The following is a 56,939-nucleotide window of genomic DNA, read 5'->3' as shown; positions in this document are numbered from 1 at the left end:
CGAGGCAAGATCGGGAAAGTCCTCCGGGCGCGCCGCATCCATGCCCGCCTCCAGAAGGATCACGCGGACGGCCGGATCCTCGGTCAGCCTGGCGGCAAGCACGCAACCCGCCGACCCGCCGCCGACAATGACATAGTCCACCCTGTCCGGCTCGGCGGCGGTCATGGCGATGCTCCTGTTGCAGATCCTGGCTGAGGTTCTATTGGGCGAGGTCGATCGTCATCGTCTTGAGGTCGCACATCTCCATGAGCGTGTGCCGCCCGCCGGTCCGGCCCAGGCCGCTTTGCGTTCCCGCCGCGCCGCCCGCCGGGATATGGGGTTCCCAGTAGCAGCTCTTCTCATTGACGTTGACGATGCCGGCCCTGAGGCTTTCGGTATAGAAGAACGCCTTGGCGATCGTGCTGGTGAAGACGGCGGCCGAGAGCCCGAACGGGCTGGAAGCAGCAAGCTCCAGCGCCTCCTCGTCGGTCTCGAAGGTCAGCACCGGCGCCACCGGGCCGAAGGATTCCTCGATATTGAGCAGGCTTTCGCGGCCCAGCCCGGTAACCACCGTCGGCTCGAAATAGAGATTTGTCGGCATGCCGGCAGCGATCCTGCCGCCGGTCACCACCTGGGCCTTGCGCGCCAGGGCATCGTCCATATGGCTCAGCATCTTGTCGAGGCCTGCGGCATTGTTCAGGGGCCCCATGGTTGTCGCGGGATCGAAGGGATCGCCCATGCGCACGGCAGCGGCCGCCTTGACCAGGCCGTCGACGAAGCGGTCATGCACGGATTGATGCACGAGGATCCGTTCGGTCGCGGTGCAGATCTGCCCGGCATTGGCAAAACAGCCGGCCCCGACCCTGGCAGCCGCCCTGTCGATATCTGCATCGGGCAAGACGATGGTGGGGCCATTGCCGCCCATTTCCAACAGCAGCGGCTTTCCCGCCCCGCGGCTTGCGATCCGCGCGCCCGTGGCCGAACTGCCGGTGAAGCCCACGGCGTGGGTACCGGGATGGATCACGGCCTCGTCGCCGACTTCGGCGCCATCGCCCAGCACCAGATTGACCACCCCATCCGGCAAGCCAGCCTCGACCAGGCACTCCATCAAGACCACGGCGATCAGCGAGGTGGTGGGAGCGGGCACCCAGACCACCGTGTTGCCGGTGGCGATCGCGGGACCGAGATAATAGAGGCAGGGCAGTGCGAGAGGAAAATTCCAGGGCGTTATGATGGCGAAGACACCCTTGGGCTGCAGGAAGCTGAAGGCGCGCTTATGAGGATCGGCGACGGGAAAGGCCGACGTCTCCAGCCATTTCATCTGCTCGGCGGCGTTGCGAAAGCCGAGGGCAGCACCCGCGACCTCCGCCTTGGCCTCGGTATGGTAGGGCTTGCCCTGTTCGAGGCAGAGCAGGCGCGCCAGTTCATCGCCCCGCCGCTCGATTTCCTCGGCAATCTTCAGGCAGAGAGCCGCCCGGGCGAAGACGCCCATCCGGCGCATGGCTTCGCGTGCGCCCTCCGCCGCCTGCACGGCCCGGGAGACATCCTGGCGGGTGGAGAGTGCCAGATAGCCCAGCGCTTCGCCGGTTGCCGGACTGTCGATCTTCAGGAACCGGCCGGAACTGCCGGCTGTCCAGGTCGATCCGATACGATTTGTACCCAGTCGTAGACCTTGTTCGGGTTCGCTCACGATGGCCATGCCGCGCAGATGAGGCCCCTCGAGGGAAGATCTGAACTGAACGGTCATCATGAACTCCTTTGACCATAGTTGGACTGGATGGCGAGAATGGCCTCGCGGCTGCGGCTGACGGCGGCCTCGAACAGACGCGCGCCGGCCGAGGGCGAGGCCTGCGACGGCGTGCCGATCACGCCATTGTCCCGGATGGCCTCGAAGGGGCGCCATACGGTGATGGCGGGGGCCGCGAAAAGATGCGGGTCGGGCCAGCTCGGCGGTGTCGTCCCGGCGGGGATAAGATCCTCGCGCACGGTTTGGGGCAGCACATGCATCATCAGCGAGGTTTCGAGTGCGCAGGCATGGCCCGTTCCGCCGGCGGCGTCTGGCAACACCTCCGTGGCAATGTCGGCAATCAGATCGAAATAGGAAAAGCCAGCGGACACCACGCCGTGCTGACCCAGCGTGGTCACCGCGACCTGGATGGCGGCCCTGTTGCCGCCATGCCCATTGAGGATGACGGGCAGGAAGCCATCGTTCCACAGGCATTCGCCGAGATCGGCCAGGACCGCGATGAAGGTCTGCGGACTGAGGCTCATCGTGCCGGGAAAGGCGCGGTGGTGCTGGGACGAGCCATAGGCGAAGGGCTCGCAAACCCGCATGCCCGCTTGCCCTTCGGCGACAGCCCGCGCCACCGCGCTCGCCAGCCAGATGTCGACGCCGAGCGGCAGATGCGGGCCGTGCTGTTCGACGGCGCCGGTCGGCAGCAGCGCGACGGGGCGCGAAGGCTGCGAGGCTGCCAGCGCCCGCACATCGGGGCTGGTCATGGCGGCAAAGGCGGATGACCCCGGGCCGTCCTGTCCGGGAAGAGGTATCGTCATCGGGCAATCTCCATGAGGCGGGCCTTGGCGTGGGTCATGGCCGCGTCGGCCAGCAGCGCCAGCATGATGATCGCGCCCTTGTAGAGCTCCAGGCTGGACGGGTCGGTCCCGAAAATACGCAAGGCGGTGGTGAGGAGGCTGACGATCAGCGCCCCGACGACCGCGCCCCAGACCGTGCCGCGGCCACCGAATATGCTTGTCCCGCCGAGCACAGCCGCTGCGATCGCATCCAGCAGCAGCGAGGTGCCGCCGATATTGGGCGTGACCACCGGCACGCGGCTGATCATGATGACGGCCGTGAGGAACGCGAACAGGCCAGAGGCGGCATAGACCAGGATGGTGTGCCGCGCGACCGGGATGCCTGCCAGTTCGGCCGCGGCCGGATCGGAACCGAGCGCATAGGTGCGCAGGCCGAAGCGGCTGCGGCGCATCAGCACCATGGCCAGAAGCACGATGATCACCGTGGCGAAGATGACGTGGGGCAGGCCGAAGGAGCGCTCGACGCCGACGAATTTGAGCACGGGCTCTCGAACCACCAGCACGCCCTTGGAGGCGACGGCCAGCGTGGCGCCCTGCAGGGCCACCATGGAGGCCAGCGTCGTCACGAAGGGCGGTATGCGCAAGAGCGCGATCACCAGGCCGTTCGCCAGCCCCACCAGGAGCATGGCGCACAGCCCGATCGCCAAGGCGCCCGCCAGCCCCGTTCCCATGTCGATGAGGCTCGCGACCAGCACGGCGCAAAAGGCGACGCCGATGCCGGCCGACAGATCGATGCCGCCCGTCAGCAGCACGATCATCGCGCCGAGTGCCAGCACCGCCACGGGCGTGGCTTGCGATACGATGTTGATCAGGCTCTGGCCGGACACCACCCTGGGATCCAGCGAGCCGAAGACGATGGTCAATCCCGCCAGCAGGATCAGCGGAGAAAGATCGAGAATGCGCGGCAACATGCCTTTCCTCATCGCGATCGTCATGTGCCGCTCCTATCGCTGCCGGATGTTTGCCAGGGGACCGGCCGGTTTGGCCGTCGCACGATCGCCGAATGCCAGCGCCATGACCTGTTCTTCGCTCGCCCCGCGCGCGAGTTCGCCGACCGAATGGCCTTGGCGCATGACCACGATGCGATCGGCGACGCCGAGCACCTCCGGCAGTTCGCTCGACACCATCAGGATGGCAGCGCCCTCTTGCTTGAGCCTGGCGATGAGGCGGTGCAGCTCGGATTTGGCACCGACGTCGACGCCGCGCGTCGGTTCGTCGAGCAGGATGATCCTGGGTTTGGTCGCCAGCCATTTGCCGATCACGACTTTCTGCTGGTTGCCGCCGGAAAGCTCGATCGTCGCCTTCCCAGGCTGTGCCGGGCGCACGCCCAGCGAGCCGATCAGCTCGCGCGCCAGCGCGGCGATCCGCGCCGGGGAGAGAATGCCGAGGCGGCTATGGCCCCGGATCCAGGCCAGCGAAAGGTTGTCGCTGACCGACATGGTGCCGACGAACCCTTCCAGATGGCGGTCCTCGGGAATGTAGACGATGCCCGCGCGATTGGCGGCCTTGAGGTCCCCTCCCCGCTGGGGCGTGCCGAAGATGGTGATCGCCCCGGTTTGCGGCGCGCCCATGCCCGCGATCAGGCGCAGCACTTCCGAGCGGCCGCTGCCCATCAGGCCGGCCAGTGCGACGATCTCGCCGCGATGCACGTTGAGTGAAGCGGATTTGAGCCGCTTGCCGTCGGATAGCGCCTCGACCTCGATGGCCCTTTCGCCGATATCGGCCTGGCGATGGGGGAAGACGTCGCCGACGTCGCGTCCCACCATCATCGCGACGATCTCGGCCTCGCTCGTTTCGGCGGCGCGGCGCTCGCCGATGAACTTGCCGTCGCGCAGCACCAGGACACGGCTGCACAGGTTGAAGATCTCCTCCATCTTGTGGGAGATGTAGAGGATGCCGGCGCCGCGGGCCTTGAGCCTGTCGATCAGCCCATAGAGCTGGTCGCGCTCGCGGTTGGAGAGCGCGCTGGTCGGCTCGTCCATCACCATGAACCAGGCATCGGACAGGACCGCGCGCGCGATCTCCACCATTTGCTGCCGACCCACGGACAACGTGCGAAGTTCGACGTCGACCGCAATGTCGAGCGAGAACTCGTCCATGACGGCCTGGGCTTCGCGGCGCATCCGTGCCCGGTCGAGCAGGCCCAGGCGCGTGCGCGGCTCGCGGCCGACGAACAGGTTCTCCTCCACCGTCAGGTCGGGCGACAGGCTGAAATGCTGATGGATGACACTGATGTCGCGCGCCTCGTTGGAGGAATGAAAGTCGACCGTCTTGCCGTCGATGACGATCTCGCCCTCGTCGGGGCGATAGATCCCGGAGATGCATCTCACCAGGGTCGACTTGCCGGCCCCGTTCTCGCCGGCGAGCGCGACCACCTCGCCGGACGAGACAGTAAAGGACACGCCGTCGAGCGCCTTGACGCCCGGAAACAGCTTGCCGATCCCGCGCAGGACAATGCTGTGGGCACCGCCCCCGCCGGCGGGCGACGTGGCGAGTGCGCCATCGGTCCTCTTCGGTGCCGTGCGCCGCAAGTTGGAAAACAGGGAGGTCACGCTCTCGGGCTGGCTGGCCAGCACAGCCGCCAGGATCAGCGCCGCGGTGATGTAGTAGATGACGATCTGCGGCACCTGCAGGAAGGACAGGCCGGTATTGATCACCCCGAGCAGCATGGCGCCGAGCGCCGTTCCCCAGATCGAGCCTTTGCCACCCGACAGTTTCGTGCCGCCGATGATGGCGGCGGTGATCGCGGTGAATTCCAGGCCCGTGCCCGCCAGAGGCTGGGCGGAGCCGAGGCGGCCAATGGTGAGGATGGCGCCGAGCCCCGCCGTCGCGCCGGCGATGAGATAGACGGAGATGCGGACCGGGCCGACCGGCACCATCGAGGCACGGGCGGCCTCGGCATTGCCGCCAACCGCATAGATCCAGCGCCCATAGACGGTGCGCTTGAGCACGAACCACCAGGCCAGCAGAACGACCAGGGCGATGACGACGGACACCGGCAGCAACCCGAACGTCTCCCGTCCGGCATAGAGCACGACAGGATCGGCGATGGTGATGCTCGATGCCCTGGACAGGCTGAGCGAAAGGCCACGGGCGAAAGCCATGGTGGCAAGCGTGGCCATGAACGGCGAAATACCGGCGAACCCGATCAGGATGCCGTTGAGGAGACCGATGAGCGCGCCGCTTGCGATCGCCGTCGCCAGCGTCAGCACGGCCGATCCGGAAGCGGCATGGACGAGGCCGGCGGCCACCCCGGCAAAAGCCAGCGTGCTGCCCACCGAAATATCGATGCCGCGTGCGATGATGACGGCGGTCATCGCGAAGGCGATCAGGGCAATCACCGAACTCTGCTGAGCGATGCTGACGAAATTGCCAGCCGTCAGGAAACGCGGATCGATCCAGCCGAACACGACGACCGCGAGCACGAAAACGAGGATCAATACCGGCTCGTTCCGCCTGAAAAGGCTCGATAATCTCAGCTGGGACATGATTTCCCCCAATAGGGACCGGGCCGGTCGTCATCTGCGGCGCGGCGAGGCGCGCTGCCGCACACAGGCAGGCGGCTGCCGGCACGGATCGGCCGCGCCGGCAGGTGGCGTTCGGCCTATTTTCCGACCGTCATGGCCGAGACCGGTACCTTGGGACCGAGCTGCTCGGTGTAGTTCTTGGCCTCGATGGCCTGCTTGTCGGTGTTGATATGCTCGAAGTTCAACCCGGCTGCCTTGAGCTTCTTCGCGGTTTCGTCGGAGGTGACGAAATAGGTCGGCATGTAGAGATCCTTCGGCAGCTTCTCGCCATTGGCCAGGCGGGTCGCGACCGCGATGTTCCAGTAGCCGACGCGATTGGCGCCGGTGAGGACATCGAGCACCATCTTGCCGCTGTCGATCAGTTCCTTCATCTCGGCATCGCCGTCATAGCCGCCATAGATCAGGTTCGAACCCATCGAACTGGCGACCGAATCCGCCGCCAGGCACAGGCTGTCGGAGATGCAGGCGATCGCCTTGAGGTCGGGATAGGTCGTCAGCCAGGTCTGCGCAGCGTTCGTCGCCTTGGCGGCATCCCAATTGGTCGGCTCGACGCCGACGATCTTGATCTTGGGATATTCCTTGGCCAGGGTTTCGACGAAGCCCTTTTCGCGGGTGTCGGACACGAAATTGCCGCGCGAGCCGACGAGCAGGGCGATCTCGCCCTCCCCGCCGAGCGAGGCACCGATGGCACGGGCCACCATCGCCATGTTCTCATAGTCGGGATAGAGAGTGGAATAGTTGCCGTCCGCCTCCACCTTGTTGCCCATGGTGACAACGGGGATACCGGCTGCGAGCGCCTTCTTGATCACCGGTACCAGGGCATTCTTGTCGAGCGGGTCGACCAGAATGGCGCTGACGCCCTGGTTGATGAAGTTCTCGATGATGGCGACTTCCTTCTCGAGGCTTCCTTCCGCGCTCTGCCAGGTGGAGCGCACGCCATAATCCTTGGCAGCGACGTCGCCCGCCTCCTTCATGCGCACATAGAAGGAGTTTTGCAGGTCGATGGCGGCGACGCCGAGGACCTTGTCCTTGGCCTGCGCCAAAGACGGCATGGCAAGCGCGAACGCGAGCAGCGCCACCGATGTCTTGAAGATGCTACGCATATGAACTCCTCCTTTGCCTGGATGGCCTTTGGTCTGGACTTTTACGTGCTTCTTGTTTGGACGTACTTCTTGTTTGTCTTGACCGTGCGCCGCCTTCCTGCGAGGCGTTTCTGGCGGCATGAGATGCGGCGCAGCATTGCGCCGGTCGTGCAAAATCCTGCCTCAGGCGGAAAGCCCGTCCACGCCCGCGCCGCAGACCAACCCGGCGACGCGCTCGCCGGGTTTGGGCCTGACAGCACCGGCCATCAGCGCCGCCAGCGAGGCCGCGCCGCTTAGATCCGCGGCGATGCCGAACTCGAACCAGAGAAGCTCGGCAGCGCGTTGCATCGCCTCGTCGCTGACCAGGACGATGTCATCGACATGGCGCCGTGCGATCTCGTAGATGCTCTCATCCGTGCGGCCGCAGGCCATGGTGGCGACGCGCGTGGTCACTTGCGGCAGACGCACGACATGGCCGGCAGCGAAACAGGCATGGAGGGTCGGCGAACCCACCGGCTCCACGCCGACGATGCGGGCCTTCGGCTTCATCGCCTTGACGACCTGCGACACCCCGGCGATGAGGCCGCCACCACCGACGGCGATGATGTAGAGATCGGCGTCCGGAATCTGCTCCAGCATTTCGACGCCGATGGTGCCCTGCCCCGAAACGATGGCATCGTCGGCGAAGGGGTGCATGTAGAAGGCGCCGCTCTCCCGGGCATGGGCCGTCGCGGCCTGGTGGGCCTCGTCCCATACGGCGCCGGCATAGCGCACCTCGGCGCCCAGTTTGCGCAGCTTCTGCTCCTTGAGCGGGCTGGCATTGGTTGGCAGGAAGATGGTGGCCGGCACGCCGCTCTGGCGGGCCATATAGGCGGTGGCTAGGCCATGATTGCCGCCGGAGGCCGCGACCAGACCCTTGGCGATCGCATGGGCGGACAGCGATTTGACCCGATTGACGGCGCCGCGGATCTTGAACGAGCCGCTGACTTGCAGGCATTCGAGCTTGAGATGGGTGCCGCTCGGAATGGTGGCGTCGGAGCAATGCTCGAGCCTGAGAACGGGCGTCCTGCGGATATGGGGCCTGACGCGCTCGACGGCGGCCTTGATCGCCTCAACGCTCATCGGCTCGCCCCTTCAGTGCAAGCGCCTCGGGATATTCGTCGGCGATGACGAAGCAGCAATTGCCCGGCCTGACCCGGCCCGGCTGGCGCTTGGCGAAGACAACGCCGTCAATGGCGTAGCGAAGCTCGACAGGCTCGCGGGCCGGCGAACGCGGGAAATGGATGCGGCCGGCAAGCTCGCCTTTCCTGGCAATCGTACCCAATTGGCCGATCGGCTCGAACACACCGTCATCGTCGGCCAGGATATAACCCCGGCTGCCGGGCACCTTGAGCACGCGCTTATTGGCCCCTTGGGGCAGTTCGGGCGGCCCCTTCAGGACGCCGGCATGTTTGAGGACATTGCGAATGCCGCGCCGGCAGATGGCAAGGGCGTCCTGGCTGACCAGGCCTCCGCCGGCCATTTCGGTGCCGATGACGACGAGGCCCTGCAGATTGGCGGCGGCGGTCGCCGTGCGCGTCTCGCCCAGATTGTCGACCATGACCACGGTGGGAGCGCCGAAGGCGAGCGTCGCCTCGATGTTGAGCCGGTGTCCCTCGGGCGTCGGCGACGGCTCGATGATGGCGCTCGGCAGGATCATCAGCGAGGACCCGCCCGAATGCAGGTCGAGGAAGTAGTCGGCGAGCGGCATCAGGCAATCATGGACATAGGCCGCGATCTGCCTGGTGAGCGTACCGTCGAAATCGCCGGGAAAGCAGCGATTGAAGTTCAGCCCGTCAACTGGCGAGGTGCGCGTTCCCGCTTCGACGGCGCGGATATTGATCGCGGGTATGGCGATGATGCGACCCGAGACTTCCGAGGGTTCGATGTCGCGCAGCAATTCGCCGAGCGCCAGGGGACCTTCATATTCGTCGCCGTGATTGCCCGCCTCGATGAGCACCGTCGGCCCGCTGCCACTCTTGATGACGGCCAGCGGCACCTGGACTGCGCCCCAGGCGTCGTCGTGGGGAGACTGGGGCACGCAGAAATAGCCGATCTGCTTGCCGGGCTGTTCCAGGTCGACGGTCGTGAACACACTGTTTCTGCGTGGGCTCACCGGCTTTCGGCGGGTCGGCTCCGAAGTCCCGGCCATCAAATCCGTCATGGGCTTCTCCCTTTCGCCCAGATGATGATGGTTTTATATATGATGTCAAGTTTGAATATAAAACCATAGGCACAAGCCGAGAGAATTCTCTATGGTCTGCGCCCATTGAGGGAATCGCGCATGAGCAGCATCGAAGACCGGGAAAAGCCCGCCTATTCCGCACCGGCACTGACCAAGGGACTCGAGGTTCTGGAACTTCTGGCAGAGGCTGGGGTGCCCTTGACGATGAAGGAGATCGCGGATGGGCTCGGCCGGTCGAAAAACGAGATCTTTCGCATGCTGGTGGCCCTCCAGGAGCGCGGCTATATCGAGCGCGATCCGGAAACCGATGCCTTCTACCTGACCGATCGTCTGTTTAAGCTGGGGCTGCATACGCCGCGCCAGCAGGACCTCTTGACGGCAGCCATGCCGGAACTGGCGGCCATTGCGCTGGAATGCCAGCAATCGCCTCATCTGGTGGTCGTCAATCACGGCCTGACCGTCGTCATCGCCGCGGTGCCCGGCGGCGACGACATGTCCTTCACGCTGCGCCTTGGTTATGGACGCCTTGCGACGGATTCGACCTCCGGCCAGGTCGTGCTCGCCTTTCAGCCACCTGCCGTCGCCAGGAAGGTCATCGAGGAAAGCCAGGGGCGCAGTGCCGTCCCGATCGATCGTGCCGCATTGGAAGCCAATCTTGCCGCCATTCGTGCCCGAGGGCACGAACTGCGCTCAAGCCGGGATTTCGTCGGCATCACGGATATATGCTGCCCAATTTTCGGTGCCGACGGCTTCGCCGCCGCGTCCATCATCATCGCCTATGTCAACCGGCACGCCCACGACAACCAGGCTCGGCACGAAACCACGCTTGGGGTATTGCAGGCCTCCTGCAGTCGCATCTCGGCAAAACTCTCGCCCCGGCTGCGTGTTCAGCATCCTGTCTGATGCCGTCCTCCTCGCTCGCCGGTTCTCGATTCGTCGCTTGCAGAAGCGCTTTTCGCTGGCTCGGCCCGCGCGTGAGCCCGTGGAACAAACGGAAGGGCATATTCCGCCCTCCGGGTCAACGAGAAGCCGCGCCATGATGGGGTCTTCCATCCAACTGGTTGCGAAAGCCCCGCCCTCATACCTTTCATCGTGATCCGGCCGAACGCGGCCAACCCGGTCGCATCGGGCCTCCCCGCCGGGAGCGACCAATCGCCCCCTCCCGGCGAGCGAGGTGGCTCACTTGGTCGCGGCGCTGATCCAGCGGTCGAACTCGCCCTGATTGGCAGCAATCCATTCGCCGGCGATCTTCTTCATGTCCGCATTTGTCTTGGCACCCTTGCCCAGGGCCCCCTCCCACTCGCTCCATGTATTCAGCGGCCACTTTGCCTGCGCAACGAACTTTCCGACTGCCGGATTGGCGGCCAGGAATTCCTTGTTGGCAAGGGTGCGCCAGTTCCATGGGCCGACAGCCATCCGGCACGGGTTTTGACCGCCGGCGCAGCCTGCGACATCCGGCACCTCATGCGTTTTCGGCTTGTTCACGCCCGGCGGCAGGGCGTCGTAGGGTATCGGCAGCCAGACCACGTCCTTGGCCGGCTTCAAGCGGTAGACGATCCAGGACGGGCTCCAGGTGTAGAGCAGGATCGGTTCGCCCCGGTCGGCTCTGGCGAATGCCTCGGCAATCAGCGGTTCATACTTTGCACGGATCGAGCGCACAGTGTCGCTCAGGCCGAATTCCTTGACCTGGAAATCGACGACATCGCCACATTTCCAGGCCGGGTCGCAATTGATCAGATTGGCCTTGCCATCGCCGTCGCTGTCGAACAGCGCCGCGATTTTCGGGTCCTTCAATTGGGAGACATTGGTGATGTTGTGGGCTTCAGCGGTCTTCTTGTCGATCATATAGCCATTGATGCCGCCCCCGATGATCGTGCCGTCACTGATCAGTTCGGCGGCGTCGGCGACCTTCTCGATGGCCGGCTGGGCCTGCGGCCAGTTGATGTCGCCGGTCATGTCGAGGTCGCCTTGCGAAATGGCCTGCAGGATCGCCGACATGTTCATCGTGGACAGTTTGACCTCATAGCCGAGCTTTTCGAGGCCGGCGATCAGGATCTGATCCTGAACATAGTTCGCGCCGAGGCTGTCGGAGGACACGAAGCGAATGGTCTTGCCTTCGCCGGGGCTGCCCTGAGCCAATGCCGGTCCGGCGATCAAGGCCGAGAACAATGCCGCAGCGCAGGCAACGCCTTTCCATGTGGTGCGCAACACGATCATACGGTTTCCTCTTCTGGAGATGCTGCCGGCCTTTTTTGAGACAGAACCGGTTTGTCTGGTCGATGAGCTGGATGCGGGCGGGCCCGCGACGGCGTGATGGGGCGCAACAGCCGCGACAGCGTCGCCCGCAGGCTTCCACCCTCAGTCGCCCTGTCTTGACGGGCGAGGCCCTGTGTCATGCGGTCGAGCACCATGGCAAGCAGCACGATGGCGATGCCGCCGACGGCCGCCATGCCGACATCGAGGCGGCCAAGCCCCTGCAGCACGACCAGTCCCAGCCCTTCGGCACCGATCATCGCCACGATCACCGACATCACCATCGCCGTCAGCACCGTCTGGTTCAGGCCCCCCAGGATCGTCGGCATCGCCAGGGGCAGTTGGACCTCCCACAGAAGTTGGCGATCGGTGGCGCCGAACGCCCGGCCGGCCTCGACCATCTCGGCATCGACCATGCGGATTCCCAGATTGGTGAAACGGATCAACGGTGGCACCGCTGCCACGATCACGGCGACACCGCCTGCAATTGTGCCGACACCGAACAGCATGACCACAGGCACGAGATAGACGAAGCTCGGAGTCGTCTGCATCACGTCCAGAATTGGACGAACCACCGCCCAGGTGCGATCGCTGCGCGCGCACAGAACCCCGAACGGAATGCCGATGATCACACAGATCACGATCGCGGTGGCGATCAGGGACAGCGTCGTCATGGCATCGGACCACAAACCGATGAAGGCGATGAACACGAACGAAACGAGCGTGAAGATACCGACGCCACGCGAAGCGACGCGCCACGCAACCAAAGCAAACAGTACGGACAGGATCGGAAACGGGATCAGATGCAGCAGTCCATTGATCGCGTTGAGCAGCGTCTCGACCGGCCATTTGATCGTCTGGAACAAGGGACGGAAGTGCAGTGCCAGCCAGCGGACGCCGTCCTGGATCCACTGATCGAGCGGGATGACGTAGAGGTTTTGGACATCGAACATGGGGTCAGCCTCCCGTCATCCGGGACTGCGCGGGCGCAGCGGCAGGCGTTGCGATGCGTCCGAGAATCCGCACCGGGTCGACCCGGCCGAGGAACTGGCCATCGTCATCCACGACGGCAATGGGCCGATCGGCCCGGTAGATGCCGGCAATGTCGGCCAGGCGGGCAGTATGGCGAACCGCTTCGTAATCCTGCGTCAGCAATTTCCTTACATCCATGCCACGACGCAAATCGCCGATACGGGTACCGTCGATCACGCCGGCGATGCGATGGCGCTCGTCGACAACGAATGTGGTGCCGCTCTGGCCAGCCATGTCCGCTGTTTCATGGCATCCGTTCAGGGCCAGGGGCTGGCAAGGCTCCATGACGGAGGCGGCGTCGAACAGCCGGGCCCGGTCGATATCGCGGGTGAAGGCCGCAACATAAGGATGTCTTGGATCGAGCACGATCTCCTGCGGCGTTCCTTCGCGCATCACCATGCCATCGGCCATGATCGCGACGCGGCTGCCCAATTTGAGAGCTTCCTGGAAATCATGGGTGATGAAGAGGATCGTTTTTTTGAGCGTGCGTTGCAGACGCAGCAATTCGTCCTGCATCTCGCTGCGGATGAGGGGATCAAGGGCGCTGAAGGCCTCGTCCATGATCAGCACGTCGGCCTCCGTGGCCAGCGCTCGCGCGAGACCGACGCGCTGGCGCATGCCGCCGCTGAGCGCCTTGGGCAAGTGATTGGCCCAGGCCGACAACCCGACGACATCCAGGACCTCGAGCGCCTTCCTGCGGCGCTCGCCTGCGCCAACTCCACGCAATTTGAGGCCAAACTCGGCATTCTCGATGACGGTGCGGTTGGGCAGCAGCGCGAAGTGCTGGAACACCATGGAAACCCGGGTTCTGCGGATTTCACGCAGACGGGCCTCGCTCGTCCCGGTGACCGGCTCGCCATCGATCGTGATCGTGCCCGCATCCGGCTCGATCAGTCGGTTGATGCATCGCGCGAGCGTCGACTTGCCGGAACCGGACAGACCCATGATCATGTAGATCGATCCGACAGGCACCGAGATCGACACGTCACACAGCCCAACGACCTGCCCTGTTCTGGCCAGCACCGTTTCCTTGGTCTCACCCGACTTCAAAAGGTCCAGGGCACGATCCGGCGCGTTGCCGAAAATCTTGTACAGATTTCTGATCGCTATGCGGTCCGTCACGTCGTTCTCCGTTCCCCTGCAGGCCTTGCGCAAAGTTTTGGCCAATGCTGCATGCCGCCATTCCAGCCAGTAAAAGGCCCGCACCGAGGATCGTCTTCCATCGCGTCGGAGGAGCAGCTTGCCTGTGTATCCTAGGAAAGGCAGCATGCGCGGTTGCGCGGTACCATCGTAATTAGTTTTGGGACATCATCGGGAGGAAATACGTGCTCGCGTCACTGACCAATCCAGCCCTTGTGGTCGTGGACATGCAAAACGACTTCGTTCGCATGGGAGCTCCCATGGAAGTGCCTGCTGCCCGCGGCACGATTGCGCCGATCCGAGCCTTGCTGGCTGGCTTCCGCAGCCGCGGTCGCCCGGTGGTCTTCACCCGCTATGTCGCCGACATGCGTTACAGGCCGCTCGCAGCCAAGCTCGACTGGCTTGGCCTGCTCGATGCGCCGACCAGGGCCTGTGTGCCAGGCTTCCAGCGTAGCTATGGCGATGTGGACGGCACGCGCGACGCAGCCGCCGTCATCGATGAACTGCCGCCCCACGCCGGTGAGCCGGTTATCGACAAGATCTATTTCAGCGCCTTCCACGAAACCGATCTGGACGCTCGGCTGCGTGAACGCGGCATCGACGGTCTGGTCTTTACGGGAACTGTGACCGAGATGTGCGTCGAGGATAGTGCCCGACACGCGGTGCACCATGGATACCCCACGATCCTGGTCAGCGATGCGGTGTCGTCAAATCACCCGCCGAGCCACCAAGCGACACTCGATGCTTTTGCCCGCAACTATGGCTGGGTCATGAACAGCGCTGAAGTCCTGGAAACGTTCGGAATGCAGGCAACGACGTAACCTCTCGAACATCCAGGCTAGCGCAGCGGTGAGAAATCCGTCGGTATCAGAATACGGTTTTCCAACGTGTCGATCGTCTCCGTCAACTTCGCCGTGAAAGCCTGCCAGGCGGGATCGGCGGCCAGCCGGCGACGCCGCTCGGCTCGGTCGTTCAAGTCCTGATAGCCCCACAGATGCACGACGTGATTCAACGGCCCGATCTCGGTCTGGAAATAGCCGATGAGGTTGCCGAGGATCGGCTGCTGAATGGCAAGGCCTTCCTCCCGCACCAGTTGGAGATAGCGCGAGAGCTTGCCCGGCTTGATCTTGTAGATACGCTCTTCGACGATCATGTTTCTTCCGGTGCCTCCCCGGCCTCCGCTGCCATCTCCTGACGTACGGTGCGGGCAACGCGGAAGGCTTCCACGCCCGCCGGCACGCCGCAGTAAACGGCGATCTGGATCAGTGCGGCCCGCAATTCCTTGTCGGTCAAACCGTTGCGGATCGCGCCGCGGAAATGCACCTTGAATTCATGCATCCTGCCCAACGCCGCCAGCATGCCCAGGTTCAGCAAGCTGCGCTGGGACAACGACAGACTGTCGTCGGTCCAGCACTGGCCCCAGCAATATTCGTTGAGGACATCCTGGAATGGCGCAGAAAATTCATCGGCATTCGCGCGTGCCGCATCCACATAGCCGTCGCCAAGAACGGTCCGGCGCACCTTTTCGCCCTGCGCCCGAAGATCCTTGTCCATGTCCAACTCCCGACCCATCAAGAAAGGAAACTTCGCATCAGCCGAGCGACCTCGGCCGGTGCCTCGATCAGGATCGAATGACGCTTGCCGGACAGGATGTCCAGCCGTGCGTTGGCAATGCGCTCATGCATGAGCCTGGCCATGCGCGGATTGGAGCCCTGGTCCTCCTCCCCCGTCGCAATCAGCGTGGGGCAGGCAATTGCACCGATTTCGTCGCCGAAATCGCTTTCAGCGAGCACTCGATAAGCCGCCGCATAGCAATCGGGATCATTGGCCGCATTGCGCTGGCGCAGCCTCGCCATCAGGTCCGGATTGGCGTGCTGGAATGCCTCGCTGAACCAGCGGCCGACAGAATTGTCATAATGCGAGCCCGGTTCCTTGGTCTGAAGCAAGCGCAAGCGGTTGAGCACGCGTTCCTTCTCATCCTCGTTGCGACCGGCAACGGTGGCGAGCAGCAAGAGGCTCTCGATACGGCCAGGATGATCAAGTGCTGCACGCTGGGCGATCAGGCCACCCAGCGAAAAACCGGCGAGCGCGAACCTGCCGAAGCCGGCATTGTCGGCCAAAGCGAGCAGCTCGCGCACGAAATCATCAATCTCGTAGCGCCCCTTTACCCGCGCCGAGCCACCGTGGCCGCGCAGGTCGAAGCGCAGGATGCGAAAATGCGGCGCAAGGCGCTCCACAACGCCGTCCCAGGCCTCGAGATAGGAACCAACCCCGTGCACGAGGACGAGGGGCCGCGTTCCTTCCCCCTCGAGCCGGTAGCGAATAGCGACGCCATCGATGTCGAGTGTGGTGTCGATCGTCGTGGATGCCAGCTTCATCATCATGCAATTGCCCGTGCCCGCTGCTTCGCGGCGTCGCGTTCGCGCGCCGCAAAAACCGGCATGACCTCGCGGGTGAACAGGTCCAGCGACTTCTTCTGCACCTCGATCGGCAGGTTGAAGGCCAGGCCGAGGCAGAACTGGTCAACGCCGGCGGCCTCATAGACCAACAGCTTCTCGATCACCTCGTCGGGCGTGCCGAACAGGAGGTTGTCGCGGATCGCCTGCGGATCGTATTCGCTGCGATTGGCAACCGTCTCGTAGGGCACCGCCTTGGGGAAGCCGTTGGTCACCGTGCCGATATTCTGGAACAGGTTTTCGAAGGCGCGGCCATAGTCGATGCTGGCACGCACCGGCACTTCCCACTCCTCCGGGCGAGCGTAAACACAGCTCCGGCGCAACATCATGAAACGGGGACGCGCCACATTCGAATGGTCGGAGACGGCCTTGTTGAACTTGTCGGCCAGGATACCAACCTCGGCCATCGGCCGCGACAGCGGCGTCGACAGGATGTTATAGCCGTTGCGCACGGCCCAGTCGAAGGTGCCGGGGTCGCGCGCAGCCACCCAGATCGGGGGAGACGGCTGCTGCAAAGGCTTGGGCACGGAGGTCGCAAGCGGGAACTTGTAGTACTTGCCCTCATGGGCATAGTCGCCCGCCCATAGCTTTTGTACCGCCGGCAAGAGCTCCTGCATGTAGGCAACCCCTTCCTGCTGGGGAATGCCACCGGCCATGCGGTCGAACTCATACTGATAGGCGCCGCGGGCAATGCCGAATTCCAGCCTGCCTCCCGTGAGGTGATCGCAGAGCGCCGCCTCGCCGGCCAGGCGCAGAGGGTTCCAATATGGCGCCACCACAGTAGCCGTTCCCAGGCGAATCCGCTCGGTATGGGCGCCCCACCAGGTCAGGATCTGGAATGGATTGGGAGCAATCGTGAACTCGATCGTGTGATGCTCGGCGGACCAGACCGTCTCGAAGCCCCCGGCATCGGCCATGCGCACGAGCTCGAGTGTCTCGTTGACCACTTGCTGCATGGGCTTGTCGGGGCTGAACCGCTCCATGGCCAGGGCGATGGAAAACTTCATGACGAATACCTCTTCAGATAATGCGGCCGCGTCGATGCGCGAAGGCCGTCAGCGCAGGCGGATGACAAACGGGTCCTGGGTGGCGCCGGAATAATCGAGGACGACGTTCTTCAGGCGGGAGAACTCGCGCATGACCTCGAAGCCGCCGCGCTTGCCGTAGCCGCTTTCCTTGAAGCCGCCGGAGGGCGACATGTAAGCAGCGGAGCGATAGGTATTGATCCACACCGTGCCGGCATCGACATTGCGGGCAAAGCGCATGGCCCGGTCGATATCGCGCGTCCAGATGCCCGCTGCGAGGCCGTAATTGGTGTCGTTGGCGAGCGCGAGCAATTCGGCCTCGTCGCGGAACGGCACGACGCCGACGACCGGGCCGAAGATTTCGTCGCGCATGAAGCGCATGTCGTTGCGGGCCTCAGCCAGCACCGTGGGTTCGTAGTACCAGCCCTTGGCAAGTGCTTCGTCCTGGGGACGACGACCGCCAATCGCCAGGCGGGCCCCATCCGCGACGCCATAGCCGACATATTGCTCGACCTTGGCGAGCTGGGCCTCCAGCGCCAAGGGCCCGAGTTCGGTGTCCTCCACGGCCGGGTTGCCGATGCGGATGCGCGACGTCCGCTCGACAAGCCGCTCGAGGAACTCATCATAGATAGCTGCCTCCACGAAGCAGCGCGATCCGGCGATGCAGGTCTGGCCCGCCGCGGCAAAGACGCCGGCGACCACGCCGTTGACGGTCCGGTCGAGATCGACGTCGCCGAACACGACATGGGGTGATTTGCCGCCGAGTTCCATCTGGGTGGAGACAAGCCGGCCTGCGGCATTGGCGGCGATGCGCCGTCCCGTCGCGGTGCTTCCGGTGAAGGTGATCTTGGCGACGTCGGGATGCAGGGTCAGGGCCTCGCCCGCGGTGGCACCACCGCCTGTCACCACGTTGAAGACACCGGGGGGAAAGCCGGCGCGGTCGATCAGTTCGGCCAGCGCCAATGTCGAAGCCGACGTATGCTCGGAAGGCTTGGCGACGATGGTGTTGCCGATCGCCAGGCACGGCGCCAAAGTACCGCTCAGCAGCATGAGCGGCGAGTTCCAGGGCGAGATCATGCCAATCACGCCGATCGGCTCGCGCAGCGTGAAATTCAGCATGTCGAGCTTGTTGACGGGAATTGTCTCGCCATGCAGCTTGTCGGCCATGCCGGCAAAGTAGAGATAAGTGTCGGGTGCTGCGCGCATCTGGGCGCGCATTTCCTTGAGCAGCTTGCCATTGTCGCGCATCTCGATCGCCGCCAGTTCGTCGGCGTTCTCGGCGATGAGGTCTGCAAGCCTGCGCAGCATCCTGCCACGCTCGGTTTGGGTGATGCGGCGCCAGGCCGGATCCCTGAAGGCCTTCTTCGCGGCCTGGACTGCGGCGTCGACATCCTCGGCGTTACCGTCGGCTGCCATGTACCAGGGCTCGGCCGTGGTCGGATCATAGCTTGGTAGGTAGCGGCCCGAACTCGGTGCCACACGCTCGCCTGCGATATACAGGTCCTGGCGCGACCCTTCGATCGCCTTCAGCGTCAGTTCCATCGTATCAGCCTTTCGTGATCAGGGTATCGGCGGTCACGCCGTTCGGCGCACGCCAGGGGCGCGGCGCGCCATCGATCATCGCCACGCGGCCTCCGGCGCTGGAGTCGACATAGATGCCGAAGCGGGCCTCGCTGCGCTCCTGCAGATAGCGGCGCAGCATGGCCCTGATCTGCCGCACCGGGATCCGATCCCAGGGAAGGTCTTCCGCGGCGAAGAACGTCAGCGACCGCGGCAGTTCGGGCAGCGTCCGCAGCGTGGCGGCCAATTCACCCCGGTAGACGATGTAGCCCGGCTCACGGTCGGCGACATCGAACACCGAATAGAGGAATGCCTCCTCGGTCAGGAGGGCGACGGCCCCCTTGTCGTCAAGGGCGACTTCGTTGCCCGGCTTGCGGTACCTGGCCGTTGGGAGTTCCCAGCCGCCCCTGCCGTCATCGCGCAGCAGGATGCGCCCCTCATGCTCGACGAGATAGCCGATCATCATGCGATGCGAGGGTGTCCAGCCCTGGGGCATCGGGTGCGCGACGGTGACATAGCTGCCCCGGCAGAAGCCAAGCGGCGGAACCGGGCTGGTGCCGAAGGCGCGCACATGTCCGATCAGGATCATGTGATCGCCGGCATCGACGCGATCGTGAACGGTGCAGTCGAACCAGGTGAGACTGTCGGTGAGGACCGGCGTACCAGTATGGACTGTGTCGTGGTTGATCGCGTCGAATTTGGTCGCCGACTTCGAAGCGAAAACGCTCGCGACATCCTTCTGGTGCTCGTGCAGGACGTTGACCGCGAAATGCTCGGCGTCGCTGAAGACGGGAAAGCTGCTCGCTTTCTTTCCTATGCATACGAGCAAGAGCGGCGGATCGAGCGACACCGAGGTGAAGGAGTTGGCGGTCATGCCGCGCGGCGTTCCATCCGCCTCGCGCGTCGTCACGACCGTCACACCGGTCACGAAGGTGCCGAATGCCCTGCGCAATTCGACGGGATCGATCGGGCTTTGCTCTTGTTCAGTCGTGGTCACCATGCGCCCTGCCTTTCCAGCTTCCGGAAAGGATAGGGACGGCGGGCGAGGGCTTCTTCCTGCGTTCCGCAGGAGAGAGTTCCCTCATCCTCCTAGGTGAAGAAGCAGCGGGTCACATGAGCGCATCCTGCGACAGGGTCTCGTTCAGCCGCAGGGCCAGTTCCAGCGCAAATCGCCGCTCGGGTGTGTCGATTTCGATTCCGAACAGTTCCTGGATGCGGCCGAGGCGATAGCGCAGCGTGGTCACGTGAAGGCCCATCGCATCGGCGCATGCCTGGCTGCGACAGCCGCTCTCCAGATAGGCAGCCAGGGTCGGGATGTATCCGGTGCCATGCTCGGCATCATGACGGGATACGGCACCGATGGTGACATTGAGAAACGCGCGAACCTCGTCGGTGTCGGCGGCCGAGAGCAACAACGGGAAGGGACCAAAGTCCTGGGAAGCCAACAAACCGGTGCGGTTGAATCGTATCCCGAGCCGGATCATGCGCGCGCATTCCTGCCAGATCTGCCGATGTTCCTGCAGGCCGCTGCAGGTCCTGCCGATCACCACGATCGGCTTGCAGCCCAGCAGCCACTGGGTTTCATCGATGATTTTGCGCACCAGCAACTTGGCAGTGTTCTCACTGTCGCGGGCTCCGCCCGGCACGCGGCACAGGATGATGCCGTCGAGATTGGCCACCGTGGCGGTTTGGCCCTGTTGCGCTGCCAGCCTGGCAATGGAGCGATGCAGTTCCTCCAGCGCGCCGTCGTCCATGCCGGCCTGGCGAGGCAAGCCGATGGCGATGAGCCTGGCCGGCGCCGCCATGTCGATGTCGAGGCGGCGGGCACGAGCAACCAGATCATCCGGATTGCGCCAGTCGCCGGAGACGATCTCGGCGAACAGTTCGCTGGCCGTCTTCGACTCCGTCTGGAAGCGCAGATGGCTGCGCATCATCTGCACGCTCAAGGCTGATTTAGCGCTCTCGAGCAGTAGATGGTCGAGATCGCCGAAATCGGCACCGCGAGAAAAGACGACCAAGGCGCCAACCATTCTCTCATCGACCCTGAGCGGTTCGACCATGGCCGGCAGGTTGAGATGCTGCCCGCAGACATTGAGATAGAGCTTGGCATGTTCGGAGCGCGTGTTGCCGGCGACTTCGCGGGCAATGCGCAGGAGCTGGCGATTGACCCCGGCATTCACCTCCTCGCGCCACCGTTCGTCGTCGAATGTCTCGGGCTTGGGCGAACGTCCCGTGACGACGAGATTTGCCGTCAGGTCGACCACGACCGTGGGATGGTGCATGAAGGTCTCGACCAGAGCGGCCGCCGAAGCAACCGATCCGTCCGACAGGACCTTCTGCATCAGGGCAGAATGGGCGGCGAGCACATTCTGCAGACGTTCAGCGGCGCGGCGCTCGGCCTGCAGCCGGTTGGATCGATCGACGGCGATGGCACCGAGATGGGCAATCGTCTCCAGAAAGGCGAGGTCTGCATCCGAGGGCTCGACGATGCTGCGCGACTTGACCGACAGGACCATGGCCCGCCCCTCCATGTCGCGGCAGCCGAGCGGCAGCACCACGACGGTATGGTAGCCACGCTCAATGGCCTCCTCCTGATATCCCGGAAACTCCGATGCCACCTGCGCATCACGGATGATCACGGGCTCGTTGGTGGTCAGTGCGATGAGGGAGGGGCTGGTGGCGAGGGTCCAGCGGTCGCGATACAGCGTGCCGAGCCGATTGGGATCGTGCCGGGCCAGGACAACGGCGTCGCCACTGCCTTCGTCGACACTCATGACACCGCCCATGGACCAGACCGTATTGTAGCAGCCCGCCTTGACGAGATGCAGCAGCGTGGTGCCGAGATCGCCACCGGAATTGATCAGGCTGGCGATATCCCTGAGCGTGCGCGACAGCGGCCGATCGATGACGTTCATCAGACCCTCCCGAGTTCCGTTGAGGCTCAACTAGCGGACCCCATCATCACTGTCGAAGGATTTCAATGCGGCAATCTCCTCCGCTTCATAGGAGGAGAGCTCTTGAACAAGCCTGTAGCGTCCTGTGCCATGCCGGCGGCGGCTGCCGTGATGCAAAGCCCTCCGGCCAGAGCCGAGTGACGAAGGAATATCATGAGTCTGGAAATCCGAAAGATCGTTCGCCACGCCGAAGAGGTGTTCATCGAAGGTGGCAAGGCCGGCCCCATGCCGATATTGGCGAGCGCAGTGGCAGCCATCATCAAGAACCCCTGGGAAGGACTTGAATTCGTGGAGGATCTGCGCCCGGTGGTCCTCGACGTGGCACCGAAGCTGGCGGGCGCGCTGGTTCCTCGCCTGCTCGAATTGTGCCCCAAAGACCGGATCGAGGCTTATGGCAAGTCGGCCATCGTCGGCCTGGCCGGTGAGATCGAGCATGGCTCGGCCCTGATCCATACGCTGCGCTTCGGCAACGTCTTCCGTGAAGCGGCCGGCGGGACCAGCTATCTGAGCTTCACCAACACGCGTGGACCGGCCGGCGCCCAGGTGTCCCTGCCCATGACCCATAAGACAACGGTGGGCCAGCGTTCGCACTTCATCACCCTGAATTTCTCGGTCAGCGACGCGCCGGACCGCGGCGAGATCCTGATTGCGATCGGCGCCGCCGATGGCGGCCGCATGCATCCACGGATCGGCGACCGCTTCAAGGACATGGTGGAGATGGGGATCACGCCGCCGAAATCGTAAGGATGGGATGTCGCGGAATTCGGGCCCATGGCTCGATCCGGCAACAAGTCACCGCTCGAGCTCGTTGAGACATCCGCCCAATGCCGTGGCGGCACGGCGAGCCGTCGGCAACGCTTGAAGCAGCAATTCAGCGTCTAATCGCTGCCTCAAGAGCCAAGAAGCCGGTTTGAAGGTGTGCTTCCATGTCGTGGAAGAGCCACCCTCCATTGATCCAAGGCAGCCTTGGATACCCAAAGCGTTTTCCAGAAAAGTTGACAGATTTTTCGATTAAGAACACGCGACGGAACAAAGAGTTAGAGTAAAATGGCGCTTCGAAGAAAAGCCCTTTTACTCTAGGCATCAACGTTTGTCGGCAACACTATCATGTCATGAATTGTGACGTTGCGGGGGCGGCTGAGTATATAGACAACCGCCTCTGCCACTTCGGAAGGCTCGATCAACGCACCGGCGTCTTTTGCGGCCTGCAGCCGATCCGGCTCCCAATCCGACAGCAATGCCGAGATCACCGGTCCTGGCGAAACCTGCGATACTCGAATGCCGTGCTTGTTGACCTGTCGCCGCACGGTCTGGGTAAAGCATGTGATTGCCCATTTGGAGGCCGAATAGACCGGCTCATGCTTGATCGCGGAGTGCCCTGCTAGCGACGACGTCACGATGATATCGCCACCGCCCTGTTCGATCATATGCGGCAGGACAGCATGAACGTTCTTCATCACGGCATTCACGTTGAGATTGAGCATTCTGTCGATGGTCAATGCATCGGTGTCCACCAGATCGCCGCCGATATAAGTACCTGCATTGCAATAGAGGATGTCGATCCTGCCAACTTTGGCGATGACTTCCGGAATCATCGCGGCACAACTGGCGGCGTCCAGAAGATCTGTTACCTGGGCAATGGCCTTTCCGTTCGAACTTGCCACCAACTCATCCAGCGCTGCGGCGTTGCGATCGACCATGACCACTGTGACGCCCGCCTTCATCAGAGCTTCGCATGTTGCCAGTCCAATGCCCGAAGCGGCACCAGTGACGATAGCCGTTTTTCCTTGCAGTTCAATAGACAATGTCACCTCCTGGAGAGCAGATATTTTATTTTTAAAAAGCGTTGGACGTTTACCCGATGCAATTCATCACTTCATAAAGATCAGATTGAAGGGAAACATTCGACACTCAGTCGAAGAGGACAGCGATTTTATTCACTCTATATTGTACTCCCTTGCAATTATTCCGGTGCCGGCAAAGAAAACGTGCTCTTTATCCAAGCCCTTCATAATTGAAACTCCTAGCTACATGACGGATCAATTCGATCCTGCAATCTGCATCGGGATGGGTCCTGGACGGCGATCAAAAGGCCTTCCAAAGTTCAAATAGTACATGAAATTTGTTTCAGCAACACATTACGCATCCCACCTGCATCGGGGAAGCGCGGGTTTGCCTAGAGCGTTGATTTAGAGCGGTTGCCGCCCCGACCGCTCGCTGGGCAAGCGCCAGTTCGACAACAGGCAGCATCGGCTCGCTCGGCTGGCTTTTCCGAGAGCGTGGGTGGCGGGTCAGAGCCAGGTTGTCACGCCGACGCCATCGGAGGCGATCTTATGAATCTTGTTCGTTGCAATTTATTTCGGAAATATGTTACATACCTTGCGTTCACGGCAACCGCTCAGCCGCGAACGCAGTGCAAGCCGTGATGTCCCAAAACGGGGGCCATCACGCTCGGACGTGATCGTAGCGGTGCGACCGACGCCGACCGAGAGGCCCGACGCGCGCTACACGACAACAACAATCAAACAGATTGTCGCCAATGGAGGAACCCATGAGATTCTTGGCCAAGATCGGCCTGTCGCTAACAGCGCTCTTGCTGGCGGGTGTTGCCGCGCGGGCTGAAACCATCACGGTTGCAACCGTCAACAATGACGACATGATCATCATGCAAAAGCTGTCGTCTGAGTGGGAGAAGGCCACAGGCAACAAGGTCAACTGGGTTGTGTTGGAAGAAAACGTGCTGCGCCAGCGCGTGACCACGGACATCGCCACCAAGGCAGGCCAATTCGATATCGTCACCATCGGTGCCTATGAGACGCCGATCTGGGGCAAGGCCGGCTGGCTCGCATCATTGAACGATCTTGGCGACGACTATGACTACAAGGACGTGTTCGAGCCGTTGCGCAATGGCTTGTCGGTCGATGGCAAGCTTTACGCCCTGCCCTTCTATGCGGAGAGTTCTTTCACACTCTACCGCAAGGACCTGTTCGAAAAAGCCGGGCTGACGATGCCCGAGCAGCCGACCTGGGACCAGATCGCACAATTCGCCGACAAGCTCACCGACAAGTCGAAAGAGCAGTATGGTATTTGCCTTCGCGGCAAGCCCGGCTGGGGCGAGAATATGGGCCTGATCACGACCATCGTGAACACCTTCGGCGGTCGCTGGTTCGACATGGAGTGGAAGCCGCAGCTGACATCCGATCCATGGAAGAAGGCGATCGGCTTCTATGTGGATCTTCTGAAGCGCGACGGCCCGCCCGGCGCGACATCCAATGGATTCAACGAAAACCAGGCCCTGTTCGCAAGCGGAAAATGCGCAATCTGGGTCGATGCGACGTCGGCAGCCGGACGACTCTACAACAAGGCGACATCCAAGGTCGGGGATGTCCTGGCCTTCGCCCAGCCGCCCGTCAACGTATCGCCAAAAGGCAATGGCTGGTTCTGGGCCTGGTCGTTGGCCGTTCCTTCTTCCACCAAGAACCTCGACACGGCCAAATCCTTCGTGAAATGGGCGACGTCCAAGGAGTATGTGAAGCGGGTCGGCGAGACCGCCGGCTGGGTTGCCGCACCGCCCGGCACCCGCCAGTCGACCTACGACAATCCGGAGTACAAGAAGGCTGCGCCCTTCGCCGGCATGGTCCTCAAGGCGATCCTGACCGCCGATCCCACGAATGCCACCAAGGAACCGGTTCCGTACAAGGGAATCCAGTTCGTTGCGATCCCTGAGTTCCAGGCCATCGGCACCTCGGTCGGCCAGGCCATCGCGTCCATCCTCGCCGGACAGCAGACGGAAGATGCTGCCCTGGGTGCAGCACAGGACGAGGTCACTCAAACCATGCAACAGGCCGGCTACATCCAGTAACCGCCTGTCCTGCCAGGGCTCCGGGCGCTCTCCCCGCCCGGAGCCCTTCTATCCGCATGCCTTCAACCAAAGCCACGAGGGCCCATGTTCCAGACATCCACAAGCCGGCGGGCTGTGCGCACCGGCCCTCTCCTGGCTCCGGCAGTCAGTGTCCTGCTGCTCTGGATGATCGTCCCGCTGGTGATGACGCTGTGGTTTTCCTTCCAGCGCTACAACCTGCAAAACCCGCTGATCACAGGCTTTGCCGGCATCAACAACTACAAGTTCCTGCTGCTGAACAAGACGCTTTGGATCTCGATCGTCAACACGATCATCCTGGTCGGCTCGGTGCTGGCGGCGACCGTGATCTTCGGCGTGCTTTTCGCCGTCGTCTATGACGTCGAGTTCCCGGGGCGCAATATCGCCCGCCTCCTGGTCATCGCCCCCTTCTTCATCATGCCAACAGTGGCGGCACTGATCTGGAAAAACCTGCTGATGCATCCCGTCAACGGGTTGTTCGCCTGGATCACGCGATCACTCGGGCTCGGCGTGGTGGACTGGTTCAGCCAGGTCCCGATGCTGTCCGTCATCATGATCGTAGCCTGGCAATGGATTCCCTTTGCCACCCTCATCCTCATCACGGCCATGCAGTCGCTCGACCGCGAACAGATGGAAGCAGCGCGGATGGACGGGGCCAAGGGCCCCACCATGTTCTGGTTCATCGTCCTGCCGCACCTTTTGAGACCGATCTCGGTGGTGGTGATGATCGAGACGATCTTCCTGCTGTCCGTCTTTGCCGAGATCCTGGTCACCACCTCGGGCGGGCCGGGCAATGCGACCACCAATCTGACCTACTTCATCTATCTCAAGGCCTTGCTGCAATGGGATGTTGGCGGCGCCTCCGCCGGCGGCGTCATCGCCATCGTGCTCGCCAACATCGTCGCCGCCTTCCTGGTGCGCACCGTCGCCCGCAACCTGGAGACCTGAGTATGGCAATGCGTGGATCAAGAAGGCGGGTGGTGCTGGCCGGCGTCGTCGGCTGGCTCGGGGCACTCGTGATGTTCTTCCCGATCTTCTGGATGCTGCTGGCAGCCTTCAAGACGGAGATCGACGCCGTCGGCCCACCCGAATTGTTCTTCCGGCCGACGCTCGAGAATTTCGTCGAGGTCAATGCACGCGCGAACTACTTCGCCTACGCGCTCAACAGCATCCTGGAATCGCTCGGCGCTACGGCAATCTCTCTCGCGCTGGCCGTGCCGGCAGCCTATGCAGCCGCCTTTTTTCCAACCAGTCGGACCAAGGATCTCCTGCTCTGGATGCTGTCGACGAAAATGATGCCCGCAGTCGGCGTGCTGGTGCCGATGTATCTGCTCTTTCGCGACACCGGCCTGCTCGACACCCGCATAGGCCTCGTCATCCTCTTCACCCTGTCGAACCTGCCCATCGTGGTGTGGATGCTCTATTCCTTCTTCAAGGACGTGCCGCATGAGATCCTGGAAGCGGGCCGCATGGACGGCGCCCGTGTCGGCGCGCAGATCCGCCATCTCCTTCTACCGCTGACCCTGCCCGGCATTGCTTCCACCGCTCTTCTCTCGATCATCCTGTGCTGGAACGAGGCGTTCTGGAGCCTCAATCTCACCGCCTCGCAGGCGGGGCCGCTGACCGCCTTCATCGCCTCCTTCTCCAGCCCCGAAGGCCTGTTCTGGGCCAAGCTGTCGGCAGCCTCGACCCTGGCGGTGGCGCCAATTCTGATCTTCGGCTGGATGACGCAGCGCCAGCTTGTCCGCGGCCTCACCTTCGGCGCCGTGAAATGACCCCCAATTTCCCTTTGTGAGGACACGACATGGCAGAACTCAGCCTCAAGGGCATCCGAAAGTCCTTCGGCGCCGTCGACGTCATCAAGGGCGTCGACCTTCATATCGCCGACAAGGAATTCTGCGTCTTCGTCGGGCCGTCCGGGTGCGGCAAGTCAACCCTGCTCCGCCTGATTGCCGGGCTGGAGGAGATTTCCGCCGGCGACCTGTCCATCGATGGAGCACGCGTCAACGATGTGCCGCCGGATGAGCGCGGTCTCGCCATGGTCTTCCAGACCTACGCCCTTTATCCGCACATGAATGTTCGCGAGAACATGGATTTTGCGCTGCGCCTGGCCGGCGTTGCCAAGGCCGAGCGGGATGCCAAGGTCGGCGCCGTGGCTCGCCTCCTGCATCTCGACCACCTTCTCGACCGCAAGCCGCGCCAGCTCTCCGGCGGTCAGCGCCAACGGGTCGCCATCGGCCGCGCCATGGTGCGCCAGCCCAAGGTCTTCCTGTTCGACGAGCCACTTTCGAACCTCGACGCAGCCCTTCGGGTGCAGATGCGCATCGAATTGGCGCGCCTGCATGAAGACCTCGGCGTCACCATGATCTATGTGACCCATGACCAGGTAGAGGCCATGACTTTGGCCGACAAGATCGTCGTGTTGCGTGACGGTGTGATCGAACAGGTAGGCACGCCGCTGGAGCTCTACCATCACCCACATAATCGCTTCGTGGCCGGTTTCATCGGTTCGCCCACGATGAATTTCATCGAGGTAGCGGTCGACGGCGTCTCGGCAGACGGCGTCAAAGTGGCGTTGCCGGGCGGCGCGGCCCTCACCGTGCCCGCCTCGGGCGGCAGTGTTGCCAGCGGCGAGACGCTAACGCTCGGTATCAGACCCGAACATCTAACAAGATCGGAGGGCGGACAGCTCTCTGGTGAGGTGATGGTTGTCGAGCGTCTGGGCGGCCAAACCTTCCTCTACGTTCAGGTCACACCCGACAACCTCTTCATCGTTCAAGCCGATGGTGCCGATACCTCGAGGGTACATGACCGCGTTGCAATCACCTTTAAGCCTGCCACGGCCCATCTTTTTCGGCAGGACGGCACCGCGCTGCCTTCACTGCGCAGAAATCCCCTCGCCGCATAGGGTGGGGTGATGATCCCCATGCTCTCAGGAATGCACTGATGTACCTTGATAAATACAGCCTCGAAGGCCGGACCGCTTTCATCACCGGCGGCGGCCGCGGCATTGGCCTGGCGTCGGCCGAAGCCTTGCTGGAAGCCGGAGCGACGGTGGTGATCTCCGATTACAATGCAGAGCTGCTGGCCAGTGCTCGCGCCCATCTCGACGAAGCCGGACACAAGGTTGACTGCGTGGTCCTGGACGTCACCAAGCCTGGCGAGGTCGCCCAAGCAGCAGCCCAAGCCAACAGCAAGCATGGCGGTGTCGACATTCTCATCGCCAATGCAGGCATTGCCTGGCCTGACACGCCCGGCGAAGCCATTCCGGACGAGATCTGGAACCGGATCATCGACGTCGATCTCAATGGCGTCTACTGGTCATGCCGGGAATTCGCCAAGCCGATGCTCGAGCGGGGCTTTGGCTCGATCGTCACGCTGGGCTCGATGTCGGGCCTGATCTCCAACAAGCCCCAGCGGCAGGCCCATTACAACGCAGCCAAAGCGGCCGTGCATCATCTATCCAAGTCCCTTGGCGGTGAATGGGCCGAGCGGGGCGTACGCGTGAATTCCGTTGCACCAACTTATGTCGACACGCCGATGTCGAACACCAGCTTCACTGACCTCGAGCGCTTTCCGACCTGGATGGAAATGACGCCGATGAAGCGCGTGGCAAGACCGGACGAAATCGCCTCGGCCATCCTGTTTCTTGCTTCGGACGCCTCCAGTGCCATCACGGGAACGACCCTCGTGGTGGATTGTGGCTACACGATCTGGTGATGCTTCACCCGACGACTTCGTCAATCCAGCCAAGCAGCCGTTCGTGATCGAGCGGTTGCGTGGTATCGACGTCGAAGATCGGGCCGCGCTGCAATGGCTCCGCCCGCCTGGCAAGCGCATCAAGTTCGGGCAGGAAGGCTTCGCCCGGATGTCCAGCATGGCGCATATCGAGCCGTTGGCGATAGCGTTCGACGAGGATTTCCGGCGGTGCATGGCACCATACTTCCGCCGTGCTGCCGACCCCTGCGCGAACAAGATGGGCCTCCAGCACATCGCGGGGCTGAAAACCGAACCAGGCATCGACGATGAAGATCATGCCATCGGGAGCATCTCTCACGATCGACCATATCGCCTGATAGCTCGCTCGTCCCAACTTGCGATTGAACTCGCGATCCCCGACGCCGAGATGGTCGAAAAAAGGCTCCTTCACGCTATCCAGCGCAAGGATTGGCCATCCGCGTGCGTCCGCTACAAAGCGGGCAACGCTACTCTTGCCGGTCGCCGGCACGCCATTGACCAAGATAGCCTTCTTCATGGCGAAAACAGATCATCCTTCATTCCAGCCAATGCTGCACCAATGACACCGGCGTCATCGCCCAAAACGGCAGGCCTGACCGGGCATTGATACCATGGCGACAGGGCCGGGGCCCATTCCAATGCCGCGCATGCCGTTGCGCCCAACCCGCCGCCGAGCAGGAAGAGTTCGGGATCCACGCTGGCGACAATGCTGTCGATCGCAGCCCTGAGCGGCACCGCCCAAGCCTCGATCACCCCTGTTGCCCTCGCGTCTCCGCTGCGCGCGAGAGCAAGAACCTCGTCCGCGCTCGTTCCAACCGCGAGTCCGGCGGCGGCGATATGGCGGCCGAGAGCCGTGCCGGAACTGGTGGTCTCGACGCAACCGATCCGGCCACAATTGCAGACGGTGCCGCCAAGATCGACTGTCACATGGCCAAGTTGGCCGGCGCTGCGCTGCCCCCGCATCACGGTCCCGTCCAGCACCACTGCGCCGCCGATACCGGTGCCAATCGTCAGCATCGCCACATGGCGACAGTCGCGGGCGGCGCCCGCGGCAATCTCGCCGACAAGCGCCATGTTGCAATCATTGTCGATGAAGGCGCTTTTGCCGGTCTCGCGCTCGATCGCTTCGGCAAGCGGTATGGTGGACAGGTCGACATATCCGCCCGAGAGCACCTGATTGCGGCGCGCATCGACTCGCCCGGGAACACCGATGCCAACCGCTGTAATGCCAGGCCTGTCGAGGGCCCTAATCAGGGCAATGAGGCGGGAGGTCAGCGCCGTCGGATCTCGCAATGTCCTTTCAACGAGGCGCTCCAGGATCTGTCCGGATGCATCGATGCAAGCAGCCCGCACATTGGTTCCGCCAATATCGATGCCGATCGCCAAAGGGGGCTTATGCATGACAGGCTGGCCCGTCAGGCAGCTTGCGCGGCTTTGCCGGCGTAGCGGGCGACCACAGCCTGAATTTCGCGCAGGCGCGGGACCGCAATTGTCGAGAGACGGTCGGCCGTCTCCTTGCGGTCGAGCGAGATGCAGTCCTTCCACAGGGCACGACCGGCAATGACTCCCGAAGCCCCGTTTCTCATGGCCGTCTCGACTTGACCAAGGAAGGTCGAGTGATCGACGCCTGCCGACAAAACCGCCCATGGTACCGCACCGGCGAGACGAGTGACGCCGGCACAAGCTTCCGCCGTGCCCGGATAGGGCAGCTTCAAGACCTTCGAGCCGCAGTCCAGACAGATCCTGGTTCCCTCCAGAACCAGTTCGGGCACCTTGGCGACATAGTCCTCGCGGCTTTCACCCGGCAGTTCATAGGTCAGGAATTCGACCACCAGCAGGAGATCTTCACGCGCGAAGTCCTCAATGCAACGGCGCAGAATGTCGATGTTATGGATATTGGCCTCGGGCCGATCCGCACGAAGATACACCATGATCTTGCCGCCCGTGCCCCCCATCGCGCGCACATGGCGGGCATCGATTCCAGGAACCAGGCGCGACAAGCGATAGCCTTCCGGCGTCTTGTCGAACCCAGACGCATCGAGGCCGATCAGGAGGGCCACATCGCGGGCAAGTACGCCGTCATCCACCACCTTGGGGACGGCACAGATCGGATCGAGCAGCACGCAGGAAGCCGCACTCGCCAGATATTGGACGATGTCGGATTTGGTTTCGCCCAGCGTCGCGTCACTGATCTTGGCCTGTTCGGCCGGGTCGTTCGCCAACAAGGAGCGCATGCCGCCACGCTGGTCGCAGGCAATAACCATCATCATTCCATTGGGGGCGCAGATCTGCTGGTAACCGCGAAGCTCCGACGTCGTCATCCTGGTCATGAGACCCTCTCCTAATATCTGTGCTCACGGCCGAGCGCCGGACGCGTTTGACCATGCCCTTACGCTTGCAACGACGTAAGAGACCTGCGGCTCTGATCGATTTGCGTTGAACAAGACGCAAATATGCTGCACGGCTCGTGTCCTGCCTGAAAGAACGCGATGCCTCTTGTTTCACAAAGCGACGTGTAACATATTTCTGAAAGGAATTGCAACCTGTCTGAGAATGCTTCCATGGATGGGTCGGCCACGCGTAAGACGCTGCATCTGGTGGCGCGCCTGCACTATGAATCGGATCTCTCACAAGTCGAGATCGCACGGCGCCTGCAACTCTCGACCGCCACCATCTCCCGCTTGCTTCGAAGAGCGCGGGAGGAAGGGATCGTGCGCATCGAGATTCGCGACTTCGTTGCGCCAGAGGAGATCAGGCGCGACTTGATAAACGCTCTCGGCCTCAAGCAAGCCGCCGTGGTGGACACCGTTGAAATTGGCTTGCTGGATTCGCTTGCCCAGCCGGTCGGCACGCTTCTCAAGGAAGCGGGGCTGAAGGATGGCTCTGTTCTCGCCATTGGTTGGGGCCGAGCGGTGCGCGGCGTGATCCGAGCCGGTCTGCCGCGTATTCCCGGCGTGATCACGGTGCCTGCAACGGGCGGTATCCAGCAAGCAGCGCCACATTTCCAGATCAACGAGTTCGTGCGCCAGGCGGCCGAACAGCTTGGTGGCGAACCAAAATTCATCTTTGCGCCCTATTTGCCGGCCCCTCAGTATCGCGATGCCTTTGTGAGCGATCCTGCCGTCCGCGAGCTCATTACCCTTTGGGACCATATCGACGTTGCCCTGGTGGGGGTTGGACTGCCGCATACCGTCGACCCCATCCATGCCGGCACCGTTACGTCCAGCGAACGGGCCCTCACCCATGTCGCGGGGGATGTCATCCGGCATTATTTCGACGAGGACGGCACCATATTGCCATGGGATGGCAACAACAGCCTGATCGCCGTTTCGCCGGCCCAAATGCGGGCCGTGCCACTCGTCATCGGCGTTGCCGTATCACCGGCAAAGGCGAAGGCAATCATCGGCGCGGTCAGAGCAAAACTGATCAATGCAGTCGTCACGGATGTGGCCACCGCCGAGGCCATCCTCGGCGAACTACAAGCATGAAGGAGAGGAAACCCCACGAGCCTCGAAGCACGCTATTGCAGCGGAGGCTTGGCTTCTTTTTTCTTAACGATGGGCCGGAGCTATCGGCTCCGCTTCTCCCATTGCCAGGTCCAGGGAACACCGGGGTCGATTTCCGGTCCTAAATAGAGGCGGGTGGCGCGGAACCTATAGGTGCGGCCAAGAAGCGTATCCACGAAAATCCGGAACTTCTGGAGCAATGGCTGGCCGGCGAGAAAACCGAGAGCGGCGCGGACGGCCACGAAGCTGCCAAGAGGCAGCATTGCTACCGACGTCGCTTTCGGTCCGAACCATGGCCTGTGATGCAGATGCCTCTGCGAGGCGACCCGGCTCGAGCTCCCTTCCCCGAAGCAGGGAGTTTCTTTTTCGCAAAGAGGCGGCCGTGAGTCGCAAATACTTCGATCAAGTTGCATTTATTACAAGAATTTGTGGAATAATTTGAGCCAAATCTCATGTAATATGAGCTCGATGCAATTCATGATCGTAAATAATGAAGTTCCGATCATCGGAGCTTGGTCTCGGGGGAGACAATTCTAAGATTCGAAAAACGCCGAATGTCGGTAACGTCTGTCGAAATCCTTGATGGCGACGTTGATTTCGCGGAACAGGCATATCAATGCGTGCGCAAACAGCACGATCGATATGACGAACAGGAGGGAAGCCCCCCATTCGCGCTGCATACCAACCAGGGCGTTGAAGAATACGATCAGAATCACTGTTGCCACACAGATGCCAGCAGCGACGATCGAGCGGATGCCGCGATAAAGCAGGCGCCCCCGCCGGGTCAGCCACTTGGCCAGGAGAGCGCGATCCTGCCCGTCGAGATGCGCCAGCTTCTTTTCCTCGAGCTCACGGATGCGATCGCTGACACGCCAAAGGCGGTTCATCAGAAGAGTCAGAAAGGCGGCAACCGCAAGCAGTAGAAAAGCCGGTGCCAACGCCTGTGGCGCGATCAGGGAAAAGCGTACGCTAGTGATTCTCAATGCAGCGTCGCTAAGCCATATATAGAAATCCGACGACATAGCTCTGCATCCTGTTCTGAAGTAAAATGTCCCAAGGTCGCGAAAGGCGGACTTTGGCAAACTACGCAGCAATCGATAATAGGTCCATTACTGCCTCAACCACTTCCTTCGAATCCGCCTGACCGAGGCTTTTTGCTCCTTTCTGGCATGTCTTCACTGCAGGCGCCTCCCGGATCGGATCGCCCGGCTGGACAAGGATCTCATCTACGGCGTGCATCCATGCGATTCCCCTGCCCTATGCCGCCAACATCCTGAATGAAACCGCCTTGGGCGATGTTCGCACGGGAAGCAGCATTCTCGATCTAGAAAGCTGGGTCGATGCGGATAAGGCCGCCAAATATACGGGCTGGTGGAGCTGCGAGCTCTTCCGCAGGCGCCAGCATCAGGACAACAGCCATGCCATCGCTGCCGCAGCGAGGTTCGACAAGTGACCGCCCTACTCGGGCGTGGGCGCCTTTGGACGGTGCCAGCCAGTCTTGCTTAACACCGGGCTTGCGTTGGGCTCTCTTATAGGGTACCCCCCTATCATATTCTTGCTGGGGTTCGCCATGCATACGATCAAGGAAAAAACCCGACTCATCGCCAGGGTTCGCCGCATCAAGGGCCAGGCTGAGGCGCTCGAACGAGCGCTCGAACAGGAACTGGGCTGCGCGGATGTACTGATGCTGGTCGCATCCATGCGTGGCGCGGTGAATGGTCTGACCGCCGAGGTCATGGAAGACCATATCCGCCATCACATCGTGGATCCGGACAAGGAAAACTCCAGCCAGGCGCAGGGAGCGGCCGAATTGATCGAGGTCTTGCGGACCTATATCAAATAGAAAGACCCGAACGTGGTTTCGATCTCCGACATGCTTCAGCAAGGTTCCACGAACCTTTGGCTGTTCATCCCCAGTGCCATCCTTCTGGGAGCGTTGCACGGCCTAGAGCCGGGACATTCCAAGACGATGATGGCGGCTTTCATCATAGCGGTCGGAGGTACCGTGACTCAGGCTGTCTTGCTCGGCCTGTCGGCGACGATCTCCCATACCGCCGTCGTCTGGGCGGTCGCGCTGCTCGGACAATATTTCGGGCGCAATTGGAGCAGCGAGGCAACGGAGCCCTATTTCCAGGTGGCTTCGGCGATCCTGATCGTCCTCATCGCCGCCTGGATGTTCTGGCGCACCTGGCGCGAGCAGCACCATAGCCACGATCACGATCATCACCACCATGGCGAGGAGGTGCGGCACATCAACATCGGCCATGGCACGGTCACCCTCGAGGTGTTCGAGGACGGCGTGCCGCCGCGCTGGCGGCTGAGCTTCGAAAAGGGCGAGCGATTTCCTGCACATGAGGTCTCCGTCGAAACCATCCGTCCGGATGGTGCGCGCCAGGTCTTTCACATGGCCGATCGCGGCGCCTATCTCGAAAGCACCGAGGAAATCCCGGAGCCGCACGCCTTTTCCGCCGCCCTCAATCTGGGGCATGGCGATCACCTGCACAGCTTTCCCCTGGAATTCACCGAGCATGAGCATGACCATCGGCATGAGCACACGGATCTTGGCGCAGAGGAGGACGCCCATGCGCGCGCCCATGCCGAGGATATTCGTCGTCGCTTCGCCGGTCGTACTGTAACCACGGGGCAAATCGTGATGTTTGGCCTGACAGGCGGGCTCATCCCCTGCCCGGCTGCCATCACCGTGTTGCTGCTGTGTATTCAGCTCAAGCAGCTCTCCCTGGGCTTCCTGCTGGTCCTTTGCTTCAGCATCGGGCTCGCCGTCACCATGGTTTCCGCCGGTGTGCTGGCAGCGCTGAGCATCCGGCATGTCGAAAAGCGCTGGTCCGGGTTCTCGGCCTTTGCCACGCGCGCACCTTATGCCTCGGCCGCCGTGATATTCTGTGTGGGTCTCTACATGGCCTGGTCGGGCTTGCACGCTTTGCCGGCGTGAATCCAAGCGGATCTGTCTTCTGATCCCAGCCCGACGGCAGATCTCCGCCACCGTCACACCATCGGTACCCTGCTTGAGAATGAACGCCTTCTGGGTCTCCGAAAACCTGCTTGCCTTCGTTGTCCTCCGCTCCTCCCAGCCTAGGGATTCGGCCGCGGAAAACTCCAGCTCAAAACGGTCCTGTTTCCTGGGAGTAGATCAGCCGCAGGGATGCGCCCTCACCGGAACCCAAACGATGCCGTTGGAAGCTCTTTGCTCAGGGATGCTGCTGGACGCTGAGGCCGCCATCGATGGTCAGGCAGGCTGCGTTCATGAACGGGCATTCGTCCGAGATCATGAACACCGCGGCAAGCGCGATTTCCTCAGGCGTGGCGATACGCCCGCCCGGATGCAGCTTCAGCGTCTGCGCCTTGGCGGCCTCGGGATCGGGGAAGCTGTTCCAGTAGTCGATCACTTTCTGGGTGGAGACATAGCCAGGCGCGAGCGCGTTCACCCGCACGTTGCGCCCGGCATATTCCAGCGCCAGCGACTTGGTCATGCCGAGCAAGGCGTGCTTGGCCAGGGGATAGGGGAAGGTATGGGGAATGATGGTGAAGGCATGCGTCGAGGCAATGTTCAGAATGACGCCGCCATCGCCTGCAATCATCCCTGGCAGGACCGCCTTGCAGCAGTTCCAGGCTCCCTTGAGGTTGATGTCGAAGCATTGCTGCCACTCTTCGTCCGTCGTCTGCAACGGCTCGGCAAAAACATTGATGCCGGCATTGTTGACGAGGGCGTTGATCTCGCCGATCGTCGAGGCGGCCTGTGAAACGGCACGCGCAATACCCTGCTCGTCGGTGATATCCACGGCCCGGTGAGCGATCGGCGCGCCCTGCCCCGTCAATTCGTTACCGACACCGGCAAGAAGCGCCTCGTCCCGATCGATCAGGAAAACGCCTGCCCCTTCGTCCAGGAAAGCCCGGACCATCGCCAACCCGATGCCCTGGGCGGCACCCGTCACCAGAATACGCTTGCCTGTAAGCCGACCCGTCATCCCGCCCATGCCCCTACCATTCGGCCAGGCTGCCATCCTCATGGCGCCAGACTGGGTTGCGCCAGCGATGCCCCTCCCGGGCCCGCTCGATCACATAGTCCTCGTTGACGTCGACCCCCAGGCCCGGCCCCTGCGGGATGGAGACGAAGCCGTCCTCATAATGGAACACCTCCTTGTTGGAGATGTAGTCGAGAATGTCGTTGCCCTGGTTGTAATGGATGCCAAGGCTCTGCTCCTGGATGAAGGCATTGTAGCTGACGGCATCGACCTGCAGGCAGGCCGCGAGTGCGATCGGACCCAGCGGGCAGTGCGGCGCAAGCGCCACGTCATAGGCCTCCGCCATGGTTGCGATCTTGCGGCACTCGCTGATGCCTCCCGCATGCGACAGGTCGGGCTGGAGAATGTCGACATAGCCGTCCGCCAGCACGCCCTTGAAGTCCCAACGCGAATAGAGCCGTTCACCGAGTGCGATCGGGGTGGAACAATGATTGGCGATCTCCTTGAGAGCCTCCTTGTGTTCGGACAGCACGGGCTCCTCGATGAACAGGAGCTTGTAGGGGTCAAGCTCCTTGGCCAGCACCTTGGCCATCGGGCGATGGACGCGGCCATGGAAATCGACGCCGATGCCGATATGGGGCCCGATCGCCTCGCGCACGGTGGCGATGGTCGCCACCGCCCGGTCGATCTTGTCATGCGTGTCGACGATCTGCATCTCTTCCGAACCGTTGAGCTTGATCGCCTTGAAACCGCGTGCCACCGCTTCCCTGGCATTGCGGGCGATGTCAGCCGGGCGGTCGCCGCCGATCCAGGAATAGACCTTGATCTTGTCGCGGCATTGGCCGCCCAGCAGCGCATGGATCGGCTGTCCCAGCGCTCTCCCCTTGATGTCCCACAAGGCCTGGTCGATGCCGGCGAGCGCGCTCATGTGAACCGCGCCGCCGCGATAGAAGCCGCCGCGATAAAGCACGTTCCAATGGTCTTCGATCAGCATGGGATCCTTGCCGACGATGTAGTCGGCCAATTCGTGCACGGCCGCCTCCACCGTCAGAGCGCGCCCTTCCACGACGGCCTCCCCCCAGCCTGACAGGCCCTCATCGGTCTCGACCTTCACGAACATCCAGCGCGGCGGGACGATGAAGGTGGTCAGCTTGGTGATCTTCATGGCACTATCCAATGATCTCTATGGGATCGGCCCCGGGCCTCGCCCCCGGCCGCCCGCCGTAAGTCATGAATGAAGGATGAGGTCCGCAGCCTTCCCCGCGGCGGCGAGTACGGCGGCATTGGTGTTGCCGCTGACGATGGTCGGCATGATCGAGGCGTCGACGACCCTGAGGCCCGCGACTCCGCGCACCCGCAGATCCGGCGTGAGAACCGCCTCGGGATCGGCATCGTGGCCCATCCTGCAGGTGCCGACGGGGTGATATCCGGTCTTGACCGTGCGCCGGCAATGCGCCGCTATCGCCTCGTCGCTCGTCACGGCAGGGCCCGGAAAGATCTCCTTGTCGATCAGGTCGCGCAGCGGGGCGGCGGCCAGCACCTGCCGCGCAAAGCGGAATCCTGCCATCGTCGTGGCCAAGTCCTCGGGATGGCCGAAGATCTGGGTGTCGATGATGGGGTCCGTGAGAGGATCGGCGCTGGCGAGCGTCACGCGGCCGCGCGCCCTGGGACGCAGCAGCAGCGAATTGATGGTGACACCATCGCCGGGGTCGGTGCCCATCACGTCCCTGTCGAGATAGACTGTCGGCACGCAGAACATCTGGATGGTCGGTTCGGCACTGCTCCCGGTCGGATCGAAGAAGGCGCAGGTTTCCACGCCGGTAGTCGAGGCCGGCCCCGTGCCGAACAGCAGATATTGCAGGCCGGCCTTGATCATCGGCCAGCCCCGGTCCTGCTGGTAATAACCAAAGCTCCCGCGGGTGGTGGCGACGACCGGACACTCGTAATGGTCCTGGAGATTGCGTCCAACGCCGGGCAGCACCACTTTGGCAGCAATGCCATGGCGGGAGAGCTCGTCCTCGGGACCGATGCCCGAAAGCATCAGCAGTTTCGGCGTCTGGTAGGCCCCCGCCGCCAAGATCACTTCGGTACCGGCGTCGGCCTTGTGGTGGCTCCCGCCCTGCAGATAGTCGACGCCGACCGCACGGCCCTGCTCGATGCGGAGCCCTGTCACCGTCGCATCGGTCACGATGGTCAGGCGGGGATCACGCATCACCGGGGCAAGAAAGGCCGTCACGGCGCTGCAGCGACGGCGGGTCGCCCAGTCGATGGTGTGCTGCATGAAGCCGACACCGAACTGGGAAGCGCCGTTGAAATCCGGATTGTAGGGAATGCCCATGCCCTGCAACGTCTTCACATAGGTCCGAGTCATCGGGCTGGTATGGCCGAGATGCGAGACCTTGAGCGGGCCGCCGACACCATGGAAGGCACCGGCCAGATGGTCATTGTCCTCCTGCGCCTTGAAATAGGCCAGCATGTCCTCATAAGACCAGGCACCGTCATTGACAGCGCCCGGCGCGGTCACGGCTGCGTTCCAGCGCGCATAGTCGCCGGGTTGGCCGCGCATATAGACCATGGCGTTGACGGTGCTGCCGCCCCCGAGCACACGCCCTTGCGGCACGATCGGCCCGCGCCCGTCGAGCTGGGGCTGCGGCGCGGTCTTGTGCATGGCCAGATAGGTATCCTTGGCCAGGAACTTCATGTAGCCGGCCGGAAAGTCGATGATCGGGCTGGCCTTCGCCGGTCCGCGCTCGATCAGCAGCACGCGCGCCTTGGCCTGCCCAACGAGATGGGAGGCGACGACACAGGCCGCGCTGCCACCCCCGACGACGATGAAATCGAACTGCCCCTTGTCGGACATTGCAGACTCCAGGACTCAGGCCTGTTGACGGGAATGATCGCCGCCCTGAAGCGGCCGGCCGGAAAGACATTGCGGTCGAAGCCGGACAGTACCGGCCAATCTCTCCCCGGGCCCGAGAACCTTGAGATCTCCCAGATCGGGCAGATTGTGGCCATTGGCCAGGTGCGACATCGGCTCGAAGCAGAAATAGTCCCGCCGGAAGGAGGGATCGAACTGCGTGTCGGAAACAAAGAGGAAGGCATGCCTGAACACCGGATCGGCCTGGAGGCGAAGCTGCATGTTCCGTTCCGGCCAGGTGATCACGGCAAGACCATCCCAACCTTGCAGGCCATTATTGACCCATCGATCCGGAATGGAGCGCGGGGCGAAAAAGTCGAGCACCTCGGGAATGGCGACGGGCTCGCCGGGAAGCCACTCCTCCACCTCCGTCCACAGCGCAGTCGCCTTCGCCATCAGCGTCGTCGCCGGCGTCAGGGGGAAATAGGGGTGCCATCCCAGCCCGAACGGCAGGGACGCACGGCCTCGGTTGGTCACCGCCAACCGCATCTCGAAGGCCCCGTCGACAAGGGCGAAACGCTGCTCGGCCTCGTAGACATAGGGCGTGCCCTTTCCTGCATGCGAGAACACCATGGCAAGGCTCGTCGGCCCCTGCGCGGTGATGTGCCAATCGGCCTGCCAGCCCTCCCCATGCAGATAATGCCTGTCCCAATCCGTGTTCGGTTCCAAGACATGGTCCTGTCCCTCGAAGCGAAAGCGGTTATCCTTGACGCGGTTGCCGAAGGGCACCAGCGGGTAACAGGCCGAGGACAGGGCGTCGGCGTCCGACGAGGGCGCCGGGCGCAGGAGAGGAATGCGCACGCCTTCCTCTTCCCACCACAGGCCGAGGACGAGGCCGCCCGCCGTCGACAATTGCGCGCGCAGGGAGCCGTGCTGGAGATCGACAACCGGCATGTCCTAGCCCTTGTTTCGCGCCATGGAGCGCTTGATGGCCTGGATATTGGCCAGCACCGCGACGACGATGATCAAGCCGCGCACCACCTGCTGGAAGAAGGGATTGATCCCCAGCAGCACCAGGCCGTTGCCGATCAGGGTGATGACGAGCACGCCCAGCAGCGTGCCGAGCATCGAGCCGCGCCCGCCGGAGAGCGACGTACCGCCCACGACGACGGCGGCAATGACGTCGAACTCCAGGCCGCTCGCGGCGGTGGCATTGCCCGAGCCCAGCCGCGAAACCAGGAGGATGCCGGTCACTGCGGCCATGGCACCGCCGATGGCAAACAGCATGACGCGGATGCGTGTGACATTGATGCCGCTGAGGAAGGCAGCCTGCGCATTGCCGCCAATGGCGAAGACGCTGCGGCCGAAGGCGGTCTTGCGGCTGACGAAAGCGAAGACGCCGAAGAGCACGAGCATGATGATCGCGGCGGGCGGAATCCCCAAGACCGGCCGGTCGAGCGCGTCGACGATGTCGTTGCGTCCGATCGACACCGGCAGGGCATCAGTGATGAACAGGGCGATGCCGCGCAGTGCACTCCACAGGCCGAGCGTGGCCACGAAGGAGGGCACGTCGAAATACGCCCTCAGCACACCGGCGATCGAGCCCAGCAGCCCGCCGACCATGATGGCCAGGGCGAAGGCCGGCACTGTCGGCACGCCCCATTGCAGGAAATAGGCCAGGACCACCGAGACGAAGGCCACCATCGGGCCGACGCTCACATCGATCTCACCCGCGATGATGATCAGCGTCGCGGCCCAGGCGGCGATGCCGATCGTGGCGGCATCACGCAGGATGTTGATCTGGTTGTTGAACGACAGGAAGCCCGTAGCGCTGGCCGTGAACACCACATAGAGCACGATGATGGCGACGAACAGGCTCAGTTCGTTCATATGGCGAGAGAAATCGAAGCCTGCGCGGGCACTTCGGTTCGAAGCGGCAGCCCCTGCGGTTCTGTCCTGTGACATCGGGTATCCTCGTCAGTGTCCGGTGAGGCAGGCGGCCATGACGGCATCCTGATCGATCTCGGGCGCAGTGAATTCTTCGGCGAGCCGACCCTCGCGCAGCACGAGGACGCGATCGCAGACCAGCGGCAGCTCCTCGATCTCGCTGGAGACGAAAACGATGCCGCAGCCCTCAGCCGCAAGCTGCCGGATGATGGCGTAGATCTGCGACTTGGCTTCCACGTCCACGCCGCGGGTAGGCTCGTCGAGCAGCAGCACGCGGCTGCGCGCATGCACCCAGCGGCCGATCACCACCTTCTGCTGGTTTCCGCCCGACAAAGTGCCGATTGGGGTGTCGGTGCGGGCGGTCTTCACATGGAGATGCTCGATGATCCGGCGGGTCGCCTGCGCCATCAGGCTGGAGGACAGCACGCCGCGACGGCTGACGGCGGCAAGATCCGTCACCAGCGTATTTTCGTCGACGCCGAGCAAGGGAACGATACCTTCCTCCTTGCGGCTTTCGGGCGTGTAGCCGAAGCCGCGCTCGACCATCTGGCGATAGCGCGCGCCCGTCACCGGCTTGCCGTCCACGCGGATCTCGCCGCGGTCGGCCCTGCGCACGCCCATGATGGCCTGCAGCAGTTCGGTGCGCCCCGATCCCAGGAGCCCGGCAATGCCGAGGACCTCGCCCTGCCGCAGGCGAAAGGACACGGATGACAGTTTCGGCGCCAAAGCGAGATCCGTCACTTCGAGCAGGGTGTTGTCCGCGACCCGGTTCTCCAGCTGTGCGGCCGGCCCGCTTTCCGAGCCGAGCATGAGGCGAACGATCTGGCGCGTGTCCGCCCCCTTCACGTCGACGGTATCGATCACCCGTCCATCGCGCATCACCGTGGCGCTGTGCGCAACCCGGCGGATTTCGTTCATGCGGTGACTGACATAGATCACGGCGATGCCTTCCGCCGCGATGCGTGTCACCGCCGCCATCACCCGCTCGGCCTCGGCGGCCGCAAGCGAGCTGGTCGGTTCGTCCAGGATCACCAGCCGGGGCTTGCCGATCAGCACACGTGCGATCTCCAGCAATTGCCTTTCGGCCGGCGAAAGGCTGGCGACGAGCCGCCTGGGCGACAGGTCGAGCCCCAGCCTTGCCATGGCCTCGGCGGCCTCGGCCTCCATCCGCGCCGATTGGATGACACCGCCCTGGCGTGGCCAGTGGCCGAGGAACAAATTCTCGGCCAGCGACATCCCGGGCACCAGGCTGAGCTCCTGATAGACCACACGCACACCGCTGGCGAAGGCGGCCTGTGCGCGGGCGGAGCCGGTCTGGCCGAGTGCCTGGCCGGCAATCTCGACCAGGCCGCTGTCGGGCAGCTCGGCACCGGTGAGCAGGCGGATCAGGGTCGACTTGCCGGCACCATTCTTGCCCAGCAGGGCCCTGACCTCGCCGGCCGCCACCTCGAAGGTGACGTCGTCGAGCGCCAGCACGCCGGGATAGTGCTTGGTGCAATTGCGGATGGAGGCAACCCGTTCGGCGTCGGCCAACGGGCCTGGGGAAATGGCTGGCGTCATGTCGCTATCCTTGCCTGGCCGCAACGGGGAAGACCTCAGGCGATCCCTAGAGCAAAGCGCGTTCAAGCGTGAACGCTTAATTGCTCTAACTCCTTGTTCTGACGCGTCTTTGCGTCTCTTGGTGATTCCACCAAATCGCAAAACGCTTTAGGGAATGCCGTCGGCATGCGCCTTGAGCCAGGCCTGCCCGTCCGCTGCGCTCTTGTAGACATCGATGTCGTAGGCGACCTTGATGCCCGCCGGCGGCTGGCCGTCGATCGACTTGATCGCCTGGGCCAGGGCGAGCTTGCCCAATCCCTGGCCCGAGATGTCGACGACACCCTTGATGACGGAGTTGTCGGCCAGTTCCTGGGCGATCTCGGTGGTCATGTCACCCCCGAACACCACGGTCTTGCCGACGCGTCCCTGGCTCTTGACGGCACGCGCCGCGCCGAGCGTGGCGCCACCCGCCTCGCCGAAGAAGGCATCGAGGTCGGGATGGGAGGACAGCATGGTGCTGGCGACCGAGACGGCCTTGTCGAGGATCGCGCCCTCCTGGTTGGCGACGATCTGGGCACCGGGCACCTTGGCCTTGAGGGCCTCCTCGAAGCCCTTGCGACGGGTGACGCAGACCTCGACGAACTCGCAGTTGAGCACCGCGATCTTGGGAGAATCCTTCTTCTGCGCGATGAAGTACTCACCGGCCACTTCGCCCAGCTTGTGCCCGAAATCATAGGGATCGCCGACGGCATAAGCCGAGACATATTCCTTCATGTCGGCTTCGTTCAGGCAGGTGTTGTAGCAGACCACCGGAACGCCGGCATCATGCGCCCGACGGATGGCACGATAGGAGCCGTCGGCGGAGACCGGAGAGACGATGATGGCCTGGACGCCGGCCGAGATCAGCGAGTCGATGAAGGAGGCTTCCTTGGTCACGTCGCCCTGGGCGTTGGTCTCCACGATGTCGAGCTTGCGCCCTGCCTCGGCACCGCCGGTCTGGATACCCTTGCGAACGCCCGCGTAAAAACCCTGCGCATCCATATAGATGGCGCCGACCTTAAGGTCCTTGCCATCGGCCAGCGCGCTTCCGGCCGCGGCGCAGATGGAAGCGGCAATAGCCGTCATCACTGCGAATTTCGAAAGCTTCATCGGTTCCTCCCCGTCTTTTGATCGTTGGCCAGCCCCGCAACGCCGGATCGAGCCTGCAAGCCGCGGCATGCCTGGTTGCGGCACCATAAAAATAATCGTATTATTGTCAAGATAAATACTATTTATTTTCGACTCGCATCGGGACGCGCAGAAATGTGTGGCCAGGCGCCCTTGGCAAGGCGAGCGGCGTTGCGTCTGGCGTGATTTTGTTTTCCAGCTCGCCTCGCATAGCCTTGCCGGTGCCGAAGTCGCGGCGTGAGGGAACTGAAAGTGACTGACATCAGGATCGGCTCGGCACTGACCGAGAATGGCAATCCGATCGCCGCCCACGGCAAGCGCAGCGTCCGGGAAGCCCTGTTGCGGCAATTCGTCGAGAAGATCGTTTCAGGCGAGTTTCCCGAGAACGCGACCCTGCCCAACGAGGCGGAGCTGACGCAGCAGCTGGGCGTGAGCCGCACGAGCCTGCGCGAGACCATGCAGTATCTGTCCGCCCTGGGCATGATCCGCTCGCGGACCCGGGCCGGCACCACGGTGCTGCCGCGCGAGAACTGGAACTATCTCGATCCGCTCGTGCTCGACGCCGTGCTGAAATTCGGCACGGACGAGCGGTTCTATGTGTCCCTGATCGAGGCGCGCCAATTGCTGGAGCCGGCGGCCGCGGCGCTCGCCGCCGCTCATGCGGGCGCCCGGGAATTGCTGCATATTTCCAATGCGTTGGAAGAAATGGTCGAGGCCAATTCGCGCGACAACGAAGCCTGGAGCCGGGCCGACCTCGACTTCCATACGGCCATCATCAATGCGAGCGGCAACTGGGTCTATCGCCAGTTCGCCACCGCCATTCGCGCCGCCCTGCTGGCGAGCTTTCGTCTCACCAACCGGGCGAGCCAGTCCCATGAAAATGCCATCATGAAGCATCGGGCCGTGTTCGATGCCATCCGATTGCGCGAGCCCGAGACGGCCCGGCAGGCGATGATGCGCCTGATCGACGTGGCCCGCGACGAGATCACCGAAGCGTTGCGCCAGGCCAAGGCGCCCACATAAAAGTTCAGATCCCGACGCTCTTCGCGCAGGCCGCAACAGAACCGAATAGATGGGCTCGGCGGTGAAGCCCATCCAGGCCGGGATGCAAGCAGCGATAATCAAAAATGGCGAGCGCAATCTCCAGGCCCTGGCCCCGCATTTTTACGGTTTGACCTGCACCGCACCGGCCCATTCGGGCCCCAAACATCAGCGATAGGCCGGCAGCAGATTGCCATGCGCGGCGATGAGATCGTCGACCAGATGCCAGATCTGGTCCGGCGATAATTCCGCCGCGGTGTGTGGGTCCAGCAATGCCGCCTGGTAGACCGCCTCGCGGCGTCGTTCCAGGGCCGCATACACCGTCAGTTCCTGCACATTGGTGCTCAACCTGATCACGGCCGCGAGCTGACGCGGGAGAGAACCGACCTTGATCGGCTGGATGCCGTTGCGGTCCACATGGCAGGGCACCTCGACCACGCAGTCGGGCGGCAGATTGTCGATAAGCCCCTGATTGCGGACATTGCCGTAGATCAGCCCGGGCTGGCCCGTCACCAGCGCGTGGATGATGCCGGCGGCATATTCGTTGCTGCGGCAGATCTCCACGGGCGCTCCACCCTCGAGCTCGGCGCGCAGCTTGTTCCAGCCGGCGATCTGATCCTCGCAGCGGGTGATATATTCGTCGAGGGGGATGCCGTAGCGCTCGATCAGATCGTCGCGCCCGCGCTTGATGTACCACGACGTATATTCAGAGAAATGCTCGGAGGACTCGGTGACGAAATAGCCGAGGCGCCGCAGCGCGTCGAAGCGGATGCGATCGTCCGGCGGCACCTTGCCATCCGCCGCCAGCGCCTTGAGGCGGGGATAGAGATCTTCGGTGCTGCCGTCCCGGTGGCGCTTGTTGAATTTCAGGAAGAAGGCGACATGGTTGATGCCGGCTGAGACATAGTCGATATCGCCGATATCCTCGCCGAGGCAGCGGGCGAGATGCGCCGAGGTGTGCTGCACGCTGTGGCATAGCCCGACCGTGCGCAGCTCCGGCGCGATCTCGCCGATCGCCCAGCAATTGATCGCCATCGGGTTGACGTAGTTCATCAGGAGCGCATCGGGGCACAGATCCTCGATATCGCGGCAGATCTCCTGCAGGACCGGAATGGTGCGAAGGCCTCGGAAGATCCCACCGATGCCCAGCGTATCGGCAATGGTCTGGCGCAGGCCATAGCGCTTGGGAATGTCGAAATCGACCACCGTCGCGGGTCGATAGCCCCCGACCTGCATCATCAGGATGACGAAATTCGCGCCGGCGAGCGCGACGCGCCTCTCGGTCGTGGCCTCGATGCGCACGCGCGGCAGGTCCAGCCCCTCGCAGATGCGCCGGGCGACGATCTCGGAGGTCTTCAGGCGCTCGCCGTCGATGTCGTGCAGGCTGATCACACAATCGGCAAACACACCGTTACTGAGCACGTCGCTCAGGATCGATTGGGCAAAGACCGTGCTTCCGGCACCGACGAGGCAGATCTTGGTCAAGGGAGGGCATCCTTGCTGGTTGGGACATCACCGGGCCGCACAGGGCAGATCCTGCTTGCCGGTTGACTGGAAGGCGGCCTTTATTCCATTCATGAAAACAGGATGTCTTCCGGCTTTCGGACGACTTATTCCGGAATCAAAGCATCGAGTTCGCGAGCCATGGCGAGGCAATCACCGGCCTTTCAAGACGAGCACGCCGGTTGGGCCGACCTGTTCGACGGCAGCTCCTTCCATGTCGAGAGCCACGTCGCCGGCGCGATGGCGACGGCGCACTGGCACGATCATGTGGAGCTCAACCTGCTGCTGGAAGGACGAATGACCTATCTCTTCCAGGGACGGCAGGAAACCGTGGAAGCGCGGCGGCTTGCGCTCTTTTGGGCCGCGATCCCGCACCGGGCCATCGAGGTCGCGCCGGGCTCCAGGCTGATCTGCCTTTACATCCCCTTCCAGGACTTCATGGCGCTGCCCATCGCAGGCTCGATCCGGAAAGCTGTCATGCACGGCGCCTTCCTGAAAGCGGCACAGATCCAGACGACGGATGCGGGCACATTCCAGCGCTGGGTCGACGAATGGCCAGGCGCCGATCCCGCCCGGCGGCGCCTGCTCCTGGACGAGGCCTGCCTGCGCGTGCGCCGCCTGGCACTCGATCCGCTCGAGGCGAGCGATTCCGCCCGACGCGAGGGTGGTGAGCGCCGTGACGGCCGATCCCCGTCGCTCGACCATGCCGAGCGGATGATCGAGATCATCAATCTGCGCTTTGGCGAAGAGCTTTCCATCGCCACGATCGCTGCTGCGCTCGGGATCCATCAGACCACCGCCACATCGGCGTTCCGACGGGTTCTTGGCATGTCGATCAACGAATACATCGTTCGCTTTCGCCTGAGCCGGGCCCTGCATCTGCTGGCCGACACGGACCAGCCGATCCTGGACGTGGCCTATGCCTGCGGATTCGGCTCGGCCAGCCGGTTCTACGACGTCTTCAAGCTCCGCACAGGCGTGACGCCGCGCCAGTTCCGCAGCCAGCTCTCCGCGCGTTGACGGCAAGGCTGAAGAGCCGATCCGAGCCTTGACGCGAGCCGGCCGACCCCTGGCGCCCGCTACGTTCCAACCGCTATCCCACCACCGATCACATGTCCGACGGCCGATCCGGAGAGCTTGCTGCGGCTCCCCCCGCAGCGAAGAGGGCGCTGCCGGAACGCTTCCGACCCATCCTTTCTGGGTTCAATAAAATCATAAAAAATCATAATCTTGATTGACTCTGTCGTTTTATTGGCATTCATTGATTTTATTGGAGCGGGTTGTGACCTGCCATTGTAGCGGGGAAGGCATGTCTCAGGGGTCGAGCAAACTGGAACGCCTCGATGCGATCCGCGGCCATCTCTACACGCATGGTCCCTCCACGATTCAGGCTTTGGCCGATGCCGCAGGCGCCTCGCTCGCCACCATCCGCCGCGACCTGCAGATCCTCGAGGAGCAGGGCATCATCGACCGGGCTCATGGCGGAGCGCGCATTGCGGAAGGGTCGAGCGTCGAGGTTGCCTTCAGCGCACGCGAGGGCCGGAACCTGGCAGCCAAGCGGGCGCTTGCCGCGGCCGCTTATGAAAAACTCGCCCCGCACGCGACCATCTTCCTGGATGCCGGCACCACGGTGCGCCAGCTCGCAAGGCTCCTGCGCATCAATCCGATACCGATGACCGTGTTCACCAATGGCCTCCTGGTGGCCCAGGAACTGCTGGATGTACCCAAGCTGCGCGTGGTCGTGATCGGCGGTCAGCTGCGCAACGAGAATGCGTCCCTGGTCGGACCGGAAGCAGAGGCGATGCTGGAGCGGCTGTGGTTCGACCAGCTCTTCCTCGGCGTCAGCGCCATCGGCCCGGATGCCACGATCTACAGTGTCGACAGCGCCGAGGCGAGCCTGAACGCCCGCATGCTCAAGCGCGCCGAGAAGCGCTTCATCGTCACCGATTCGAGCAAGTTCGGGGTGATGTCCACTTACGCGGTGGCCCCGCTCGCCCCCTCGATCAGCATCATGACCGATGCCAGCCTGTCTTCGGACTGGCAAACGCAGCTGCATGAGGTCGGCGTGCCGCTCACCCTGGTGGACGTGCCGGCAGGTGCTTCCTGATGGCCGGGATCCTCGCAATCGACGGCGGCGGCACCAAGACGATCCTGGCGACAGCAAGCCGGGACGGCGTGATCGGCACCTGGCTGGAAGGCGCCGGCATCAACCCGGTCGACAATCCCGATTGGCTCGCCGGCTTCGAGGCACAGATCCGGGCGGCCGGTGCGGCTGCCCAGGCCTGCGACCATGCCGTGCTGGCGCTCCCGGCCTATGGCGAGATTGCAGCGGTGACGCAGTCCCAGAACCAGGCAGCCGCGTCGGCGCTTGGGCAATCCCACGCCATCCTCAATGATGTCGAAGCGGCGCATGTTGCAGCCTTTGCCGGCGGGCCCGGCGTCCTGATCCTGGCGGGGACGGGGTCGATGGCCTGGGCCCGCGACGAGCATGGCAACGACCTGCGCGTCGGGGGCTGGGGCGATGCGTTCGGCGACGAGGGCAGCGCCTTCTGGATCGGTCGGGAGACGATCGCCCGCGTCAGCCAGGCCCTCGACGGACGCCTGACAGCACCGGCTTTGGCCGACGCCTTCTTCGCTTTCCTGGCGCTCGATCGGGCCGATCGCCCGCACGCCTTGCTGCAATGGCACGTCGAGCTATCCCATCCTCGTTCCCAGATCGCAGCCTTGTCGGTCCTCGTCGATCGCCTGGCCGAGACAGGCAACGCCACCGCCGTCGCCATCCTCGACGAGGCCGCCGAACATCTCGCCCGCCATGTCGGGGCGGCCTGGCGCCGCATGGATGCCAAGACGTGCCGATCCTGGAGCTATGCCGGCGGCGTGTTCGCCAGCGGGCATGTACTGGCGAAGGTTACGGCTCGTGTGGGGGTCTCTCCCATGCCGCCGCGGCTTCCTCCGATTGGCGGCGCGCTGCTGCGCGCCGCGCAAGACCTCGACTGGCCCGTGGATCAAGCATGGATCGAGCGCCTGCGCGCCTCGATCACAGAACATGCAAGCCGCGCGAGGAATGGCCGCAGCTGACCATACAAAGAGGGATCATTGACATGTTACGGCACGGATTGCGTGCGTTCGTCGCACTTTCTGCGTTGATGCTGGCCCAGCCGGTCTGGGCGGACGACGCCAAGCCCCTGGCAGGGCAAAGCATCTCGGTCCTGCTGCCTTCCGGTCAGCGGCCTGGATTGGCGGAGGATTTCGAGAAGGAGACCGGCATTCACGTCGATCTCCAGTCGCTGTCCTGGAACGACATCCGAGCCAAGCTCGTCACGTCCCTGCTCGCAGGCAGCGCGCCGGCCGACGTCACCGAAGTGGACTGGTCGTGGACCGGCCAGTTCGGCGCGGCCGGCTGGTATACCCCCCTCGATGGCCTGCTCGACGAGGCCACGGTCAAGGACATCGCGACCAGCCCGATCTTCCGTTATGACGGCAAGCTGATCGCCCTGCCCTACAACAATGATTTCCGCGTTCTCATCGTCAACAAGGAGCACTTCGACAAGGCCGGCATCACGGCCATGCCCAAGACGCTCGACGAATTGCTGGCTGCCGCGCGGACCCTCAAGGAAAAGGGTGTTTCCAAATACCCGATCGGCATTCCCCTGTCCCCCGCGGAGGGCACCTCGACCGCCTGGTATCTCCTCACCAAGGCCTTTGGCGGCGAACTCTTCGACAAGGACTTCAAGCCCTTGTTCACCGACCCGTCATCGGCGGGCCACAAGGCCCTCGCCTTCGAGATCGATGCCCTCAAGCAGGGCCTGGTCGATCCCGCCGCACCCGGCCTCATCGACATGGACGTCCATCAGCTCTTCATGGATGGTCAGGTCAGCATGGAGATCTGCGGCGAGGTCGGCCGGCTCGCCCTCTTCAACGACGCCAGCAAATCCAAGGTCGCCGGCAAGGCCGTGGCTGCCCTCTTCCCGACCGCAAGCGGCGTGACACGCAGCCTGGGCCTGCCCGAGGCCATGGGCATTCCCGTCACGTCCCAGAAAAAAGAGGCGGCGCTGGCCTTTGTCAAATGGATGAGCGCCAAGGAGCAACAGCTCAAGAATTATACGGAAGCCGGCACGCTGGCGACACGCACTTCGGCGCTCGAAGACCTGAACAAGGCCGGCAAGCTCGAAAGCGGCAAGGTCCTGATCGAGCAGGCCTCTACGGCCGGCGGCCTGTTCCCGCAGGGAACGCCGATCTGGTATCCCCAGTTCAGCTCCGCCGTGTATACGGCCATCAACCAGGCTGCCAAGGGCCAGCTGAGCGTCGATGATGCGCTCAAGCAGATCGCGGATGAAACCGAGCGAGCCATGCAGCAATGAGCGTGACGGCTCTGACCCGGGCCAGCGCGGAGCGGAACAGCGGTGCCAGGAACGACGCCTGGCTCGGGCTGGTGCTCGCCGCTCCGATCGTCGCGACGATGATCGGGCTGGTGATCTGGCCAGTCATCGCCACCATGTGGCAGAGCCTGCATCGGGTCGATCCGATGCAGGCGGGCACCCCCTTCGTCGGCCTGTCCAACTACACGGCCCTGTTCACCGACAAGAACGCCCTGACGGCCTGGGCCAATACGCTCTTCTACGTCGTCCTTGCGGTCACTCTGGAGACCGTCGGCGGCGTGGCTGCGGCCGTGCTGCTCAACAGGCTGACGATCGGCCGGCGCTGGCTCCTGGCAATCGTGATCCTGCCCTGGGCCTTGCCGGGCGTGGTCAACGCCATCGTCTGGCAGTGGATCTACAATCCCAGCCATGGCCTGCTCAACGGCCTCCTCACGGCCATCGGCTTTGATTTCGACCGGCATGTCTGGTTCAACGATCGCAGCTCGGCCCTGATCCTCGTCACGGTCGTGCATGTCTGGCGGACCATGCCGCTGACGGTCGTGATCGTATTGGCGGCCCTGCAATCGATCCCCAAGGATATCTACGAGGCCGCCCGGATCGACGGCGCCAATCGCTTCCAGCTCTTTCGCATGATGACGCTGCCTCTCATTCGCAGCGGCCTGGCGATCGCCCTGGCGCAATCGACGGTCACGGCCTTCAACCTGTTCGACGAAGTGTGGATCCTGGCCGGCTCCAGCCTCGATACCCGCTCCATCTTGGTCCAGGTCTATCTGGAGGCTTTCCAGAACCTGCGCTTTTCGCGGGGCATGGCGCTGTCGGTGCTGGTCATGTTCATTTCACTGGCGGTTTCGCTCGTCTTCGTTTCACGCGTCTATCGCGAAACCAGGCTCGATTGACCCATGCGCGCCCTCCTCTCCCGTTTCGGTCTCATGCTAGCCTGTGCCGTGCTGGTGCTGTGGTCACTGGTACCGGTCTACTGGGCTTTCGCGACAAGCCTGACGCCGACACCCGACCTCACCGCCAGCACGGTGCACTTCTTTCCGCAGACGCTCACCCTGGAGCACTATGCCAAGCTGTTCGGGATTGGCACCACCATGGCCAATGATACCATGGTCTGGCAGCAATTCCGGGCCGCGCTGGTCAACAGTATCGTCACGTCCCTCGGTGCGACCATCCTGTGCGTCGCCCTGGCGGCGGCGGGAGGCTATGCCTTCGTGCGCCTGAACTTCCCGGGGCGCACGGTGATCTTCATCCTCGTGGTCGCCACCTTTGCGATACCGGGATACACGGTGCTGATCCCGCTTTATCGGATCATGACGACACTGCGCCTGGTCGATACCTATCTGGGCGTCACGCTGATCTATGTCTCGGCCTTCCTGCCGCTGTCGCTATGGCTGATGCGCAGCGTCTATCAGTCCCTGCCCCTTTCCATCGAGGAGGCAGCCCAGATCGATGGGGCGAGCCGGCTCTACATCCTGGCCAGGATCGTGCTGCCGATGGCGGCTCCCGGGCTGGTCGCCGCCGCCATCATCACCTTCCTGGGCGCCTGGGGCCAGTTCATGGTGCCCCTGATCTTCTCGCCCACCATGGCAACCAAGCCGCTCACCATCCTCGTCCCCGAATTCGCGACGAAGAACTTCGTCGATTACGGCCTGATCAACGCGGCCGGCTCGGTCGCGATCATCGTGCCGACGCTGATCGTCATCTTCCTCAACCGGTACCTGGTCAGCGGCCTCGTCGCCGGCGCGGTCAAGTGACCGACCACCGAACCTATCCAACCCAGTGAGTATAGTCATGAACGTCACCGAGCGTGTCATCTTCGAACAATTCCCGTTCTGGCAGCAGGGCCTTGGGGCAGCGCTCCCCGCGATCGATGCGCCGATCACCGTCATCATCGGTTGCGGCACCTCCTATAACCTTGCCGTCTCGCTTGCCGCCGTCTTCAACGCCCATGGCCGCAGGGCCATCGCCGTGCCGGGCGGCGAATGGCTGAGACGTCCCGAGGCCTATCTGCCCGATCCCGCCGGTGCGCATGTCATCGCACTCTCGCGTAGCGGCGAGACCACCGAAACCGTCGCGGCTGCAGCCGCCAGCCGCGACGCCGGACTGACGGTCACGGCATTGACCTGCGAACGCGAGAGCGCCCTCGCGCGCGAAGCCGATCATCTCGCCTTCACGCCGACCCATGGCGAAGAAGGTATCGTCATGACCAGCTCGGCCTCGCTGATGCTGCTGCTCGGCCTGAGGATGGCAGGCGTGGCGATCCCCTCCGCCGTGACGGAACAGGCCGAAAGCCTGGCGAAAGCCCTGGACGAGCGATTGGCAGGACACCTCGCCGGCCGCAGCCATTTCGTCTATCTCGGCGGCGGCGCGCAGTACGGGGTCTGCCTGGAAGCCTCGCTCAAGCTTCAGGAAATGAGCCAGAGCTATACCCAGGCCTTCCATCCGCTCGAATACCGGCATGGTCCGGTCAGCCTGCTCGACGAACAGACGCTCGTGGTCATGCTCTACGATCCGCGCACCGCCCAGGAGGAGGCCCAGCTCGTGGCGGAGCTGCGCGAGAAGGGCGCCCTCGTGGTCGGTCTGGGCGGGCCGGGCGACATCTCCCTCGATCTCGATGTCGCCGACGAATTGCGCGGCCTGGTCTGCCTGCCCGCGCTTCAGCTCCTGGGCGAGCGTGTCGCCCAACGCCGCAATGTCGATACGGTGGCACCCCGGCATCTGACCAAGGTGGTCAAGCTGGCGTGAAGGACCGCGCTTTCGCCAAGTTTCCTGGCCGGTGCGCAGCCCCTCTGCAGGGGCTGACTTCACTATGCCCGGCCCGTTCGATTCTTGCCGACGGAAACACGGGTTACAGGTATGGCCCAATTTCCATTCGCGGCGATACTCAGATCACCTCAAAGAAGTGCGTTCCGTCGCGGTCGAGCTGCGCGACAAGGCCGTATTCCCATTCGAGATAATCCTCCATCGCCTGGCGCGATGCGTCGGTTCCTTCATAGGGGCGGCGGTAGCGGTCAATGCGGATGGATGCGAGACGTTCTTCGCCTTTGGTTACGGGGAGTCCATCTGCGATCCAGGCGCCCGTGCCGCCTTCCAGGACAAACACCTTTGAGGCCGTCAAGGTCGCGACTTCCTTAGCCGCAAAGGCGGCGAGAGCGCCCGAACCGCATGTGACGACAATGCGCTCGGCAGGCCCGACGGCCTGAAGCGCCGGAGCGATCTGCGAGCGCAAGGCCCACCAGGCCCCTGGAACGTGGCCTTTGACGTAATTTGCCGAACTGGTCACGTCGATGACAGCGGTGTCTCCATCCTCGAGCCAGTCTCGCAGGTCTTGCGGGGAAACAAGCGGTACTTGGGGAATCGGAACGGCATCGAAACGGATATCTTCAAGCTGACGGCGCTCCTTGTCTTCCACCGGATCGACGACAAGGACTTCCCACCCCATCTGCGACAGCCAGGATGCGGTCATATCGGCGCGGGTGCCGTCGTCGTCGGCCAGCAGGATAAGCGCGCCTCGGACCGGCACCGCGTGGTCGGTCTCCTGGACGAGCTGTCCTCCCGGAACATTGACAAATCCGGGCAAGTGGCCGCTGCGATATTCCTCGGGATCGCGAACATCGATGCGATAGATCGAACGCCCAGGCTGGACTATCGCGTCGGCCGCGGCCAGTGAAATACGCCGGACACCAGCACGCTCGGCCACCTGGCGAGCATCGATTTGGGCAGCTTGCCGGGCCTGGCGCGTTGTCTGGGACGATCGCTGTGTTGCGCCATGGTCGAGCGCAAACCCGGCCAGGGTCCAGCCAATCGTGCCGTTCCGCAATCCAGCGACCGGGTTGGGAATGCCCGCATTGATCAAGGACTGCGTGCCGATAATCGAGCGTGTCCGGCCGGCGCAGTTGACGATGACCGTGATTTTCGGATCGGGAGCCAAGTCGCGCACCCGGAGCACCAACTCGGCACCCGGGACCGATATGCCGGTGGGAATACTCATGGTGTTGAACTCATCGAACCGGCGCGCATCGAGGATGACAGGCGGCGTTTCGGAGCCGATCAGGCGTCGCACCTCCTCGGCAGGCAACAAGGGGGTATGACGACGTGCTTCGACGAACTCGCCGAAGGATTTGGAAGGCACGTTGACGTCGATGAACAGTTCGTAGCCCGCCTGCGTCCAGGCGGCCAGCCCCCCGTCGAGCAGGTGAACGTTTCCATACCCCCAGGAAGCAAGCTTTTGCGCCGCCAGGGGTGCCAGATCGCGATAATCGTCTCTGCCATAGAGCACGATCAGGACGTCACGCCTCGGTATGCGCCTGGGAACGTCGAGTTCCAGCCTGCCGTACGGGAAGTTCGCTGCCCAAAGAGGATGCCCCTTGGCAAAGGCATCCTCCTCCCTCAGGTCGGCAAGCAGGATTTCCCGCCTTGCCAGCAGTTCGGCACGCACCTGCGCCGGCGAAAATGCAGGAAAGATCGGGGTGGTGACGTCGGGCGAAGCAATCTGCTGGTTCATGGCAAACATGTTGGAGCGCGAGGAGACTGATGGCACGTTCAAAAGAACGCCCCGGTTGGTGGCAGGCGTCCACTCAACAGGTTCTGGCCGAGGAGCCGTTCCTTGTAGAGCCTGGGATTGTGCGAGGCGATGACCTTGATATTGCGCCAATGCCGATCCAATCCGCTGTTTTGGGACACGACCGAGCCGGAGCCGAGATCGATGAGCCAGTTTGCGATCTGCGGCGCGAGATCGTCGATCACCACCTTGGCCTCGGCAGCCGAAAGCGATGCGGCAAGGACACGTTCATACTCCGCTTCGGTTCCATAGGCATCCCAAGCCGTCTGCAGCGCGTCGATGGCCCGTTCGATCGTTGCTTCCACCGCAGCGGCATAGGCGCGGATCCGCCCGAGCTGGGCCTGCAGCACCGGTTCGTCGGCAGGGCGTTCGGCTTCGCCATGATAGAAGTTGCGTCCGCGCGCCCGCAGCATGTCGACCGCATCCAGTGCGATCCTGCGCACCACGCCGGCGATACAGTTGGTGAGATAGACCTGATGGAAGGTGAAGCGCCATGGCGCTGCCCCCTCGCGTGCCGGCGGATCCAGCGGATAGACCTGATGGGATGGGATGGTGACGGCGTTGAACTCGGCCGTGCCGGACCCCGTCAGTCTTTGACCGAATCCAGCCCAGTCGTCCTCATTTTCGACGCCATCACCGCGATCAAGCACATATTGGACCGTTGCATTTTCGCGGTTTTCGACGGCAAGCCCGACAAAGGCGTCGTTATAAAGATTGCCGGTCGCATAGACCTTCCGCCCGGACCCGCGATAGGCCTGCCTGGCCTCGTCCCATTCTATCCGTGACAAAACCCTTGTCGGCGTTGCGCCGGCGGCGGTTGCGTCACTGTCGGCAAAGCTCAAGCCGATTGTCTTTCCGGCTGCGGTCAAAGCCAGGACATGCGCGTGAAACGGGTGCTGGGGTCGACGCAGGGCTGCCTCGACCTGCCAAAGATGGTTGCGAAACGCATGGGCAATGTTGGAATCGGCAGCAGCCAGGTCGCGTGCAACGGAAAACAGCTGCGACAGCGAAGCG

At 63.1% G+C, this 56,939-nt stretch carries 53 protein-coding genes and 1 pseudogene (2 of these 54 running past the window's edge); 20 read left to right on the top strand and 34 right to left on the bottom strand.

The annotated features are described in order from the left end of the window. The 8 genes from ACIGJE_RS26820 to ACIGJE_RS26785 all read right to left on the bottom strand — a co-directional run. Positions 1–165, bottom strand: partial view of a GMC family oxidoreductase gene (locus ACIGJE_RS26820; RefSeq protein WP_483680885.1) — the 5' end (the start) only. It extends 1,551 nt beyond the left edge of the window; 165 of the gene's 1,716 nt are visible here — the first part of the coding sequence; its start codon is at positions 163–165; its stop codon lies beyond the left edge, outside the window. A 34-nt stretch (positions 166–199) separates the two neighbouring features. Further along, a complete protein-coding gene (locus tag ACIGJE_RS26815) occupies positions 200–1,729 on the bottom strand; it encodes an aldehyde dehydrogenase family protein (RefSeq protein WP_483680883.1) in 1,530 nt (509 codons plus the stop codon). Beyond that, entirely contained in the window at positions 1,726–2,532 is an 807-nt protein-coding gene (locus ACIGJE_RS26810; protein WP_483680881.1) for a creatininase family protein, read from the bottom strand. The genes ACIGJE_RS26815 and ACIGJE_RS26810 overlap by 4 nt, the downstream gene beginning before the upstream one ends. After that, complete coding sequence (locus ACIGJE_RS26805) at positions 2,529–3,506, bottom strand: ABC transporter permease (RefSeq protein WP_210249939.1); 978 nt, start codon at positions 3,504–3,506, stop codon at positions 2,529–2,531. Before ACIGJE_RS26805 ends, ACIGJE_RS26810 begins: the two co-directional genes overlap by 4 nt. A gap of 9 nt (positions 3,507–3,515) precedes the next feature. Continuing rightward, complete coding sequence (locus ACIGJE_RS26800) at positions 3,516–6,011, bottom strand: ATP-binding cassette domain-containing protein (RefSeq protein WP_483680879.1); 2,496 nt, start codon at positions 6,009–6,011, stop codon at positions 3,516–3,518. Between the two features lie 164 nt (positions 6,012–6,175). After that, on the bottom strand, positions 6,176–7,201 hold the full coding sequence (locus tag ACIGJE_RS26795) for a sugar ABC transporter substrate-binding protein (protein WP_149250226.1): 1,026 nt from the start codon (positions 7,199–7,201) through the stop codon (positions 6,176–6,178). A gap of 162 nt (positions 7,202–7,363) precedes the next feature. Then, positions 7,364–8,302, bottom strand: a complete 939-nt coding sequence (locus ACIGJE_RS26790) for a threonine ammonia-lyase (RefSeq protein ID WP_483680876.1) — start codon at positions 8,300–8,302, stop codon at positions 7,364–7,366. Continuing rightward, positions 8,292–9,383 (bottom strand): succinylglutamate desuccinylase/aspartoacylase family protein, encoded by a 1,092-nt coding sequence (locus tag ACIGJE_RS26785; protein WP_483680874.1) that lies wholly within the window; start codon positions 9,381–9,383, stop codon positions 8,292–8,294. The genes ACIGJE_RS26790 and ACIGJE_RS26785 overlap by 11 nt, the downstream gene beginning before the upstream one ends. A gap of 120 nt (positions 9,384–9,503) precedes the next feature. Here ACIGJE_RS26785 and ACIGJE_RS26780 point away from each other — a divergent pair, with 120 nt between their 5' ends. Next, the gene (locus ACIGJE_RS26780; RefSeq protein WP_149250228.1) at positions 9,504–10,307 is read left to right on the top strand and encodes an IclR family transcriptional regulator; all 804 of its coding nucleotides are present in this window, start codon (positions 9,504–9,506) and stop codon (positions 10,305–10,307) included. A gap of 276 nt (positions 10,308–10,583) precedes the next feature. Here ACIGJE_RS26780 and proX read toward each other — a convergent pair whose 3' ends face one another. The 3 genes from proX to ACIGJE_RS26765 are packed head-to-tail and all read right to left on the bottom strand — an operon-like array spanning position 10,584 to position 13,811. Further along, positions 10,584–11,621 carry a glycine betaine/L-proline ABC transporter substrate-binding protein ProX gene (gene proX, locus ACIGJE_RS26775; RefSeq protein WP_311939634.1) on the bottom strand — a complete coding sequence of 346 codons (1,038 nt, stop codon included), beginning with the start codon at positions 11,619–11,621 and terminating at the stop codon, positions 10,584–10,586. Then, complete coding sequence (locus ACIGJE_RS26770) at positions 11,618–12,610, bottom strand: ABC transporter permease (protein WP_367625809.1); 993 nt, start codon at positions 12,608–12,610, stop codon at positions 11,618–11,620. Before ACIGJE_RS26770 ends, proX begins: the two co-directional genes overlap by 4 nt. Before the next feature lie 4 nt (positions 12,611–12,614). Beyond that, complete coding sequence (locus ACIGJE_RS26765; RefSeq protein WP_311939639.1) at positions 12,615–13,811, bottom strand: quaternary amine ABC transporter ATP-binding protein; 1,197 nt, start codon at positions 13,809–13,811, stop codon at positions 12,615–12,617. Positions 13,812–14,014: 203 nt separating this feature from the next. On the opposite strand from ACIGJE_RS26765, the gene ACIGJE_RS26760 reads away from it, so the two are divergent. Next, positions 14,015–14,650 (top strand): cysteine hydrolase family protein, encoded by a 636-nt coding sequence (locus tag ACIGJE_RS26760; RefSeq protein ID WP_415082170.1) that lies wholly within the window; start codon positions 14,015–14,017, stop codon positions 14,648–14,650. Between the two features lie 17 nt (positions 14,651–14,667). Here ACIGJE_RS26760 and ACIGJE_RS26755 read toward each other — a convergent pair whose 3' ends face one another. The 7 genes from ACIGJE_RS26755 to ACIGJE_RS26725 form a co-directional block, all read right to left on the bottom strand. Continuing rightward, positions 14,668–14,982, bottom strand: a complete 315-nt coding sequence (locus tag ACIGJE_RS26755) for an NIPSNAP family protein (RefSeq protein WP_311939643.1) — start codon at positions 14,980–14,982, stop codon at positions 14,668–14,670. Further along, positions 14,979–15,383 (bottom strand): carboxymuconolactone decarboxylase family protein, encoded by a 405-nt coding sequence (locus ACIGJE_RS26750; protein ID WP_311939645.1) that lies wholly within the window; start codon positions 15,381–15,383, stop codon positions 14,979–14,981. The genes ACIGJE_RS26755 and ACIGJE_RS26750 overlap by 4 nt, the downstream gene beginning before the upstream one ends. A 17-nt stretch (positions 15,384–15,400) precedes the next feature. Then, a complete protein-coding gene (locus ACIGJE_RS26745; protein ID WP_311939647.1) occupies positions 15,401–16,213 on the bottom strand; it encodes an alpha/beta fold hydrolase in 813 nt (270 codons plus the stop codon). Further along, the gene (locus ACIGJE_RS26740; protein ID WP_311939649.1) at positions 16,210–17,292 is read right to left on the bottom strand and encodes an LLM class flavin-dependent oxidoreductase; all 1,083 of its coding nucleotides are present in this window, start codon (positions 17,290–17,292) and stop codon (positions 16,210–16,212) included. The genes ACIGJE_RS26745 and ACIGJE_RS26740 overlap by 4 nt, the downstream gene beginning before the upstream one ends. Before the next feature lie 48 nt (positions 17,293–17,340). Next, complete coding sequence (locus ACIGJE_RS26735) at positions 17,341–18,852, bottom strand: aldehyde dehydrogenase (RefSeq protein ID WP_367625806.1); 1,512 nt, start codon at positions 18,850–18,852, stop codon at positions 17,341–17,343. Positions 18,853–18,856: 4 nt separating this feature from the next. Beyond that, on the bottom strand, positions 18,857–19,870 hold the full coding sequence (locus tag ACIGJE_RS26730) for a flavin reductase (protein ID WP_415082174.1): 1,014 nt from the start codon (positions 19,868–19,870) through the stop codon (positions 18,857–18,859). Positions 19,871–19,979: 109 nt separating this feature from the next. Beyond that, positions 19,980–21,785 (bottom strand): helix-turn-helix domain-containing protein, encoded by a 1,806-nt coding sequence (locus ACIGJE_RS26725; protein WP_367625804.1) that lies wholly within the window; start codon positions 21,783–21,785, stop codon positions 19,980–19,982. 192 nt (positions 21,786–21,977) lie between these two features. Here ACIGJE_RS26725 and ACIGJE_RS26720 point away from each other — a divergent pair, with 192 nt between their 5' ends. Then, a complete protein-coding gene (locus ACIGJE_RS26720; protein WP_483680870.1) occupies positions 21,978–22,568 on the top strand; it encodes an amino acid synthesis family protein in 591 nt (196 codons plus the stop codon). Between the two features lie 332 nt (positions 22,569–22,900). On the opposite strand, the gene ACIGJE_RS26715 is transcribed toward ACIGJE_RS26720, so the two are convergent. Further along, a complete protein-coding gene (locus ACIGJE_RS26715; RefSeq protein ID WP_311939657.1) occupies positions 22,901–23,629 on the bottom strand; it encodes an SDR family oxidoreductase in 729 nt (242 codons plus the stop codon). Positions 23,630–24,375: 746 nt separating this feature from the next. On the opposite strand from ACIGJE_RS26715, the gene ACIGJE_RS26710 reads away from it, so the two are divergent. From ACIGJE_RS26710 to ACIGJE_RS26690, 5 genes are all read left to right on the top strand, one after another. Continuing rightward, complete coding sequence (locus ACIGJE_RS26710) at positions 24,376–25,686, top strand: ABC transporter substrate-binding protein (RefSeq protein WP_311939659.1); 1,311 nt, start codon at positions 24,376–24,378, stop codon at positions 25,684–25,686. 84 nt (positions 25,687–25,770) lie between these two features. After that, the gene (locus ACIGJE_RS26705; protein ID WP_311939661.1) at positions 25,771–26,652 is read left to right on the top strand and encodes a carbohydrate ABC transporter permease; all 882 of its coding nucleotides are present in this window, start codon (positions 25,771–25,773) and stop codon (positions 26,650–26,652) included. Between the two features lie 2 nt (positions 26,653–26,654). Beyond that, on the top strand, positions 26,655–27,479 hold the full coding sequence (locus ACIGJE_RS26700) for a carbohydrate ABC transporter permease (protein WP_415082180.1): 825 nt from the start codon (positions 26,655–26,657) through the stop codon (positions 27,477–27,479). Between the two features lie 29 nt (positions 27,480–27,508). Beyond that, positions 27,509–28,612: an ABC transporter ATP-binding protein gene (locus ACIGJE_RS26695; RefSeq protein ID WP_415082182.1), complete on the top strand. Its 1,104-nt coding sequence runs from the start codon at positions 27,509–27,511 to the stop codon at positions 28,610–28,612. Positions 28,613–28,650: 38 nt separating this feature from the next. After that, positions 28,651–29,424 (top strand): SDR family NAD(P)-dependent oxidoreductase, encoded by a 774-nt coding sequence (locus tag ACIGJE_RS26690; protein WP_415082184.1) that lies wholly within the window; start codon positions 28,651–28,653, stop codon positions 29,422–29,424. 4 nt (positions 29,425–29,428) lie between these two features. Here ACIGJE_RS26690 and ACIGJE_RS26685 read toward each other — a convergent pair whose 3' ends face one another. The 3 genes from ACIGJE_RS26685 to ACIGJE_RS26675 are packed head-to-tail and all read right to left on the bottom strand — an operon-like array spanning position 29,429 to position 31,772. Next, positions 29,429–29,944, bottom strand: coding sequence for a P-loop nucleotide/nucleoside kinase family protein (locus tag ACIGJE_RS26685; RefSeq protein WP_367625797.1), 516 nt, complete (start codon positions 29,942–29,944; stop codon positions 29,429–29,431). Positions 29,945–29,955: 11 nt separating this feature from the next. Then, a complete protein-coding gene (locus tag ACIGJE_RS26680; protein WP_311939670.1) occupies positions 29,956–30,843 on the bottom strand; it encodes an ROK family protein in 888 nt (295 codons plus the stop codon). A gap of 14 nt (positions 30,844–30,857) precedes the next feature. Continuing rightward, on the bottom strand, positions 30,858–31,772 hold the full coding sequence (locus ACIGJE_RS26675; protein ID WP_311939671.1) for a tagatose-bisphosphate aldolase: 915 nt from the start codon (positions 31,770–31,772) through the stop codon (positions 30,858–30,860). 231 nt (positions 31,773–32,003) lie between these two features. On the opposite strand from ACIGJE_RS26675, the gene ACIGJE_RS26670 reads away from it, so the two are divergent. Then, entirely contained in the window at positions 32,004–32,930 is a 927-nt protein-coding gene (locus ACIGJE_RS26670) for a sugar-binding transcriptional regulator (RefSeq protein WP_394314489.1), read from the top strand. A 551-nt stretch (positions 32,931–33,481) separates the two neighbouring features. Here the strand turns inward: ACIGJE_RS26670 and ACIGJE_RS26665 are convergent. Continuing rightward, a complete protein-coding gene (locus tag ACIGJE_RS26665) occupies positions 33,482–33,970 on the bottom strand; it encodes a DUF2721 domain-containing protein (RefSeq protein WP_415082188.1) in 489 nt (162 codons plus the stop codon). 266 nt (positions 33,971–34,236) lie between these two features. On the opposite strand from ACIGJE_RS26665, the gene ACIGJE_RS26660 reads away from it, so the two are divergent. The 3 genes from ACIGJE_RS26660 to ACIGJE_RS26650 all read left to right on the top strand — a co-directional run bounded on the left by ACIGJE_RS26660 (position 34,237) and on the right by ACIGJE_RS26650 (position 35,898). Continuing rightward, on the top strand, positions 34,237–34,401 hold the full coding sequence (locus ACIGJE_RS26660; RefSeq protein WP_415082190.1) for a hypothetical protein: 165 nt from the start codon (positions 34,237–34,239) through the stop codon (positions 34,399–34,401). A gap of 117 nt (positions 34,402–34,518) precedes the next feature. Next, positions 34,519–34,791: a metal/formaldehyde-sensitive transcriptional repressor gene (locus ACIGJE_RS26655; protein WP_311939677.1), complete on the top strand. Its 273-nt coding sequence runs from the start codon at positions 34,519–34,521 to the stop codon at positions 34,789–34,791. A gap of 12 nt (positions 34,792–34,803) precedes the next feature. After that, the gene (locus ACIGJE_RS26650) at positions 34,804–35,898 is read left to right on the top strand and encodes a nickel/cobalt efflux transporter (RefSeq protein ID WP_415082192.1); all 1,095 of its coding nucleotides are present in this window, start codon (positions 34,804–34,806) and stop codon (positions 35,896–35,898) included. Positions 35,899–35,919: 21 nt separating this feature from the next. Here the strand turns inward: ACIGJE_RS26650 and ACIGJE_RS26645 are convergent. From ACIGJE_RS26645 to ACIGJE_RS26610, 8 genes and pseudogenes are all read right to left on the bottom strand, one after another. After that, positions 35,920–36,066: pseudogene (locus ACIGJE_RS26645) on the bottom strand (transposase); the annotation flags it as partial. Between the two features lie 88 nt (positions 36,067–36,154). Continuing rightward, complete coding sequence (locus ACIGJE_RS26640) at positions 36,155–36,931, bottom strand: SDR family oxidoreductase (RefSeq protein ID WP_367625794.1); 777 nt, start codon at positions 36,929–36,931, stop codon at positions 36,155–36,157. A gap of 13 nt (positions 36,932–36,944) precedes the next feature. Further along, positions 36,945–38,093: a galactonate dehydratase gene (gene dgoD / locus ACIGJE_RS26635; protein WP_311939682.1), complete on the bottom strand. Its 1,149-nt coding sequence runs from the start codon at positions 38,091–38,093 to the stop codon at positions 36,945–36,947. A 63-nt stretch (positions 38,094–38,156) separates the two neighbouring features. Further along, the gene (locus ACIGJE_RS26630) at positions 38,157–39,788 is read right to left on the bottom strand and encodes a GMC family oxidoreductase (protein ID WP_415082195.1); all 1,632 of its coding nucleotides are present in this window, start codon (positions 39,786–39,788) and stop codon (positions 38,157–38,159) included. 15 nt (positions 39,789–39,803) lie between these two features. Beyond that, positions 39,804–40,739 carry an aldose 1-epimerase gene (locus ACIGJE_RS26625; RefSeq protein WP_415082197.1) on the bottom strand — a complete coding sequence of 312 codons (936 nt, stop codon included), beginning with the start codon at positions 40,737–40,739 and terminating at the stop codon, positions 39,804–39,806. Between the two features lie 3 nt (positions 40,740–40,742). Then, positions 40,743–41,750: an ABC transporter permease gene (locus tag ACIGJE_RS26620; RefSeq protein ID WP_415082199.1), complete on the bottom strand. Its 1,008-nt coding sequence runs from the start codon at positions 41,748–41,750 to the stop codon at positions 40,743–40,745. Positions 41,751–41,762: 12 nt separating this feature from the next. After that, entirely contained in the window at positions 41,763–43,292 is a 1,530-nt protein-coding gene (locus ACIGJE_RS26615; RefSeq protein ID WP_415082201.1) for a sugar ABC transporter ATP-binding protein, read from the bottom strand. A gap of 147 nt (positions 43,293–43,439) precedes the next feature. Then, positions 43,440–44,420: a substrate-binding domain-containing protein gene (locus ACIGJE_RS26610; RefSeq protein WP_311939691.1), complete on the bottom strand. Its 981-nt coding sequence runs from the start codon at positions 44,418–44,420 to the stop codon at positions 43,440–43,442. 270 nt (positions 44,421–44,690) lie between these two features. On the opposite strand from ACIGJE_RS26610, the gene ACIGJE_RS26605 reads away from it, so the two are divergent. Then, the gene (locus tag ACIGJE_RS26605; RefSeq protein ID WP_415082204.1) at positions 44,691–45,461 is read left to right on the top strand and encodes a FadR/GntR family transcriptional regulator; all 771 of its coding nucleotides are present in this window, start codon (positions 44,691–44,693) and stop codon (positions 45,459–45,461) included. Between the two features lie 186 nt (positions 45,462–45,647). Here ACIGJE_RS26605 and melA read toward each other — a convergent pair whose 3' ends face one another. Then, a complete protein-coding gene (melA, locus tag ACIGJE_RS26600) occupies positions 45,648–46,964 on the bottom strand; it encodes an alpha-glucosidase/alpha-galactosidase (RefSeq protein ID WP_415082206.1) in 1,317 nt (438 codons plus the stop codon). 159 nt (positions 46,965–47,123) lie between these two features. Here melA and ACIGJE_RS26595 point away from each other — a divergent pair, with 159 nt between their 5' ends. The 7 genes from ACIGJE_RS26595 (at position 47,124) to ACIGJE_RS26565 (ending at position 54,109) form a co-directional block, all read left to right on the top strand. Next, positions 47,124–48,002, top strand: coding sequence for a helix-turn-helix domain-containing protein (locus tag ACIGJE_RS26595; RefSeq protein ID WP_483680864.1), 879 nt, complete (start codon positions 47,124–47,126; stop codon positions 48,000–48,002). 289 nt (positions 48,003–48,291) lie between these two features. After that, positions 48,292–49,089 carry a DeoR/GlpR family DNA-binding transcription regulator gene (locus tag ACIGJE_RS26590; RefSeq protein ID WP_311939699.1) on the top strand — a complete coding sequence of 266 codons (798 nt, stop codon included), beginning with the start codon at positions 48,292–48,294 and terminating at the stop codon, positions 49,087–49,089. Beyond that, positions 49,089–50,060: an N-acetylglucosamine kinase gene (locus ACIGJE_RS26585; RefSeq protein WP_415082210.1), complete on the top strand. Its 972-nt coding sequence runs from the start codon at positions 49,089–49,091 to the stop codon at positions 50,058–50,060. Before ACIGJE_RS26590 ends, ACIGJE_RS26585 begins: the two co-directional genes overlap by 1 nt. A gap of 23 nt (positions 50,061–50,083) precedes the next feature. Beyond that, positions 50,084–51,343: an ABC transporter substrate-binding protein gene (locus tag ACIGJE_RS26580; RefSeq protein ID WP_311939702.1), complete on the top strand. Its 1,260-nt coding sequence runs from the start codon at positions 50,084–50,086 to the stop codon at positions 51,341–51,343. Next, positions 51,340–52,257: a carbohydrate ABC transporter permease gene (locus ACIGJE_RS26575; protein ID WP_311939704.1), complete on the top strand. Its 918-nt coding sequence runs from the start codon at positions 51,340–51,342 to the stop codon at positions 52,255–52,257. The genes ACIGJE_RS26580 and ACIGJE_RS26575 overlap by 4 nt, the downstream gene beginning before the upstream one ends. 3 nt (positions 52,258–52,260) lie before the next feature. Continuing rightward, complete coding sequence (locus ACIGJE_RS26570; RefSeq protein ID WP_311939706.1) at positions 52,261–53,118, top strand: carbohydrate ABC transporter permease; 858 nt, start codon at positions 52,261–52,263, stop codon at positions 53,116–53,118. A gap of 37 nt (positions 53,119–53,155) precedes the next feature. Next, on the top strand, positions 53,156–54,109 hold the full coding sequence (locus ACIGJE_RS26565; protein WP_311939708.1) for an SIS domain-containing protein: 954 nt from the start codon (positions 53,156–53,158) through the stop codon (positions 54,107–54,109). A 139-nt stretch (positions 54,110–54,248) separates the two neighbouring features. Here ACIGJE_RS26565 and ACIGJE_RS26560 read toward each other — a convergent pair whose 3' ends face one another. After that, positions 54,249–55,868, bottom strand: coding sequence for a rhodanese-related sulfurtransferase (locus tag ACIGJE_RS26560; RefSeq protein WP_483680861.1), 1,620 nt, complete (start codon positions 55,866–55,868; stop codon positions 54,249–54,251). A gap of 38 nt (positions 55,869–55,906) precedes the next feature. After that, positions 55,907–56,939 carry the 3' portion of an acyl-CoA dehydrogenase family protein gene (locus tag ACIGJE_RS26555; protein ID WP_483680859.1) on the bottom strand. Its footprint extends 209 nt past the window's final position, so the window shows 1,033 of its 1,242 coding nt (coding positions 210–1,242); its start codon lies off the right edge, out of view; its stop codon occupies positions 55,907–55,909.

The sequence above is a fragment of the Labrys sp. E2SS-1L genome, from assembly GCF_057073705.1.
Note: the sequence above shows the minus strand (reverse complement) of the source record. Positions and strands in the feature narration are given on the sequence as shown.

Coding starts and splice junctions, on each gene's coding strand:
- ACIGJE_RS26815 (WP_483680883.1), bottom strand. CDS start 1,729: ATGATGACCGTTCAGTTCAGATCTTCCCTCGAGGGGCCTCATCTGCGC.
- ACIGJE_RS26810 (WP_483680881.1), bottom strand. CDS start 2,532: ATGACGATACCTCTTCCCGGACAGGACGGCCCGGGGTCATCCGCCTTT.
- ACIGJE_RS26805 (WP_210249939.1), bottom strand. CDS start 3,506: ATGACGATCGCGATGAGGAAAGGCATGTTGCCGCGCATTCTCGATCTT.
- ACIGJE_RS26795 (WP_149250226.1), bottom strand. CDS start 7,201: ATGCGTAGCATCTTCAAGACATCGGTGGCGCTGCTCGCGTTCGCGCTT.
- ACIGJE_RS26790 (WP_483680876.1), bottom strand. CDS start 8,302: ATGAGCGTTGAGGCGATCAAGGCCGCCGTCGAGCGCGTCAGGCCCCAT.
- ACIGJE_RS26785 (WP_483680874.1), bottom strand. CDS start 9,383: ATGACGGATTTGATGGCCGGGACTTCGGAGCCGACCCGCCGAAAGCCG.
- ACIGJE_RS26780 (WP_149250228.1), top strand. CDS start 9,504: ATGAGCAGCATCGAAGACCGGGAAAAGCCCGCCTATTCCGCACCGGCA.
- proX (WP_311939634.1), bottom strand. CDS start 11,621: ATGATCGTGTTGCGCACCACATGGAAAGGCGTTGCCTGCGCTGCGGCA.
- ACIGJE_RS26770 (WP_367625809.1), bottom strand. CDS start 12,610: ATGTTCGATGTCCAAAACCTCTACGTCATCCCGCTCGATCAGTGGATC.
- ACIGJE_RS26755 (WP_311939643.1), bottom strand. CDS start 14,982: ATGATCGTCGAAGAGCGTATCTACAAGATCAAGCCGGGCAAGCTCTCG.
- ACIGJE_RS26750 (WP_311939645.1), bottom strand. CDS start 15,383: ATGGACAAGGATCTTCGGGCGCAGGGCGAAAAGGTGCGCCGGACCGTT.
- ACIGJE_RS26745 (WP_311939647.1), bottom strand. CDS start 16,213: ATGATGATGAAGCTGGCATCCACGACGATCGACACCACACTCGACATC.
- ACIGJE_RS26740 (WP_311939649.1), bottom strand. CDS start 17,292: ATGAAGTTTTCCATCGCCCTGGCCATGGAGCGGTTCAGCCCCGACAAG.
- ACIGJE_RS26735 (WP_367625806.1), bottom strand. CDS start 18,852: ATGGAACTGACGCTGAAGGCGATCGAAGGGTCGCGCCAGGACCTGTAT.
- ACIGJE_RS26730 (WP_415082174.1), bottom strand. CDS start 19,870: ATGGTGACCACGACTGAACAAGAGCAAAGCCCGATCGATCCCGTCGAA.
- ACIGJE_RS26725 (WP_367625804.1), bottom strand. CDS start 21,785: ATGAACGTCATCGATCGGCCGCTGTCGCGCACGCTCAGGGATATCGCC.
- ACIGJE_RS26720 (WP_483680870.1), top strand. CDS start 21,978: ATGAGTCTGGAAATCCGAAAGATCGTTCGCCACGCCGAAGAGGTGTTC.
- ACIGJE_RS26710 (WP_311939659.1), top strand. CDS start 24,376: ATGAGATTCTTGGCCAAGATCGGCCTGTCGCTAACAGCGCTCTTGCTG.
- ACIGJE_RS26705 (WP_311939661.1), top strand. CDS start 25,771: ATGTTCCAGACATCCACAAGCCGGCGGGCTGTGCGCACCGGCCCTCTC.
- ACIGJE_RS26700 (WP_415082180.1), top strand. CDS start 26,655: ATGGCAATGCGTGGATCAAGAAGGCGGGTGGTGCTGGCCGGCGTCGTC.
- ACIGJE_RS26695 (WP_415082182.1), top strand. CDS start 27,509: ATGGCAGAACTCAGCCTCAAGGGCATCCGAAAGTCCTTCGGCGCCGTC.
- ACIGJE_RS26690 (WP_415082184.1), top strand. CDS start 28,651: ATGTACCTTGATAAATACAGCCTCGAAGGCCGGACCGCTTTCATCACC.
- ACIGJE_RS26680 (WP_311939670.1), bottom strand. CDS start 30,843: ATGCATAAGCCCCCTTTGGCGATCGGCATCGATATTGGCGGAACCAAT.
- ACIGJE_RS26675 (WP_311939671.1), bottom strand. CDS start 31,772: ATGACCAGGATGACGACGTCGGAGCTTCGCGGTTACCAGCAGATCTGC.
- ACIGJE_RS26670 (WP_394314489.1), top strand. CDS start 32,004: ATGGATGGGTCGGCCACGCGTAAGACGCTGCATCTGGTGGCGCGCCTG.
- ACIGJE_RS26665 (WP_415082188.1), bottom strand. CDS start 33,970: ATGTCGTCGGATTTCTATATATGGCTTAGCGACGCTGCATTGAGAATC.
- ACIGJE_RS26655 (WP_311939677.1), top strand. CDS start 34,519: ATGCATACGATCAAGGAAAAAACCCGACTCATCGCCAGGGTTCGCCGC.
- ACIGJE_RS26640 (WP_367625794.1), bottom strand. CDS start 36,931: ATGACGGGTCGGCTTACAGGCAAGCGTATTCTGGTGACGGGTGCCGCC.
- dgoD (WP_311939682.1), bottom strand. CDS start 38,093: ATGAAGATCACCAAGCTGACCACCTTCATCGTCCCGCCGCGCTGGATG.
- ACIGJE_RS26630 (WP_415082195.1), bottom strand. CDS start 39,788: ATGTCCGACAAGGGGCAGTTCGATTTCATCGTCGTCGGGGGTGGCAGC.
- ACIGJE_RS26625 (WP_415082197.1), bottom strand. CDS start 40,739: ATGCCGGTTGTCGATCTCCAGCACGGCTCCCTGCGCGCGCAATTGTCG.
- ACIGJE_RS26620 (WP_415082199.1), bottom strand. CDS start 41,750: ATGTCACAGGACAGAACCGCAGGGGCTGCCGCTTCGAACCGAAGTGCC.
- ACIGJE_RS26615 (WP_415082201.1), bottom strand. CDS start 43,292: ATGACGCCAGCCATTTCCCCAGGCCCGTTGGCCGACGCCGAACGGGTT.
- ACIGJE_RS26610 (WP_311939691.1), bottom strand. CDS start 44,420: ATGAAGCTTTCGAAATTCGCAGTGATGACGGCTATTGCCGCTTCCATC.
- ACIGJE_RS26595 (WP_483680864.1), top strand. CDS start 47,124: ATGGCGAGGCAATCACCGGCCTTTCAAGACGAGCACGCCGGTTGGGCC.
- ACIGJE_RS26590 (WP_311939699.1), top strand. CDS start 48,292: ATGTCTCAGGGGTCGAGCAAACTGGAACGCCTCGATGCGATCCGCGGC.
- ACIGJE_RS26585 (WP_415082210.1), top strand. CDS start 49,089: ATGGCCGGGATCCTCGCAATCGACGGCGGCGGCACCAAGACGATCCTG.
- ACIGJE_RS26580 (WP_311939702.1), top strand. CDS start 50,084: ATGTTACGGCACGGATTGCGTGCGTTCGTCGCACTTTCTGCGTTGATG.
- ACIGJE_RS26575 (WP_311939704.1), top strand. CDS start 51,340: ATGAGCGTGACGGCTCTGACCCGGGCCAGCGCGGAGCGGAACAGCGGT.
- ACIGJE_RS26570 (WP_311939706.1), top strand. CDS start 52,261: ATGCGCGCCCTCCTCTCCCGTTTCGGTCTCATGCTAGCCTGTGCCGTG.
- ACIGJE_RS26565 (WP_311939708.1), top strand. CDS start 53,156: ATGAACGTCACCGAGCGTGTCATCTTCGAACAATTCCCGTTCTGGCAG.
- ACIGJE_RS26560 (WP_483680861.1), bottom strand. CDS start 55,868: ATGAACCAGCAGATTGCTTCGCCCGACGTCACCACCCCGATCTTTCCT.